This window comes from Streptomyces sp. NPDC104381, assembly GCF_055583745.1.
On record NZ_JBVJNK010000006.1, the window covers coordinates 443,753 to 499,481 of the forward strand.

Annotated in this window: 62 protein-coding genes and 1 tRNA gene (2 of these 63 cut by a window edge); 55 read left to right on the forward strand and 8 right to left on the reverse strand. The window is 68.7% G+C overall.

Annotated elements, in window-relative coordinates; all coding sequences use genetic code 11:
- A protein-coding gene (locus ACZ607_RS23180; protein ID WP_099173860.1) for a pyridoxal phosphate-dependent aminotransferase crosses the window boundary here: on the reverse strand, positions 1-35 show its 5' portion. 1,192 nt of this gene lie to the left of the window's left edge; only the first 35 of its 1,227 coding nucleotides appear in the window; its start codon is at positions 33-35; its stop codon lies beyond the left edge, outside the window.
- 213 nt (positions 36-248) lie between these two features.
- On the opposite strand from ACZ607_RS23180, the gene ACZ607_RS23185 reads away from it, so the two are divergent.
- The 13 genes from ACZ607_RS23185 to tuf all read left to right on the forward strand — a co-directional run bounded on the left by ACZ607_RS23185 (position 249) and on the right by tuf (position 17,526).
- Positions 249-321: transfer RNA gene (locus tag ACZ607_RS23185), tRNA-Trp, on the forward strand.
- Between the two features lie 106 nt (positions 322-427).
- Complete coding sequence (secE, locus tag ACZ607_RS23190) at positions 428-715, forward strand: preprotein translocase subunit SecE (protein ID WP_015578365.1); 288 nt, start codon at positions 428-430, stop codon at positions 713-715.
- Positions 716-789: 74 nt separating this feature from the next.
- The gene (gene nusG / locus ACZ607_RS23195) at positions 790-1,680 is read left to right on the forward strand and encodes a transcription termination/antitermination protein NusG (protein ID WP_469737396.1); all 891 of its coding nucleotides are present in this window, start codon (positions 790-792) and stop codon (positions 1,678-1,680) included.
- Between the two features lie 178 nt (positions 1,681-1,858).
- Positions 1,859-2,293 (forward strand): 50S ribosomal protein L11, encoded by a 435-nt coding sequence (gene rplK / locus ACZ607_RS23200; RefSeq protein WP_014154605.1) that lies wholly within the window; start codon positions 1,859-1,861, stop codon positions 2,291-2,293.
- A gap of 82 nt (positions 2,294-2,375) precedes the next feature.
- The gene (gene rplA, locus ACZ607_RS23205) at positions 2,376-3,098 is read left to right on the forward strand and encodes a 50S ribosomal protein L1 (protein WP_014154604.1); all 723 of its coding nucleotides are present in this window, start codon (positions 2,376-2,378) and stop codon (positions 3,096-3,098) included.
- A 389-nt stretch (positions 3,099-3,487) separates the two neighbouring features.
- Positions 3,488-4,051, forward strand: coding sequence for a 50S ribosomal protein L10 (rplJ, locus tag ACZ607_RS23210; RefSeq protein ID WP_469737399.1), 564 nt, complete (start codon positions 3,488-3,490; stop codon positions 4,049-4,051).
- A gap of 89 nt (positions 4,052-4,140) precedes the next feature.
- The gene (rplL, locus tag ACZ607_RS23215; protein ID WP_362935060.1) at positions 4,141-4,524 is read left to right on the forward strand and encodes a 50S ribosomal protein L7/L12; all 384 of its coding nucleotides are present in this window, start codon (positions 4,141-4,143) and stop codon (positions 4,522-4,524) included.
- A gap of 611 nt (positions 4,525-5,135) precedes the next feature.
- Complete coding sequence (gene rpoB, locus ACZ607_RS23220) at positions 5,136-8,621, forward strand: DNA-directed RNA polymerase subunit beta (RefSeq protein ID WP_469737401.1); 3,486 nt, start codon at positions 5,136-5,138, stop codon at positions 8,619-8,621.
- A 129-nt stretch (positions 8,622-8,750) separates the two neighbouring features.
- A complete protein-coding gene (locus tag ACZ607_RS23225; RefSeq protein WP_469737403.1) occupies positions 8,751-12,650 on the forward strand; it encodes a DNA-directed RNA polymerase subunit beta' in 3,900 nt (1,299 codons plus the stop codon).
- A 511-nt stretch (positions 12,651-13,161) separates the two neighbouring features.
- Positions 13,162-13,533: a 30S ribosomal protein S12 gene (rpsL, locus tag ACZ607_RS23230; RefSeq protein ID WP_003948652.1), complete on the forward strand. Its 372-nt coding sequence runs from the start codon at positions 13,162-13,164 to the stop codon at positions 13,531-13,533.
- 2 nt (positions 13,534-13,535) lie between these two features.
- Complete coding sequence (gene rpsG / locus ACZ607_RS23235) at positions 13,536-14,006, forward strand: 30S ribosomal protein S7 (protein WP_018101248.1); 471 nt, start codon at positions 13,536-13,538, stop codon at positions 14,004-14,006.
- 38 nt (positions 14,007-14,044) lie between these two features.
- Positions 14,045-16,174, forward strand: coding sequence for an elongation factor G (gene fusA / locus ACZ607_RS23240; RefSeq protein ID WP_469737406.1), 2,130 nt, complete (start codon positions 14,045-14,047; stop codon positions 16,172-16,174).
- A 158-nt stretch (positions 16,175-16,332) separates the two neighbouring features.
- On the forward strand, positions 16,333-17,526 hold the full coding sequence (tuf, locus tag ACZ607_RS23245; RefSeq protein ID WP_469737408.1) for an elongation factor Tu: 1,194 nt from the start codon (positions 16,333-16,335) through the stop codon (positions 17,524-17,526).
- A 105-nt stretch (positions 17,527-17,631) separates the two neighbouring features.
- Here tuf and ACZ607_RS23250 read toward each other — a convergent pair whose 3' ends face one another.
- Complete coding sequence (locus tag ACZ607_RS23250; RefSeq protein ID WP_469737743.1) at positions 17,632-19,614, reverse strand: PIG-L family deacetylase; 1,983 nt, start codon at positions 19,612-19,614, stop codon at positions 17,632-17,634.
- Between the two features lie 331 nt (positions 19,615-19,945).
- Here ACZ607_RS23250 and ACZ607_RS23255 point away from each other — a divergent pair, with 331 nt between their 5' ends.
- Positions 19,946-21,067, forward strand: coding sequence for a hypothetical protein (locus tag ACZ607_RS23255; RefSeq protein WP_469737411.1), 1,122 nt, complete (start codon positions 19,946-19,948; stop codon positions 21,065-21,067).
- Here ACZ607_RS23255 and ACZ607_RS23260 read toward each other — a convergent pair.
- Positions 21,054-21,524, reverse strand: a complete 471-nt coding sequence (locus tag ACZ607_RS23260) for a GNAT family N-acetyltransferase (RefSeq protein WP_469737413.1) — start codon at positions 21,522-21,524, stop codon at positions 21,054-21,056. The genes ACZ607_RS23255 and ACZ607_RS23260 overlap by 14 nt on opposite strands.
- Positions 21,525-21,966: 442 nt before the next feature.
- Between ACZ607_RS23260 and rpsJ the strand changes: the two genes are divergently transcribed.
- From rpsJ to truA, 31 genes are all read left to right on the forward strand, one after another.
- On the forward strand, positions 21,967-22,275 hold the full coding sequence (rpsJ, locus tag ACZ607_RS23265; protein ID WP_003948644.1) for a 30S ribosomal protein S10: 309 nt from the start codon (positions 21,967-21,969) through the stop codon (positions 22,273-22,275).
- A 14-nt stretch (positions 22,276-22,289) separates the two neighbouring features.
- Positions 22,290-22,934: a 50S ribosomal protein L3 gene (rplC, locus tag ACZ607_RS23270; protein ID WP_014154591.1), complete on the forward strand. Its 645-nt coding sequence runs from the start codon at positions 22,290-22,292 to the stop codon at positions 22,932-22,934.
- A gap of 4 nt (positions 22,935-22,938) precedes the next feature.
- The gene (rplD, locus tag ACZ607_RS23275; protein ID WP_099173849.1) at positions 22,939-23,589 is read left to right on the forward strand and encodes a 50S ribosomal protein L4; all 651 of its coding nucleotides are present in this window, start codon (positions 22,939-22,941) and stop codon (positions 23,587-23,589) included.
- The gene (rplW, locus tag ACZ607_RS23280) at positions 23,589-23,912 is read left to right on the forward strand and encodes a 50S ribosomal protein L23 (RefSeq protein WP_014154589.1); all 324 of its coding nucleotides are present in this window, start codon (positions 23,589-23,591) and stop codon (positions 23,910-23,912) included. Before rplD ends, rplW begins: the two co-directional genes overlap by 1 nt.
- Positions 23,913-23,951: 39 nt before the next feature.
- Positions 23,952-24,788 (forward strand): 50S ribosomal protein L2, encoded by an 837-nt coding sequence (rplB, locus tag ACZ607_RS23285; RefSeq protein ID WP_014154588.1) that lies wholly within the window; start codon positions 23,952-23,954, stop codon positions 24,786-24,788.
- A 12-nt stretch (positions 24,789-24,800) separates the two neighbouring features.
- Complete coding sequence (rpsS, locus tag ACZ607_RS23290) at positions 24,801-25,082, forward strand: 30S ribosomal protein S19 (protein WP_003966956.1); 282 nt, start codon at positions 24,801-24,803, stop codon at positions 25,080-25,082.
- A 43-nt stretch (positions 25,083-25,125) separates the two neighbouring features.
- Positions 25,126-25,473, forward strand: coding sequence for a 50S ribosomal protein L22 (gene rplV, locus ACZ607_RS23295; protein ID WP_004571827.1), 348 nt, complete (start codon positions 25,126-25,128; stop codon positions 25,471-25,473).
- The gene (gene rpsC / locus ACZ607_RS23300; RefSeq protein WP_014047784.1) at positions 25,473-26,309 is read left to right on the forward strand and encodes a 30S ribosomal protein S3; all 837 of its coding nucleotides are present in this window, start codon (positions 25,473-25,475) and stop codon (positions 26,307-26,309) included. The genes rplV and rpsC overlap by 1 nt, the downstream gene beginning before the upstream one ends.
- Positions 26,310-26,314: 5 nt before the next feature.
- The gene (rplP, locus tag ACZ607_RS23305; RefSeq protein ID WP_014154587.1) at positions 26,315-26,734 is read left to right on the forward strand and encodes a 50S ribosomal protein L16; all 420 of its coding nucleotides are present in this window, start codon (positions 26,315-26,317) and stop codon (positions 26,732-26,734) included.
- Entirely contained in the window at positions 26,734-26,958 is a 225-nt protein-coding gene (rpmC, locus tag ACZ607_RS23310; RefSeq protein ID WP_014047786.1) for a 50S ribosomal protein L29, read from the forward strand. The genes rplP and rpmC overlap by 1 nt, the downstream gene beginning before the upstream one ends.
- Complete coding sequence (gene rpsQ / locus ACZ607_RS23315; RefSeq protein WP_069171155.1) at positions 26,958-27,242, forward strand: 30S ribosomal protein S17; 285 nt, start codon at positions 26,958-26,960, stop codon at positions 27,240-27,242. The genes rpmC and rpsQ overlap by 1 nt, the downstream gene beginning before the upstream one ends.
- A 100-nt stretch (positions 27,243-27,342) precedes the next feature.
- Positions 27,343-27,711: a 50S ribosomal protein L14 gene (rplN, locus tag ACZ607_RS23320; RefSeq protein ID WP_003974257.1), complete on the forward strand. Its 369-nt coding sequence runs from the start codon at positions 27,343-27,345 to the stop codon at positions 27,709-27,711.
- Positions 27,712-27,713: 2 nt separating this feature from the next.
- The gene (gene rplX / locus ACZ607_RS23325) at positions 27,714-28,037 is read left to right on the forward strand and encodes a 50S ribosomal protein L24 (protein WP_028439250.1); all 324 of its coding nucleotides are present in this window, start codon (positions 27,714-27,716) and stop codon (positions 28,035-28,037) included.
- On the forward strand, positions 28,037-28,594 hold the full coding sequence (gene rplE, locus ACZ607_RS23330; protein WP_073718383.1) for a 50S ribosomal protein L5: 558 nt from the start codon (positions 28,037-28,039) through the stop codon (positions 28,592-28,594). Before rplX ends, rplE begins: the two co-directional genes overlap by 1 nt.
- Before the next feature lie 2 nt (positions 28,595-28,596).
- Positions 28,597-28,782 (forward strand): type Z 30S ribosomal protein S14, encoded by a 186-nt coding sequence (locus ACZ607_RS23335; protein ID WP_003948630.1) that lies wholly within the window; start codon positions 28,597-28,599, stop codon positions 28,780-28,782.
- A 221-nt stretch (positions 28,783-29,003) separates the two neighbouring features.
- Entirely contained in the window at positions 29,004-29,402 is a 399-nt protein-coding gene (gene rpsH / locus ACZ607_RS23340) for a 30S ribosomal protein S8 (protein WP_099173847.1), read from the forward strand.
- A gap of 21 nt (positions 29,403-29,423) precedes the next feature.
- The gene (gene rplF / locus ACZ607_RS23345; protein WP_014154583.1) at positions 29,424-29,963 is read left to right on the forward strand and encodes a 50S ribosomal protein L6; all 540 of its coding nucleotides are present in this window, start codon (positions 29,424-29,426) and stop codon (positions 29,961-29,963) included.
- A gap of 2 nt (positions 29,964-29,965) precedes the next feature.
- A complete protein-coding gene (gene rplR, locus ACZ607_RS23350; protein ID WP_014047792.1) occupies positions 29,966-30,349 on the forward strand; it encodes a 50S ribosomal protein L18 in 384 nt (127 codons plus the stop codon).
- Positions 30,350-30,396: 47 nt separating this feature from the next.
- Positions 30,397-30,999: a 30S ribosomal protein S5 gene (gene rpsE / locus ACZ607_RS23355; protein WP_014047793.1), complete on the forward strand. Its 603-nt coding sequence runs from the start codon at positions 30,397-30,399 to the stop codon at positions 30,997-30,999.
- Complete coding sequence (gene rpmD, locus ACZ607_RS23360; protein ID WP_003966943.1) at positions 30,999-31,181, forward strand: 50S ribosomal protein L30; 183 nt, start codon at positions 30,999-31,001, stop codon at positions 31,179-31,181. The genes rpsE and rpmD overlap by 1 nt, the downstream gene beginning before the upstream one ends.
- A gap of 1 nt (position 31,182) precedes the next feature.
- Positions 31,183-31,638, forward strand: coding sequence for a 50S ribosomal protein L15 (gene rplO / locus ACZ607_RS23365; RefSeq protein ID WP_351277474.1), 456 nt, complete (start codon positions 31,183-31,185; stop codon positions 31,636-31,638).
- Positions 31,639-31,858: 220 nt separating this feature from the next.
- On the forward strand, positions 31,859-33,178 hold the full coding sequence (gene secY, locus ACZ607_RS23370; RefSeq protein ID WP_104788304.1) for a preprotein translocase subunit SecY: 1,320 nt from the start codon (positions 31,859-31,861) through the stop codon (positions 33,176-33,178).
- Positions 33,178-33,837, forward strand: coding sequence for an adenylate kinase (locus ACZ607_RS23375; protein ID WP_469737420.1), 660 nt, complete (start codon positions 33,178-33,180; stop codon positions 33,835-33,837). Before secY ends, ACZ607_RS23375 begins: the two co-directional genes overlap by 1 nt.
- Positions 33,838-33,961: 124 nt before the next feature.
- The gene (gene map, locus ACZ607_RS23380; RefSeq protein WP_469737422.1) at positions 33,962-34,798 is read left to right on the forward strand and encodes a type I methionyl aminopeptidase; all 837 of its coding nucleotides are present in this window, start codon (positions 33,962-33,964) and stop codon (positions 34,796-34,798) included.
- A 162-nt stretch (positions 34,799-34,960) separates the two neighbouring features.
- Positions 34,961-35,182 carry a translation initiation factor IF-1 gene (infA, locus tag ACZ607_RS23385; protein WP_003956442.1) on the forward strand — a complete coding sequence of 74 codons (222 nt, stop codon included), beginning with the start codon at positions 34,961-34,963 and terminating at the stop codon, positions 35,180-35,182.
- A gap of 60 nt (positions 35,183-35,242) precedes the next feature.
- Positions 35,243-35,356 carry a 50S ribosomal protein L36 gene (rpmJ, locus tag ACZ607_RS23390; RefSeq protein WP_003956441.1) on the forward strand — a complete coding sequence of 38 codons (114 nt, stop codon included), beginning with the start codon at positions 35,243-35,245 and terminating at the stop codon, positions 35,354-35,356.
- Positions 35,357-35,553: 197 nt separating this feature from the next.
- Entirely contained in the window at positions 35,554-35,934 is a 381-nt protein-coding gene (gene rpsM, locus ACZ607_RS23395; RefSeq protein ID WP_014047799.1) for a 30S ribosomal protein S13, read from the forward strand.
- 104 nt (positions 35,935-36,038) lie between these two features.
- The gene (rpsK, locus tag ACZ607_RS23400) at positions 36,039-36,443 is read left to right on the forward strand and encodes a 30S ribosomal protein S11 (protein ID WP_003956432.1); all 405 of its coding nucleotides are present in this window, start codon (positions 36,039-36,041) and stop codon (positions 36,441-36,443) included.
- Positions 36,444-36,580: 137 nt separating this feature from the next.
- Positions 36,581-37,603 (forward strand): DNA-directed RNA polymerase subunit alpha, encoded by a 1,023-nt coding sequence (locus tag ACZ607_RS23405; RefSeq protein ID WP_003966937.1) that lies wholly within the window; start codon positions 36,581-36,583, stop codon positions 37,601-37,603.
- A gap of 137 nt (positions 37,604-37,740) precedes the next feature.
- Positions 37,741-38,247: a 50S ribosomal protein L17 gene (gene rplQ, locus ACZ607_RS23410; RefSeq protein WP_124274240.1), complete on the forward strand. Its 507-nt coding sequence runs from the start codon at positions 37,741-37,743 to the stop codon at positions 38,245-38,247.
- Between the two features lie 82 nt (positions 38,248-38,329).
- The gene (gene truA, locus ACZ607_RS23415) at positions 38,330-39,184 is read left to right on the forward strand and encodes a tRNA pseudouridine(38-40) synthase TruA (RefSeq protein WP_469737425.1); all 855 of its coding nucleotides are present in this window, start codon (positions 38,330-38,332) and stop codon (positions 39,182-39,184) included.
- Here truA and ACZ607_RS23420 read toward each other — a convergent pair.
- The gene (locus tag ACZ607_RS23420) at positions 39,153-41,042 is read right to left on the reverse strand and encodes a hypothetical protein (protein WP_469737427.1); all 1,890 of its coding nucleotides are present in this window, start codon (positions 41,040-41,042) and stop codon (positions 39,153-39,155) included. The genes truA and ACZ607_RS23420 overlap by 32 nt on opposite strands.
- A gap of 66 nt (positions 41,043-41,108) precedes the next feature.
- On the reverse strand, positions 41,109-41,966 hold the full coding sequence (locus ACZ607_RS23425; RefSeq protein WP_469737429.1) for a hypothetical protein: 858 nt from the start codon (positions 41,964-41,966) through the stop codon (positions 41,109-41,111).
- 67 nt (positions 41,967-42,033) lie between these two features.
- Here ACZ607_RS23425 and ACZ607_RS23430 point away from each other — a divergent pair, with 67 nt between their 5' ends.
- The 4 genes from ACZ607_RS23430 (at position 42,034) to glmM (ending at position 46,472) form a co-directional block, all read left to right on the forward strand.
- The gene (locus ACZ607_RS23430) at positions 42,034-43,653 is read left to right on the forward strand and encodes an ABC-F family ATP-binding cassette domain-containing protein (RefSeq protein WP_469737431.1); all 1,620 of its coding nucleotides are present in this window, start codon (positions 42,034-42,036) and stop codon (positions 43,651-43,653) included.
- Positions 43,654-43,881: 228 nt separating this feature from the next.
- On the forward strand, positions 43,882-44,325 hold the full coding sequence (gene rplM / locus ACZ607_RS23435) for a 50S ribosomal protein L13 (protein ID WP_073744271.1): 444 nt from the start codon (positions 43,882-43,884) through the stop codon (positions 44,323-44,325).
- Positions 44,326-44,371: 46 nt separating this feature from the next.
- Positions 44,372-44,899 (forward strand): 30S ribosomal protein S9, encoded by a 528-nt coding sequence (rpsI, locus tag ACZ607_RS23440; RefSeq protein WP_031096420.1) that lies wholly within the window; start codon positions 44,372-44,374, stop codon positions 44,897-44,899.
- Positions 44,900-45,113: 214 nt separating this feature from the next.
- On the forward strand, positions 45,114-46,472 hold the full coding sequence (gene glmM, locus ACZ607_RS23445; protein ID WP_469737433.1) for a phosphoglucosamine mutase: 1,359 nt from the start codon (positions 45,114-45,116) through the stop codon (positions 46,470-46,472).
- Between the two features lie 11 nt (positions 46,473-46,483).
- Here glmM and ACZ607_RS23450 read toward each other — a convergent pair whose 3' ends face one another.
- The 3 genes from ACZ607_RS23450 to coaA form a co-directional block, all read right to left on the reverse strand.
- A complete protein-coding gene (locus tag ACZ607_RS23450; protein ID WP_469737435.1) occupies positions 46,484-48,037 on the reverse strand; it encodes a PH domain-containing protein in 1,554 nt (517 codons plus the stop codon).
- A gap of 101 nt (positions 48,038-48,138) precedes the next feature.
- The gene (locus tag ACZ607_RS23455; protein WP_469737437.1) at positions 48,139-49,077 is read right to left on the reverse strand and encodes a DUF389 domain-containing protein; all 939 of its coding nucleotides are present in this window, start codon (positions 49,075-49,077) and stop codon (positions 48,139-48,141) included.
- An 18-nt stretch (positions 49,078-49,095) separates the two neighbouring features.
- Entirely contained in the window at positions 49,096-50,088 is a 993-nt protein-coding gene (gene coaA / locus ACZ607_RS23460) for a type I pantothenate kinase (protein WP_099173833.1), read from the reverse strand.
- Between the two features lie 153 nt (positions 50,089-50,241).
- Between coaA and glmS the strand changes: the two genes are divergently transcribed.
- From glmS to ACZ607_RS23490, 6 genes are all read left to right on the forward strand, one after another.
- On the forward strand, positions 50,242-52,089 hold the full coding sequence (glmS, locus tag ACZ607_RS23465) for a glutamine--fructose-6-phosphate transaminase (isomerizing) (protein WP_469737439.1): 1,848 nt from the start codon (positions 50,242-50,244) through the stop codon (positions 52,087-52,089).
- Positions 52,090-52,101: 12 nt separating this feature from the next.
- Positions 52,102-52,470 (forward strand): holo-ACP synthase, encoded by a 369-nt coding sequence (locus tag ACZ607_RS23470; protein ID WP_469737441.1) that lies wholly within the window; start codon positions 52,102-52,104, stop codon positions 52,468-52,470.
- A 3-nt stretch (positions 52,471-52,473) separates the two neighbouring features.
- On the forward strand, positions 52,474-53,919 hold the full coding sequence (locus ACZ607_RS23475; protein ID WP_469737443.1) for an NAD(P)H-hydrate dehydratase: 1,446 nt from the start codon (positions 52,474-52,476) through the stop codon (positions 53,917-53,919).
- A gap of 37 nt (positions 53,920-53,956) precedes the next feature.
- The gene (locus ACZ607_RS23480) at positions 53,957-54,340 is read left to right on the forward strand and encodes a DUF488 domain-containing protein (RefSeq protein WP_469737445.1); all 384 of its coding nucleotides are present in this window, start codon (positions 53,957-53,959) and stop codon (positions 54,338-54,340) included.
- 60 nt (positions 54,341-54,400) lie between these two features.
- Entirely contained in the window at positions 54,401-55,555 is a 1,155-nt protein-coding gene (gene alr / locus ACZ607_RS23485) for an alanine racemase (RefSeq protein ID WP_469737447.1), read from the forward strand.
- A gap of 75 nt (positions 55,556-55,630) precedes the next feature.
- Positions 55,631-55,729: the start of an alpha/beta fold hydrolase gene (locus ACZ607_RS23490; RefSeq protein ID WP_469737448.1), read on the forward strand. The gene runs 1,122 nt beyond the window's last position; only the first 99 of its 1,221 coding nucleotides appear in the window; it begins with the start codon at positions 55,631-55,633; its stop codon lies off the right edge, out of view.

The window sequence follows — 55,729 nt, forward strand, 5'->3', positions numbered from 1 at the left end:
ACCCGGCGCTCGGACGGAGAAGTTGCAGCGCTCATGCCCCCATGCTCGCAGACCGGAAATCCCCTCGGCACAGGGGTTTCAGGGACCGGACAGCACTCGGACAGCATCCGGACAGGACCGGTCGGTAGTTGTCTGTTCGACGCGACGCCCATGAACACGTACACTCACCTGTCGTTGGCCTTCATCAGCCGCACCGTTTTCCCGACCGGCTCACCGGGGAGGATGCGGTAGGTTGGTGGAATCCACAAAGGGTCGTAGCTCAATTGGTAGAGCACTGGTCTCCAAAACCAGCGGTTGGGGGTTCAAGTCCCTCCGGCCCTGCTACACACTCCTTCGCCAGGATGTGTGCGCATGTACGTACTTCAATGCACCGCCGTGCGGCTCCACCGGGCGCGGCACGGCCACGACCCGGAATCAGGTGAGTAGCGTGACGGACGCCGTGGGCTCCATCGACATGCCTGATGCCGAGGACGAAGCCCCCGAGTCGAAGAAGAAGGCTCGGAAGGGCGGCAAGCGCGGCAAGAAGGGCCCTCTGGGCCGGCTCGCGCTGTTCTACCGCCAGATCGTCGCCGAGCTCCGCAAGGTCGTATGGCCGACGCGCAGCCAGCTGTCGACGTACACGGCCGTGGTGATCGTGTTCGTGGTCGTCATGATCGGTCTCGTCACCGTGATTGACTTCGGATTTGCGCGGGTCATCAAGTACGTCTTCGGCTGATCCCCGCGGAGGGCGCCTCATCGGCGCCCCTTTCGCATGTTCCACCCATTTGTATCCAGGAAGAAGCAGCCATCGTGTCTGACCCGAACCTGAACGACGACGCCGAGCCCACGGCGAGCGCCGTCGAGTCCGCCGAGGACGAGCTCGACATCGTCGAGGCGGCGGATGCCGTGGCCCCGGACCAGGTCGACGCTGCTGACGCCGCCGCGGGCGAGCCCGCCGAGCAGGACGCCGTGCGGGTCGAGACCGACGGGTCCGACGACGACGAGGCCGCCGCGGAAGAGGACGAGGCCGTCGAGGCCGCCGAGGACGAGGCCGCCGCCGAGGAGGCCGAGCCGGCCGCCCCCGTCGACGCCGTCGCCGCCCTGCGCGACGAGCTCCGTGGACTTCCCGGTGAGTGGTACGTCATCCACACGTACGCCGGCTACGAGAAGCGCGTGAAGGCCAACCTGGAGCAGCGCGCCGTCTCGCTCAACGTCGAGGACTTCATCTACCAGGCCGAGGTGCCCGAGGAAGAGATCGTCCAGATCAAGAACGGCGAGCGGAAGAACGTCCGTCAGAACAAGCTCCCGGGTTACGTCCTGGTGCGCATGGACCTGACGAACGAGTCCTGGGGTGTTGTCCGCAACACGCCCGGCGTCACCGGCTTCGTGGGCAACGCCTACGACCCGTACCCGCTGACCCTGGACGAGATCGTCAAGATGCTCGCCCCCGAGGCCGAGGAGAAGGCGGCCCGCGAGGCGGCCGAGGCCGAGGGCAAGCCGGCTCCGGCCCGCAAGGTCGAGGTCCAGGTCCTGGACTTCGAGGTGGGCGACTCGGTCACCGTCACCGACGGCCCGTTCGCGACCCTGCAGGCGACGATCAACGAGATCAACGCCGACTCGAAGAAGGTCAAGGGCCTCGTCGAGATCTTCGGTCGCGAGACCCCGGTCGAGCTCAGCTTCGACCAGATCCAGAAGAACTGACGGCCTTTCGGCCCGTTCCTGGACACATGCCTACCGAGCAGGTCAGACAGGCTTCGCAGCCGGTCTGACCTGCTCGGTTTTTGGTCGCGCAGCTATACCCGTTATCGTTGTGCGGTATGCCTCCATCCGGATGACCGGAATGGCGGCGAAACACTCTCACTAGGACCCGGAGAGAGCAATGCCTCCCAAGAAGAAGAAGGTCACGGGGCTTATCAAGCTCCAGATCAACGCCGGTGCGGCCAACCCGGCGCCGCCGGTCGGTCCCGCACTGGGCCAGCACGGCGTCAACATCATGGAGTTCTGCAAGGCCTACAACGCCGCGACCGAGTCGCAGCGTGGCATGGTCGTGCCGGTGGAGATCACGGTCTACGAGGACCGCTCCTTCACCTTCGTCACGAAGACTCCGCCGGCCGCCAAGCTGATCCTCAAGGCCGCGGGTGTGGACAAGGGCTCCGGCGAGCCGCACAAGACCAAGGTCGCCAAGCTCACGGCCGACCAGGTCCGCGAGATCGCCACGACCAAGCTCCCCGACCTGAACGCCAACGACCTCGACGCCGCGTCGAAGATCATCGCTGGCACCGCCCGTTCCATGGGCATCACGGTCGAAGGCTGAGTCAGCCCCGTAGCCCCACAGTGGTAGGACCAAGCGCTGGTCCGCACCACGACTCCACACTCTGAAAACCACAGGAGTAGATGTGAAGCGCAGCAAGAACCTCCGCGCTGCGGACGCGAAGATCGACCGGGAGCGTACGTACGCCCCGCTCGAGGCCGTCCGTCTCGCCAAGGACACCGCCGCCACCAAGTTCGACGGCACCGTCGAGGTCGCGTTCTGCCTGGGTGTTGACCCTCGCAAGGCCGACCAGATGGTCCGTGGCACCGTGAACCTCCCGCACGGCACCGGCAAGACCGCCCGGGTCCTGGTCTTCGCGACCGGTGACCGTGCTGCGGCCGCGGAAGCCGCGGGCGCCGACATCGTCGGCGCCGACGAGCTCATCGACGAGGTGGCGAAGGGCCGTCTGGACTTCGACGCCGTCGTCGCCACGCCGGACCTCATGGGCAAGGTCGGCCGCCTGGGCCGCGTGCTCGGTCCGCGTGGTCTGATGCCGAACCCGAAGACCGGCACCGTCACCCCCGATGTCGTCAAGGCTGTCAACGACATCAAGGGCGGAAAGATCGAGTTCCGCGTCGACAAGCACTCGAACCTGCACTTCATCATCGGAAAGACCTCTTTCGATGACACGAAGCTGGTCGAGAACTACGGCGCGGCGCTGGAGGAGATCCTCCGTCTGAAGCCGTCCGCCGCGAAGGGTCGCTTCATCAAGAAGGCGACCATGAGCACGACGATGGGCCCCGGCATCCCGCTGGACGCCAACCGCGTGCGCAACCTCCTCGTCGAGGAGGACCCGGCCGCCGTCTGAGCCCCCGTGCTCACCCGGTAGCCGCGTCACGGCATGGGACGGGCCCCGCAGCCTCCTCGGAGGGTGCGGGGCCCGTCCGCGTACAGGCGAGCCGCAGGGCCGCTGAGAGGCGCTTAAACCTCTCGCACCGGTCGAACCGGGACGGATTTGCTCCGAACGGCCCCGGTCGCGTACTCTCACGAGGAAGCCAAAGACCGCTGGTCGTTGCCGCTTCCTCGTAAGGGGAACGGCGACCGAAGGATCCGTCGAGACGGGCGACCTGCGCAGGTGACTGTGGAAAGCTCCCGGATTCGTTCGGTCGAGCTACGCCCTGGCGCCCGCGCCGGGGCGTTTCGTCTTTCCCGGCCCCTTCTGAGCGGTCCTCATCACCCGGAAGGAGGCCGACGCTCATGGCAAGGCCCGACAAGGCTGCCGCGGTAGCCGAGCTGACGGACCAGTTCCGCAGCTCGAACGCCGCCGTGCTGACCGAGTACCGGGGTCTCACCGTGGCACAGCTCAAGGAGCTGCGCCGTTCGCTCGGTGAGAACGCCCAGTACGCCGTGGTGAAGAACACGCTGACCAAGATTGCGGCCAACGAGGCCGGGATCGACACGCTGGACGACCTGTTCTCGGGTCCGACGGCGGTTGCCTTCGTCACCGGTGACCCGGTGGAGTCGGCGAAGGGTCTTCGTGACTTCGCCAAGGACAACCCCAACCTCATCATCAAGGGCGGTGTCCTTGACGGTAAGGCGCTGTCCGCCGATGAGATCAAGAAGCTCGCGGACCTCGAGTCCCGCGAGGTTCTGCTCGCCAAGCTGGCCGGCGCCATGAAGGGCAAGCAGACTCAGGCTGCGCAGCTCTTCCAGGCTCTGCCGTCGAAGTTCGTCCGCACCGCGGAAGCGCTTCGCGCCAAGAAGGCCGAGCAGGGCGGTGCCGACACGTCGGCTCCCGCCGAGGCCGAGGTGGCGGAGTAACCCTCCGCCCTCACGGCTCGCAGCGGGCCCGTACGCCCGCCTACATATACATCCGGCACCCCCTGCCGAATTAGTGGAAGGACGCCATCATGGCGAAGCTCAGCCAGGAAGACCTGCTCGCCCAGTTCGAGGAGCTCACCCTCATCGAGCTCTCCGAGTTCGTGAAGGCCTTCGAGGAGAAGTTCGACGTCACCGCCGCCGCGGCCGTCGCCGTTGCCGGTCCCGCCCAGGGCGGCGCCCCGGCCGAGGCCGAGGCCGAGCAGGACGAGTTCGACGTCATCCTCACCGGCGCCGGCGAGAAGAAGATCCAGGTCATCAAGGTCGTGCGTGAGCTGACCTCCCTGGGTCTGAAGGAGGCCAAGGACCTCGTCGACGGCACCCCGAAGCCGGTCCTCGAGAAGGTCGCCAAGGAGGCCGCCGAGAAGGCTGCCGAGTCCCTCAAGGCCGCCGGCGCTTCCGTCGAGGTCAAGTGACCCTGGGAGTCGTCTGACTCCTCTGGACCGTCCCTGCCGCGAGGCGGGGATGTCACATCGCAAAGGGCGATCACCCATCCGGGTGATCGCCCTTTGGCGTGCCCCAGGAGGCTGCCTTGATCTTCCGCGTACGACGAGTAGGGTGATCTTTCGCCGTGCGTTTCTCCGGGGCGCCCGCGGGCGTCAACCGGCGTCCTCCGGACGCAGGTGAAGATCGCCGGGCGTCCGCCTGGCCCCTCGGGGCCTTGACGAACCGCACGCGGCGCGCAATTCTCAGGACGCGTCGTCATCTCGATCCGCATCCGAGGCATGGATCGAGAGCGAAGAGGGCAGTAAAGAAGAGCGCACACCGCGCGAGGGCTATTCATAGGTGTTGAGAACAGCTGTTGAGAGCAACGTGGGTCTCTGAGAACCCCGACTGGACATCAGTGTGCCACTTGGCTACACTGACCCTTTGCGCTGCCTGTTAGCTGCCTCCTGCCCGTCACCAGGGGCATGCCCACGCCCAGCACCGATGACCGGATATTCCCTGACCTTGGGATTTCTGTCTCTGTGTGCGGCTTGGGGCCGGTACGCGCGTAGTGAGTCCGAGCCCTCGGAAGGACCCCCTCTTGGCCGCCTCGCGCAACGCCTCGACCTCGAATACGAACAACGGTGCCAGCACCGCCCCGCTGCGCATCTCTTTTGCAAAGATCAAGGAGCCCCTCGAGGTTCCGAACCTCCTCGCGCTGCAGACCGAGAGCTTTGACTGGCTCCTCGGCAACGCCGCCTGGAAGGCTCGCGTCGAGGCTGCTCTGGACAGCGGACAAGACGTCCCCACCAAGTCCGGCCTGGAGGAAATCTTCGAGGAGATCTCCCCGATCGAGGACTTCTCCGGGTCGATGTCGCTCACCTTCCGCGACCACCGCTTCGAGCCCCCGAAGAACTCGATCGACGAGTGCAAGGAGCGCGACTTCACGTTCGCCGCGCCGCTCTTCGTCACGGCCGAGTTCACCAACAACGAGACCGGCGAGATCAAGTCCCAGACGGTCTTCATGGGCGACTTCCCGCTCATGACCAACAAGGGCACCTTCGTCATCAACGGCACCGAGCGTGTCGTCGTGTCGCAGCTCGTGCGCTCGCCGGGTGTCTACTTCGACTCCTCCATCGACAAGACGTCCGACAAGGACATCTTCTCCGCCAAGATCATCCCGTCCCGGGGTGCCTGGCTGGAGATGGAGATCGACAAGCGCGACATGGTCGGTGTCCGCATCGACCGCAAGCGCAAGCAGTCCGTCACCGTCCTCCTGAAGGCTCTCGGCTGGACCACCGAGCAGATCCTCGAGGAGTTCGGCGAGTACGAGTCCATGCGCGCCACCCTGGAGAAGGACCACACCCAGGGCCAGGACGACGCGCTGCTCGACATCTACCGCAAGCTGCGTCCGGGCGAGCCGCCCACGCGCGAGGCCGCTCAGACGCTGCTCGAGAACCTCTACTTCAACCCGAAGCGCTACGACCTCGCGAAGGTCGGCCGCTACAAGGTGAACAAGAAGCTCGGCGCCGACGAGCCGCTCGACGCGGGTGTCCTCACCAGCGACGACATCATCGCCACCATCAAGTACCTGGTGAAGCTGCACGCCGGCGAGACCGAGACGGTCGGCGAGTCCGGCCGCTCGATCATGGTCGAGACCGACGACATCGACCACTTCGGCAACCGCCGTATCCGTAACGTCGGTGAGCTGATCCAGAACCAGGTCCGTACGGGTCTCGCCCGTATGGAGCGCGTCGTGCGTGAGCGCATGACCACCCAGGACGTCGAGGCGATCACGCCGCAGACCCTGATCAACATCCGGCCGGTCGTCGCCTCCATCAAGGAGTTCTTCGGCACCAGCCAGCTGTCGCAGTTCATGGACCAGAACAACCCGCTGTCGGGGCTGACGCACAAGCGTCGTCTGAACGCCCTCGGCCCGGGTGGTCTGTCCCGTGAGCGGGCCGGCTTCGAGGTCCGTGACGTGCACCCGTCGCACTACGGCCGCATGTGCCCGATCGAGACGCCCGAAGGCCCGAACATCGGTCTGATCGGCTCGCTGGCCTCCTACGGGCGCATCAACCCGTTCGGTTTCATCGAGACGCCGTACCGCAAGGTCGTCGACGGTGTCGTCACCGACGACGTCGACTACCTGACGGCCGACGAAGAGGACCGCTTCGTGATCGCCCAGGCGAACGCGACGCTCTCCGACGACATGCGCTTCACCGAGGCCCGTGTGCTGGTCCGCCGTCGTGGCGGTGAGATCGACTACATCCCCGGCGACGACGTCGACTACATGGACGTCTCGCCGCGCCAGATGGTGTCGGTCGCCACCGCGATGATCCCGTTCCTGGAGCACGACGACGCCAACCGTGCCCTCATGGGCGCGAACATGATGCGTCAGGCCGTCCCGCTCATCAAGAGCGAGGCGCCGCTGGTCGGCACCGGCATGGAGTACCGCTGTGCCACCGACGCCGGCGACGTGCTCAAGGCGGAGAAGGCGGGTGTGGTCCAGGAGGTCTCCGCGGACTACATCACCGTGACGAACGACGACGGCACGTACACCACGTACCGCATCTCGAAGTTCTCGCGCTCCAACCAGGGCACCTCGGTCAACCAGAAGGTCGTCGTCTCCGAGGGCGACCGCGTCATCGAGAGCCAGGTCCTCGCCGACGGCCCCGCCACCGAGAACGGTGAGATGGCGCTCGGCAAGAACCTCCTCGTGGCGTTCATGCCCTGGGAGGGTCACAACTACGAGGACGCGATCATCCTGTCGCAGCGCCTCGTGCAGGACGACGTCCTCTCCTCGATCCACATCGAGGAGCACGAGGTCGACGCCCGTGACACCAAGCTCGGCCCGGAGGAGATCACCCGGGACATCCCGAACGTCTCCGAAGAGGTCCTCGCCGACCTCGACGAGCGCGGCATCATCCGTATCGGTGCCGAGGTCGTCGCCGGCGACATCCTCGTCGGCAAGGTCACGCCCAAGGGTGAGACCGAGCTGACCCCCGAGGAGCGCCTGCTCCGCGCGATCTTCGGTGAGAAGGCGCGCGAGGTGCGCGACACCTCGCTGAAGGTGCCGCACGGTGAGATCGGCAAGGTCATCGGCGTCCGCGTCTTCGACCGCGAAGAGGGCGACGAGCTGCCGCCGGGCGTGAACCAGCTGGTCCGCGTCTACGTCGCGCAGAAGCGCAAGATCACCGATGGTGACAAGCTCGCCGGCCGTCACGGCAACAAGGGCGTCATCTCGAAGATCCTCCCGATCGAGGACATGCCGTTCCTGGAGGACGGCACCCCGGTCGACATCATCCTCAACCCGCTGGGTGTCCCGTCCCGAATGAACCCGGGACAGGTCCTGGAGATCCACCTCGGCTGGCTCGCCAGCCGCGGCTGGGACGTCTCCGGCCTCGGTGACGAGTGGGCACAGCGCCTGCAGGCCATCGGCGCCGACCAGGTCGCCCCCGGCACCAACGTAGCCACGCCCGTCTTCGACGGTGCGCGCGAGGACGAGATCTCGGGTCTCTTCGGAGCCACGATCCCGAACCGCGACGGCGACCGCCTGGTGCAGCCCTCCGGCAAGGCCCAGCTGTTCGACGGCCGCTCCGGCGAGCCGTTCCCGGACCCGGTCTCGGTCGGGTTCATGTACATCCTCAAGCTGCACCACCTGGTCGACGACAAGCTCCACGCCCGTTCGACCGGCCCGTACTCCATGATCACGCAGCAGCCGCTGGGTGGTAAGGCGCAGTTCGGTGGGCAGCGATTCGGTGAGATGGAGGTGTGGGCCCTTGAGGCTTACGGCGCCGCATACGCCCTCCAGGAACTGCTGACGATCAAGTCCGACGACGTGACCGGCCGCGTGAAGGTCTACGAGGCGATCGTCAAGGGCGAGAACATCCCCGAGCCGGGCATTCCCGAGTCCTTCAAGGTGCTCATCAAGGAAATGCAGTCGCTCTGCCTCAACGTGGAGGTGCTGTCCTCGGACGGCATGTCCATCGAGATGCGCGACACGGACGAGGACGTCTTCCGCGCGGCGGAGGAGCTCGGTATCGACCTGTCCCGGCGCGAGCCGAGCAGCGTCGAAGAGGTCTGACGGGTTGTCCGGCCGGATCCACGTGATCCGGCCGGCTCTCCCCGGACCCGTTCAGACCATTGCTGAAGTGCCCCGATTTCTCGCGTGACGCGAGGGGGCTCGAACCCCCGAAAGAGGGATTGACGACAAGTGCTCGACGTCAACTTCTTCGACGAGCTGCGGATCGGCCTTGCCACCGCGGACGACATCCGGACCTGGTCCCACGGCGAAGTGAAGAAGCCGGAGACCATCAACTACCGCACGCTCAAGCCCGAAAAGGACGGACTCTTCTGCGAGAAGATCTTCGGTCCGACCCGGGACTGGGAGTGCTACTGCGGCAAGTACAAGCGTGTCCGCTTCAAGGGCATCATCTGTGAGCGCTGTGGCGTAGAGGTCACGCGCGCCAAGGTGCGCCGTGAGCGCATGGGTCACATCGAGCTTGCCGCTCCCGTCACCCACATCTGGTACTTCAAGGGCGTCCCGTCGCGTCTGGGCTACCTGCTGGACCTCGCGCCGAAGGACCTCGAGAAGGTCATCTACTTCGCCGCGTACATGATCACGTTCGTCGACGAGGAGCGCCGCACCCGCGACCTCCCGTCGCTGGAGGCGCACGTCTCCGTCGAGCGTCAGCAGGTCGAGAACCGCCGCGACTCCGACCTGGAGAACCGCGCCAAGAAGCTCGAGACCGACCTGGCCGAGCTGGAGGCCGAGGGCGCCAAGGCCGACGTACGCCGCAAGGTGCGCGAAGGTGCCGAGCGCGAGATGAAGCAGCTGCGTGACCGTGCGCAGCGCGAGATCGACCGTCTCGACGAGGTGTGGAGCCGCTTCAAGAACCTCAAGGTCCAGGACCTCGAGGGCGACGAGCTGCTCTACCGCGAGCTGCGTGACCGCTTCGGCACGTACTTCGACGGCTGCATGGGCGCCGCCGCCCTGCAGAAGCGCCTGGAGTCCTTCGACCTCGACGAGGAGGCCGAGCGCCTCCGCGAGATCATCCGTACCGGCAAGGGCCAGAAGAAGACCCGTGCGCTCAAGCGCCTCAAGGTCGTCTCGGCGTTCCTGCAGACCAGCAACAAGCCCAAGGGCATGGTGCTCGACTGCGTGCCGGTCATCCCGCCGGACCTGCGTCCGATGGTGCAGCTGGACGGTGGCCGCTTCGCGACCTCCGACCTGAACGACCTGTACCGCCGTGTGATCAACCGCAACAACCGCCTGAAGCGGCTTCTCGACCTCGGCGCGCCCGAGATCATCGTGAACAACGAGAAGCGCATGCTCCAGGAGGCCGTGGACGCCCTCTTCGACAACGGTCGTCGTGGTCGCCCGGTCACCGGTCCCGGTAACCGCCCCCTGAAGTCCCTCAGCGACATGCTGAAGGGCAAGCAGGGCCGTTTCCGTCAGAACCTCCTCGGCAAGCGCGTGGACTACTCCGCGCGTTCCGTGATCGTCGTCGGTCCGCAGCTCAAGCTGCACCAGTGCGGTCTGCCGAAGGCGATGGCGCTGGAGCTCTTCAAGCCGTTCGTGATGAAGCGCCTGGTGGACCTGAACCACGCGCAGAACATCAAGTCGGCCAAGCGCATGGTCGAGCGTGGCCGCACCGTCGTGTACGACGTCCTCGAAGAGGTCATCGCCGAGCACCCGGTGCTGCTGAACCGTGCGCCCACCCTGCACCGCCTCGGCATCCAGGCCTTCGAGCCGCAGCTGGTCGAGGGCAAGGCCATCCAGATCCACCCGCTCGTCTGCACCGCGTTCAACGCGGACTTCGACGGTGACCAGATGGCCGTGCACCTGCCGCTCTCCGCGGAGGCGCAGGCCGAGGCCCGCATCCTGATGCTGTCCTCGAACAACATCCTGAAGCCGGCGGACGGCCGCCCCGTCACCATGCCGACCCAGGACATGGTGCTGGGCCTCTTCTTCCTCACCACGGACGAAGAGGGCCGCGACGTCAAGGGCACGGACCGCTCCTTCGGCTCCACGGCCGAGGCGATCATGGCCTTCGACGCCCGCGAGCTGTCGCTCCAGGCGAAGGTCGACATCCGCTTCCCGGTCGGCACCATGCCGCCGCGTGGCTGGGTGCCGCCGGTCGCCGAGGAGGGCGAGCCCGAGTACCAGCCGGGTGACACCTTCCGCCTGCGTACCAGCCTGGGCCGCGCGCTCTTCAACGAGCTGCTGCCCGAGGACTACCCGTTCGTCGACTACTCGGTGGGCAAGAAGCAGCTCTCCGAGATCGTCAACGACCTGGCCGAGCGCTACCCCAAGGTCATCGTGGCGGCGACGCTCGACAACCTGAAGGCGGCCGGTTTCCACTGGGCGACCCGCTCCGGTGTGACCGTGGCCATCTCCGACGTCGTCGTGCCCGAGGCCAAGAAGGCCATCGTCAAGGGCTACGAGGAGCAGGACGAGAAGGTCCAGAAGCAGTACGAGCGCGGTCTCATCACCAAGGACGAGCGCACGCAGGAGCTCATCGCGATCTGGACCAAGGCGACCAACGAGGTCGCCGAGGCGATGAACGCGAACTTCCCGAAGACGAACCCCATCTTCATGATGGTCGACTCGGGTGCCCGAGGAAACATGATGCAGATGCGTCAGATCGCGGGTATGCGTGGTCTGGTGTCGAACGCCAAGAACGAGACGATTCCCCGTCCCATCAAGGCGTCCTTCCGTGAGGGCCTCACCGTTCTGGAGTACTTCATCTCCACGCACGGTGCCCGTAAGGGTCTGGCGGACACCGCCCTGCGTACCGCCGACTCGGGTTACCTGACCCGTCGTCTGGTGGACGTCTCGCAGGACGTGATCATCCGCGAGGAGGACTGTGGCACCGACCGCGGCCTCAAGCTGAAGATCGCCGTCAAGGGCGCCGACGGCGTGCTCCGCAAGACGGAGGACGTCGAGACCTCGGTCTACGCCCGCATGCTCGCCGAGGACGTCGTCGTCGACGGCAAGGTCATCGCGCCTGCCAACGTCGACCTCGGTGACGTCCTGATCGACGCCCTCGTGGGCGCCGGCGTAGAGGAGGTCAAGACCCGCTCGGTCCTGACCTGTGAGTCCGCGGTCGGCACCTGTGCCTTCTGCTACGGACGCTCGCTCGCCACCGGCAAACTGGTCGACATCGGTGAGGCGGTCGGCATCATCGCCGCCCAGTCCATCGGTGAGCCCGGTACCCAGCTGACGATGCGTACCTTCCACACCGGTGGTGTGGCCGGTGACGACATCACGCAGGGTCTGCCCCGTGTCGTCGAGCTCTTCGAGGCGCGTACCCCCAAGGGTGTCGCCCCGATCTCGGAGGCCAAGGGCCGGGTCCGCATCGAGGAGACCGAGAAGACCAAGAAGCTCGTCGTCACCCCGGACGACGGCAGCGAGGAGACGGCGTTCCCGATCTCCAAGCGTGCCCGTCTCCTGGTCGGCGAGGGCGACGCGGTCGAGGTGGGCCAGAAGCTCACCGTCGGTGCCACCAACCCGCACGACGTGCTGCGGATCCTCGGTCAGCGCGCGGTCCAGGTCCACCTGGTCGGCGAGGTCCAGAAGGTCTACAACTCGCAGGGTGTGTCGATCCACGACAAGCACATCGAGATCATCATCCGGCAGATGCTCCGCCGTGTGACGATCATCGAGTCCGGCGACGCGGAGCTGCTGCCGGGCGAGCTCGTCGAGCGCTCGAAGTTCGAGACCGAGAACCGTCGTGTGGTCACCGAGGGCGGTCACCCCGCCTCCGGCCGTCCGCAGCTGATGGGTATCACCAAGGCCTCGCTCGCCACCGAGTCGTGGCTGTCGGCGGCGTCCTTCCAGGAGACGACCAGGGTCCTGACCGACGCGGCGATCAACGCCAAGTCGGACTCCCTGATCGGCCTCAAGGAGAACGTCATCATCGGTAAGCTCATCCCGGCCGGTACGGGTCTGTCCCGCTACCGCAACATCCGGGTCGAGCCGACCGAGGAAGCCAAGGCCGCGATGTACTCGGCCGTCGGCTACGACGACATCGACTACTCGCCGTTCGGCACGGGCTCCGGCCAGGCCGTTCCGCTGGAGGACTACGACTACGGTCCGTACAACCAGTAGAAGTGAGTGAGAGGGGCGGCCATCCCGTTACGACGGGGTGGCCGCCCTTCTGCGTGCCCGGTGCGGGCCGCCCGGGGAGGCCGGGGGATCGCCGTGAGGTCGGTCACGCGGGGTGACCGGCCCCCCGGAGGGTCCACCGGGGGCATATGCCGCGTTGCGGGCCCGTATGTCGTCGTTCATGCTGGTCAGCGGTGCTGTGCCGGTCGTGGGGGCGCCGTCGGGGGCGGCCGGCGGATCCGGTGGCGCAGTGCCACGGGGGCGAGGGGCCGGGGGTGGACGGCATTTGTTTTGACCCAGGTCCGTGAGGTAGGTACGCTCAAGCCTTGTGCCTGGGGTGTGCCTGGGCTCGGGTGCGTGTCCTCAACCGCATGGCGAGTCCGTAAGTGGCCACCGCAATCTGTGTTCCTTCTGCTGTACGGCAGGGGCCTGCAGTATTCGACACACCCGACCGCGTGGGTCGGCGAGTGTTCCAGGTTAGTTTCACGAACGGCACACAGAAACCGGAGAAGTAGTGCCTACGATCCAGCAGCTGGTCCGGAAGGGCCGGCAGGACAAGGTCGAGAAGAACAAGACGCCCGCGCTCGAGGGTTCGCCCCAGCGTCGTGGTGTCTGCACGCGTGTGTTCACGACCACCCCGAAGAAGCCGAACTCGGCGCTCCGTAAGGTCGCGCGTGTGCGTCTGACCTCCGGTATCGAGGTCACGGCCTACATCCCGGGTGAGGGACACAACCTGCAGGAGCACTCCATCGTGCTCGTGCGTGGTGGCCGTGTGAAGGACCTGCCGGGTGTTCGCTACAAGATCATCCGCGGTTCGCTCGACACCCAGGGTGTCAAGAACCGCAAGCAGGCCCGCAGCCGCTACGGCGCCAAGAAGGAGAAGTAAGAATGCCTCGTAAGGGCCCCGCCCCGAAGCGCCCGGTCATCATCGACCCGGTCTACAGCTCTCCTCTTGTCACCTCGCTGATCAACAAGATCCTCCTCGACGGCAAGCGTTCCACCGCCGAGCGGATCGTGTACGGCGCCATGGAAGGCCTCCGCGAGAAGACCGGCGCTGACCCGGTCATCACGCTGAAGCGCGCGCTTGAGAACGTCAAGCCCTCGCTCGAGGTCAAGTCCCGCCGTGTCGGTGGCGCCACCTACCAGGTGCCGATCGAGGTCAAGCCCGGTCGCGCCGCCACCCTCGCTCTCCGCTGGGTCGTCGGTTACTCCCGCGCCCGTCGCGAGAAGACCATGACCGAGCGCCTCATGAACGAGCTGCTCGACGCCTCCAACGGTCTTGGCGCTGCCGTCAAGAAGCGCGAGGACACCCACAAGATGGCCGAGTCCAACAAGGCCTTCGCGCACTACCGCTGGTAGTCGCTTCCCCCATCGAGACCGAGAGAAGATTGAGCCTTATGGCCACCACTTCGCTTGACCTGGCCAAGGTCCGCAACATCGGGATCATGGCCCACATCGACGCGGGCAAGACGACCACCACTGAGCGGATCCTCTTCTACACCGGCGTTTCGTACAAGATCGGTGAAGTCCACGACGGCGCAGCCACGATGGACTGGATGGAGCAGGAGCAGGAGCGCGGCATCACGATCACGTCCGCCGCGACGACCTGTCACTGGCCGCTCAACGATGTTGACCACACCATCAACATCATCGACACCCCCGGTCACGTCGACTTCACCGTCGAGGTGGAGCGTTCGCTCCGCGTCCTCGACGGTGCCGTCACCGTGTTCGACGGTGTGGCCGGCGTCGAGCCCCAGTCCGAGACCGTGTGGCGTCAGGCGGACCGCTACGGCGTGCCGCGTATCTGCTTCGTCAACAAGCTCGACCGTACGGGTGCCGAGTTCCACCGCTGCGTCGACATGATCGTGGACCGCCTGGGCGCGGTTCCGCTGGTCATGCAGCTCCCCATCGGTGCCGAAGCCGACTTCAAGGGCGTCGTCGACCTCGTGTCGATGAAGGCCTTCGTGTGGTCGGAAGAGGCCGCCAAGGGCGAGATGTACGACACCGTCGAGATCCCCGACACGCACAAGGAGGCCGCCGAGGAATGGCGCGGCAAGCTCCTTGAGGCCGTCGCGGAGAACGACGACCAGATGATGGAGCTGTACCTCGAGGGCAACGAGCCCACCGAGGAGCAGCTGCACGAGGCGATCCGTCGGATCACCCTCGCGTCGAAGGGCTCGGCCGACTCCGTCACCGTGACCCCCGTCTTCTGTGGCACGGCGTTCAAGAACAAGGGCGTGCAGCCCCTGCTCGACGCGGTCGTCCGCTACCTGCCTTCCCCCCTGGACGTCGAGGCCATCGAGGGCCACGACGTCAAGGACCCGGAGCTGGTCGTCAAGCGCAAGCCTTCGGACGACGAGCCGTTCTCCGGCCTGGCGTTCAAGATCGCGAGCGACCCGCACCTCGGTAAGCTCACCTTCGTCCGGATCTACTCCGGTCGCCTCGAGGCCGGCACCGCGGTGCTGAACTCGGTCAAGGGCAAGAAGGAGCGCATCGGCAAGATCTACCGCATGCACGCGAACAAGCGTGAGGAGATCGCGTCGGTGGGCGCCGGTGACATCGTCGCCGTCATGGGCCTGAAGCAGACCACCACGGGTGAGACGCTGTCCGACGACAAGCAGCCGGTGATCCTGGAGTCCATGGACTTCCCGGCGCCGGTCATCCAGGTCGCCATCGAGCCCAAGTCCAAGGGTGACCAGGAGAAGCTGGGTGTCGCCATCCAGCGGCTCTCGGAGGAGGACCCCTCCTTCCAGGTGCACTCCGACGAGGAGACCGGCCAGACCATCATCGGTGGTATGGGCGAGCTTCACCTCGAGGTGCTCGTCGACCGCATGAAGCGCGAGTTCCGCGTCGAGGCGAACGTCGGCAAGCCCCAGGTCGCGTACCGCGAGACGATCCGCAAGACCGTCGAGCGCATCGACTACACGCACAAGAAGCAGACTGGTGGTACCGGCCAGTTCGCGAAGGTGCAGATCGCCCTCGAGCCCATCGAGGGTGGCGACGCCTCCTACGAGTTCGTCAACAAGGTCACCGGTGGCCGCATCCCCCGTGAGTACATTCCCTCGGTGGACGCGGGTGCCCAGGAAGCCATGCAGTTCGGCATCCTGGCCGGTTACGAGATGGTCGGCGTCCGCGTCACCCTTCTCGACGGTGGTTACCACGAGGTCGACTCCTCGGAGCTCGCCTTCAAGATCGCCGGTTCGCAGGCGTTCAAGGAGGGTGCCCGCAAGGCGTCCCCCGTGCTCCTCGAGCCGATGATGGCCGTCGAGGTCACCACGCCCGAGGACTACATGGGCGATGTGATCGGCGACCTCAACTCCCGCCGTGGCCAGATCCAGGCCATGGAGGAGCGCAGCGGCGCTCGCGTCGTGAAGGGCCTCGTGCCCCTCTCGGAGATGTTCGGCTACGTCGGAGACCTCCGCAGCAAGACCTCGGGTCGCGCAAGCTACTCGATGCAGTTCGACTCCTACGCCGAGGTTCCGCGGAACGTCGCCGAGGAGATCATCGCGAAGGCCAAGGGCGAGTAACTCTTCCGAGCTCACGCTTTAGGCTTGTCACCGGAGCCCGGTCGGGCATTCGTCGCACCGCGTAAGCAGCGTGGCGAATGCCCCCGGCACCGGCATTCCAGCAAAGATCACCTGGCGCCGATGAAGCAAGGCGTACAGAACCACTCAGGAGGACCCCAGTGGCGAAGGCAAAGTTCGAGCGGACTAAGCCGCACGTCAACATCGGCACCATCGGTCACATCGACCACGGTAAGACGACCCTCACGGCCGCCATTACCAAGGTGCTGCACGACGCGTACCCGGACCTGAACGAGGCCTCGGCCTTCGACCAGATCGACAAGGCTCCTGAGGAGCGCCAGCGCGGTATCACCATCTCGATCGCGCACGTCGAGTACCAGACGGAGTCGCGTCACTACGCGCACGTCGACTGCCCGGGTCACGCCGACTACATCAAGAACATGATCACGGGTGCGGCGCAGATGGACGGCGCCATCCTCGTGGTCGCGGCCACCGACGGCCCGATGCCGCAGACCAAGGAGCACGTGCTCCTGGCCCGCCAGGTAGGCGTGCCGTACATCGTCGTCGCGCTGAACAAGGCCGACATGGTGGACGACGAGGAGATCCTGGAGCTCGTCGAGCTCGAGGTCCGTGAGCTCCTCTCCGAGTACGAGTTCCCGGGCGACGACGTCCCGGTCGTCAAGGTCTCGGCGCTCAAGGCGCTCGAGGGCGACAAGGAGTGGGGTGAGTCCGTCCTCAACCTGATGAAGGCTGTCGACGAGGCCATCCCGCAGCCCGAGCGTGACGTCGAGAAGCCGTTCCTCATGCCGATCGAGGACGTCTTCACGATCACCGGTCGCGGTACGGTCGTCACCGGCCGCATCGAGCGTGGTGTCCTGAAGGTCAACGAGACCGTCGACATCGTCGGTATCAAGACCGAGAAGACCACCACCACGGTCACCGGCATCGAGATGTTCCGCAAGCTGCTCGACGAGGGCCAGGCCGGTGAGAACGTCGGTCTGCTCCTCCGTGGCATCAAGCGCGAGGACGTCGAGCGCGGCCAGGTCATCATCAAGCCGGGTTCGGTCACGCCGCACACCGAGTTCCAGGCCCAGGCCTACATCCTGTCGAAGGACGAGGGTGGCCGTCACACCCCCTTCTTCAACAACTACCGCCCGCAGTTCTACTTCCGTACCACGGACGTGACGGGCGTTGTGACCCTTCCCGAGGGCACCGAGATGGTCATGCCGGGTGACAACACCCTCATGGACGTCGCGCTGATCCAGCCGGTCGCCATGGAAGAGGGCCTGAAGTTCGCCATCCGTGAGGGTGGCCGGACCGTGGGCGCCGGCCAGGTCACCAAGATCCTCAAGTAAGTCCTTGAGCGTCTGACCTGGTTGCTCCGCACAGAGCACCGAGAGGGGCCCCGGCCCACCGCGCGAGCGGTGGGGCGGGGCCCCTCTTCCGTGTGCCGTCGGGGGTTACGGGCGCCACGTCCAGGGAAGCGCGTCCGTCCCCAGCCCCACCACCACCGGGCGTCCGTCGCCGCCGATGCGGAGCGCGGCGCCGTCCAGCGCGACGGGCCCCCGCGACCGTACGGAGTGCCGCGTGCCCGTACGGAGCTGGAGCAGGCCGTCGGTGGTGCGGCCGAGCAGTGCGGGTCCGGCGGCGGCCAGTTCGCCGTAGCCGTCGAAGCCCGCCAGGCCGGTGGCCGCCCCGCCCCGTACGACCGTCGTCGCGGCCCGGGCCTGGCCCCGGTAGAACAGGTCCACCGTGCCGTCGGCCGCCGGGAGCGCGGCGGGCGCGTCACCCGGTACGGGGCCGGCGTCGATCTGCGTACGGGCGGTGAGGCCGGTGCCCGGCGCGTCCTCGGTCCAGTGGTGCACCGCGTGGTGTCCCGCCGCGTACACATGGACCCGCCCGGTGCCGTCCACCACCGCGCTCAGGCCGTCCTGGACCTCTCCGCCGCCCAGGTCCCGCCAGCCGCCCCAGGTCCGGTCCGCCTCCCGTACCCGGGTGCTGAGCCCCTTCTCCGCGTTGCGCACGAAGAGGTGGACGCGGCCGTCCGGCGCGGTGACGGCGACGGGGACGCCGATGCGGCGGCCGTCGTCGCGGCCGGGGGAGGGGGTGCCGAGACCGCGCCAGGCGCGGAAGCCGCCGCCCGGGGCGCTCTGCTCCAGCAGCACGATCTCGCGCTCGTTGTCGGCGCCGTGGCCGCCGAGCGCGGCGAAGCGCAGCCCGAACACGAGCAGCCGGCCGTCGCCCGTGGTGGCCGAGCCCAGGCCCGGGGCGAGCGGGCCGCCGCCGAGGTCGTCCGGCGGGCCCCACACCCCGTCGGCGCCGGGGGTCTCGCGCCACCGGACCAGACGGAGCCCGGCCACGGCGTACGCGGCGAGCCGTCCGCCGGGTTCGGCGGCGACGACCGTGCGGGGGCCCGGGTAGCGATGGTGGGTGGACCGGACCCAGCCCTTCCTGTTGGTCAGCGGCCGGTCGCCGCCGACGTTGTAGTCGCCGCATCCCGCCGGGTTGCCGCACTCCCAGTCGGGCGAGCCGCCGTAGGGGACGAGGGCGGCGGCCTTCCCGTCGAGCACGCCGGGCGGCAGGTTCTTCGGCCAGTGCCGGTTGTAGTACCCGCGGAACGAGGCGACGGCGAAGCCCGGTATCTGCCCGCCGGCCGCGCTGCTCCGGGCGACCCAGCGGATCATCGCCGCCCAGGCGAAGCAGGCCGCGGCGGTGTGGTCGGCGTGGTCGGAGTACCCGTGCTGCTCGCTGTCGGCACGCCGGACCGCCTCGGTGCTGTGCTGGATGTCGGGGTCCGGGTCCAGGGTGTGCACGACGGTCGGCCGGAAGCGCTCCAGCAGCCCGGCGATGACGTCGACCATCCCGTCGTACGTGTACGAGCCGGCGCGGCGCAGCGGCGAACCGTCGGCGACGACGGTGCGCAGCACGAGCCGCCGGTCCTGCCAGAGGCTGGGCAGCCCGAGCCGGTGGCGGCCGGTGTGCATGGCCGTGTTCAGGAAGACCAGCTCGACCTGGCGGGCACCCGCGGTCAGGGTGTTGACCTCGGCCCGGTGCCCGTCGCCCAGGTCGGCGACGGAGATCTCCCAGGGGGTGAACTTCTCCAGCCCGAGCAGGGTCGCGTACGCCTGCCGCAGGCCCTGGTGGCGGGACGAGGAGTACGCGGCCCTGTCCGGTGCCGGACGGGCGCGGCCGGGGATCTTGTTGACGCCGTCGGCCTCGCCGGCCGTGAGGTACACACAGACCAGCGGGGTCCCGGCGTCGAGCGCGCGCCGGGTGTCCGGGTTCATGAAGTACAGGTCGTCGTCCGGGTGGGCGAGGATCTGCATGAGCAGCGCCCGCCGCCCGGTGCCGATGGGCCGGCCGGGCGCGGGGTCCGGCGCGGGGTCCGTGCGCCGGGGCGCCGGGACCGAGCAGGCGGTGAGGGCCGCGCCCGCGGCGGCCATGGTGATGACGGCGCGTCTTCGCACACCGTTTCCGGGCAGGGCAGGTCCATCCGTCACGCCACGCACTCCGTCCGCGTCCCCCCGCAGCGGACGGGCCGGTGCCCGGAGCTGCGTACTGTCGGTCAGCGCAGGTCAGGGCTGTGTGCCTGGTCCTGCGGGGGGATAGACGGGGATCCGGGCGGCGGGGTTGCCCCCGTGACGCCGGGGCCGGGGATCCAGGACCATGTGATCGTCACGTGGTCGTCACAGTTCCTCCCGCCCTCTTGCCGGGACTCCGCCCCGCGACATGAGGTGGGGGCGCAGGCATTGCGTGGGGGAGTGGAACAGAACAGTGAGCACCGATACGCCTTCGGGTGGGCCGTCCGAACACCCGGACCAGGGGGACGGCACCGTCTCCGACGAGCAGTGGGCGGAACTCGTGCGGCGGGCCGGGAGCAGTGGGGCCGACGCGCCCAAGGAGCCCTCGGCCCGTGCCCGGATGGTCACCGCGCGCCTGCGCGCGCTGGACGAGCAGGCCGCCGCGAGCGGGGGCCGTCGGAGCCGGAAGCAGCCCCAGCAGTGGCAGCCCGAGGGCTGGCGCACCGGTCCGGGCCCGCGGTACGGGAGCGGCCGCCCCCGGAAGCTGCGGCGCGCGGCCGCGGTCCTGGGGTTCGCGGTGGTCCTGGGCGCCCTCGTCGTCACCATGCGGCCGAGCCTGCTGACCGACCACCTCCCGGGCGGGAGCGACGAGGACGGTGCGGGCCGGGCGACCCGGGCGCAGCCGTTCGAGGGCTCGCCCGCGCTCGACTGGGCGGACGGGGCGGCGGGGATCGAGCTCCCCGCGGCCACCGCGGTCGGCGGGATGAGCGAGGGCGAGGTCGACCAGGCCCTGCGGGCGACCCGGCAGCTCCTCATCGCCGCCAACCTCGACCCGGCCACCCTGCGGGGGGAGCGGCCCTCCACGGCCCTGGAGCTGCTCGATCCGCTTCAGGACGGGGAGCGGCAGCGGCTGGAGCGGGCGCTCTCGGAGCCCTCCGAGAAGCAGGACCCGCTGATGATGTTCAGCCGGTTCGACCCCGCCGAGGTGGAGCAGGCGGGGGAGGTGGTCAAGACCCGCGGCGAGATGACCTTCGAGGCCGGTGACCCCGGCACCGTCGAGGTGCACGCCGACTTCACCTTCGTCTATCCGCTGGTGAGGCCGGGAGGGGACGAGGTGGCGCGCACGATCGTGCGGCGGCGGCTGACGACGGTGCTGCACGACCCGGAGCGGTTCCGGGCGACGCGGGGCAAGCTCTCCGTCCTGTCGTCCGACCAGAACTTCGGCAACACCGCCTGCGAGGCGTACGACGGTTTCCTGCACCCGTCCTTCCCGAGCGACACCCCGGCCCCGGGTCCCCACGGGGACGAGGTGGACCCCTACGACCGCGGCGCGATGCAGCCCGACGGGGCCTGCGGCACACTCACCCGCAGCTGACCCGGGGTGCCCGCACCATGAAGACGTCCACCGGGTCCTCCCGCTCCAGGACGAAGCCGTGGCGCTCGTACAGCCGACGGGCCGGGCTGCCCTGGAGGACGTTCAGGCGGACCGTCACGCCCTCGGCGTCCGTACGGGCGAGGAGGGCGGCCAGGATGCCGGTGCCCATGCCTCTGCCCTGGAACTCCGGGGCGAGGTAGAAGTGCTCCAGCCACCGGCCGTCGTCGGAGGGGCGCAGGGCCACACAGCCGGCGAAGGTCCCGTCCACCTCCACGACCGTGGTGTGCCCGGGGGCGTAGGCGTCCCGGAGGCGCTGCCGGACGCGGTGCTCGTCGTACCGGCCGAGGCGCTCCAGGTCGGGGCGCATGACGACGGCGCGGACCTCGGCGACGGGTTCGAGGTCCTCGGGGGTGGCGGGGCGCAGGGTCCAGACGTCGCGTGTGATGCTCGTGCTCATGGCCCGGATTCAACCAGCCCGCCGCGCCGCCGAAGGAGCCCGGAAAGGCTCCCGCGTTTGACCGGTCCCTCACAGGGGGTAAGATCCCCGGCCCGATTGGCCAGGCCCCTGAGCCGTATGGCACACTAGCCAGGTTGCTCGGTTGAGTGTCAATGCTGCGCGCCTCCCGCCGGGAGGACCGGAAGCGAGTCCCACAGTACTCGTCGACCCCCAGGGTCGGACGTACGGGAATCTTCCGGGAAGTGTCAGTGGGGCACTGACCAGGCACCCGGTGGGGTTTCGCCCCCGGCAGCGTGGTTTCGGCCCGCACCCCCTTGGTTGGGAAATCCTTCGGGAGATCTACGTAGAGGGGATGCGACACGCCCGACCGCGTGGGTCGGAGGCGGAGTTAAGAGAACTCCCGGGTTCCAGAGCGTTATGAGAGACAGGACTACTAGTAGCCATGGCGGGACAGAAGATCCGCATCCGGCTCAAGGCCTACGACCACGAGGTCATCGACTCCTCGGCGAAGAAGATCGTCGAGACGGTGACCCGCACTGGTGCGTCGGTCGCGGGCCCGGTGCCGCTGCCCACTGAGAAGAACGTGTACTGCGTCATCAAGTCGCCGCACAAGTACAAGGACTCTCGCGAGCACTTCGAGATGCGCACGCACAAGCGCCTCATCGACATCCTCGACCCCACGCCGAAGACGGTTGACTCGCTGATGCGCCTCGACCTGCCGGCTGGCGTCGACATCGAGATCAAGCTCTGAGGGGACGGGCCGAGATGAGCAAGAACATCAAGGGCGTCCTGGGCGAGAAGCTCGGCATGACCCAGGTCTGGGACGAGAACAACCGGGTCGTCCCGGTGACCGTCGTCAAGGCCGGTCCGTGCGTCGTGACGCAGGTCCGTACGAACGACAGCGACGGCTACGAGTCGGTGCAGATCGCCTTCGGCGAGATCGACCCGCGCAAGGTGAACAAGCCCCTCAAGGGTCACTTCGCCAAGGCCGACGTCACCCCGCGCCGCCACCTGGTGGAGCTCCGCACCCCTGACGCCAGCGAGTACACGCTGGGCCAGGAGGTCACTGCCGAGGTGTTCGAGTCCGGCGTCAAGGTCGACGTCACGGGCAAGAGCAAGGGCAAGGGCTTCGCCGGTGTCATGAAGCGTCACAACTTCAAGGGCCTCGGCGCCGGCCACGGCGTCCAGCGCAAGCACCGTTCCCCCGGTTCGATCGGTGGCTGCGCCACCCCTGGGCGTGTCTTCAAGGGCATGCGCATGGCCGGTCGGATGGGTAACGAGCGCGTCACCACCCAGAACCTGACCATCCACGCGGTTGACGCGGAGAAGGGTCTGCTCCTCATCAAGGGCGCGGTCCCCGGTCCGAACGGCGGCCTCGTCCTGGTCCGTACCGCGGCCAAGGGGGCTTGAGGTAATGAGCACCATTGACATCCTTTCGCCGGCAGGCGACAAGGCCGGTACCGTCGAGCTCCCCGCGGAGATCTTCGACGCGAAGACCAGCGTTCCGCTGATCCACCAGGTCGTCGTCGCACAGCTGGCAGCTGCCCGTCAGGGCACGCACAAGACCAAGTCCCGTGGCGAGGTCCGCGGTGGTGGGCGCAAGCCGTACCGCCAGAAGGGCACCGGCCGCGCGCGCCAGGGTTCGACCCGTGCGCCGCAGTTCGCCGGCGGTGGCGTCGTCCACGGCCCGCAGCCGCGTGACTACTCGCAGCGCACCCCGAAGAAGATGAAGGCCGCCGCCCTGCGCGGTGCCCTCTCGGACCGGGCGCGTCACTCCCGCATCCACGTCGTCACCGGCGTGGTCGAGGGTGGGATCTCCACCAAGGCCGCCAAGACGCTGCTCGGCAAGATCTCGGAGCGCAGCAACCTGCTCCTGGTCGTCGACCGCGCCGACGAGGCCGCGTGGCTGTCCGCGCGCAACCTGCCCCAGGTGCACATCCTGGAGCCGGGCCAGCTGAACACGTACGACGTGATCGTCTCTGACGACGTGGTCTTCACCCAGGCCGCTTTCGAGTCCTTCGTGTCTGGCCCCCAGACCGCTGAGACCGAAGGGAGCGCCGCCTGATGAGTGAGGCGACCGTTACCAGCAAGACCTACTCGGACCCGCGCGACGTTCTCGTCAAGCCGGTTGTCTCCGAGAAGAGCTACGCGCTGCTCGACGAGAACAAGTACACGTTCATCGTCGCGCCCGGCTCCAACAAGACCCAGATCAAGCAGGCCGTGGAAGCGGTCTTCTCGGTCAAGGTCACCGGGGTCAACACGATCAACCGGCAGGGTAAGCGCAAGCGCACCAAGACCGGTTTCGGCAAGCGCGCCGACACGAAGCGCGCCATCGTGACCCTCGCCGAGGGCGACCGTATCGACATCTTCGGCGGCCCGACCTCCTGACGGAGGTCGAGTCGTCCGGAATCGGACGAGGACTGAGAAATGGGTATCCGCAAGTACAAGCCGACGACCCCGGGCCGTCGTGGCTCCAGCGTCGCCGACTTTGTCGAGATCACGCGGTCCACGCCGGAGAAGTCGCTGGTCCGCCCTCTGCACAACAAGGGCGGCCGTAACAACGCCGGTCGTGTGACCGTTCGCCACCAGGGTGGTGGCCACAAGCGCGCCTACCGCGTGATCGACTTCCGTCGTCACGACAAGGACGGCGTGCCGGCCAAGGTCGCGCACATCGAGTACGACCCCAACCGCACCGCGCGCATCGCGCTGCTGCACTACGCGGACGGCGAGAAGCGTTACATCGTCGCCCCCCGTGGCCTGTCGCAGGGTGACCGCGTCGAGAACGGTCCGGGCGCCGACATCAAGCCGGGCAACAACCTGGCGCTGCGCAACATCCCGGTCGGTACGACCATCCACGCCATCGAGCTGCGGCCCGGCGGCGGCGCGAAGTTCGCCCGTTCCGCGGGTGCCTCCGTGCAGCTGCTGGCGAAGGAGGGCACGATGGCCCACCTTCGTATGCCTTCCGGAGAGATCCGGCTGGTCGACGCCCGCTGCCGCGCCACGATCGGCGAGGTCGGCAACGCCGAGCAGTCGAACATCAACTGGGGCAAGGCCGGCCGCATGCGCTGGAAGGGCGTCCGCCCGACCGTCCGCGGTGTCGCGATGAACCCGGTTGACCACCCGCACGGTGGTGGTGAAGGCAAGACCTCCGGTGGACGTCACCCGGTCTCGCCGTGGGGTCAGAAGGAGGGTCGTACTCGTTCGCCGAAGAAGGCATCGAACAAGTACATCGTCCGCCGCCGCAAGACGAACAAGAAGCGCTAGGAGCGGGTTTAGATGCCGCGCAGTCTCAAGAAGGGGCCCTTCGTCGACGGCCACCTCATCAAGAAGGTGGACGTACAGAACGAGGCAGGCACCAAGAACGTCATCAAGACCTGGTCCCGTCGCTCGATGATCGTCCCGGCCATGCTGGGTCACACCATCGCGGTGCACAACGGCAAGATCCACGTCCCGGTGTTCGTCACCGAGTCGATGGTCGGCCACAAGCTCGGCGAGTTCTCGCCGACTCGCACCTTCCGCGGCCACGTCAAGGACGACCGGAAGTCGAAGCGCCGCTAACCGCGGGGTGGAAACGACTATGACTTACACCGAAGGGACAACCATGGAAGCCAGGGCCCAGGCGCGGTACATCCGCGTCACGCCCATGAAGGCCCGCCGCGTGGTGGACCTCATCCGTGGCATGGATGCCACGGAGGCTCAGGCGGTCCTGCGTTTCGCCCCGCAGGCCGCGAGCGTGCCGGTTGGCAAGGTGCTGGACAGCGCCATCGCCAACGCTGCACACAACTACGACCACACCGACGCCTCTTCGCTGGTCATCAGCGAGGCGTACGTGGACGAGGGCCCGACCCTGAAGCGGTTCCGTCCGCGTGCTCAGGGCCGTGCCTACCGGATCCGTAAGCGGACCAGCCACATCACCGTGGTCGTCAGCAGCAAGGAAGGAACCCGGTAATGGGCCAGAAGGTAAACCCGCACGGGTTCCGACTCGGCATTACCACGGACTTCAAGTCCCGTTGGTACGCCGACAAGCTGTACAAGGACTACGTCAAGGAAGACGTCGCCATTCGTCGCATGATGACGAAGGGCATGGAGCGCGCCGGCATCTCGAAGGTTGAGATCGAGCGCACCCGCGACCGCGTCCGCGTCGACATCCACACCGCCCGCCCGGGCATCGTCATCGGCCGCCGCGGCGCCGAGGCCGACCGCATCCGTGGCGAGCTGGAGAAGCTGACCGGCAAGCAGGTCCAGCTGAACATCCTCGAGGTCAAGAACCCCGAGGTGGACGCTCAGCTGGTGGCCCAGGCCGTCGCCGAGCAGCTCTCCTCCCGTGTCTCCTTCCGTCGTGCCATGCGCAAGAGCATGCAGAGCACGATGAAGGCGGGCGCCAAGGGCATCAAGATCCAGTGCGGTGGCCGCCTCGGCGGCGCCGAGATGTCCCGCTCGGAGTTCTACCGCGAGGGCCGCGTGCCCCTGCACACGCTCCGTGCGAACGTCGACTACGGCTTCTTCGAGGCCAAGACGACCTTCGGCCGCATCGGTGTGAAGGTCTGGATCTACAAGGGCGACGTCAAGAACATCGCCGAGGTCCGCGCCGAGAACGCAGCGGCTCGCGCCGGCAACCGACCGGCTCGTGGCGGCGCTGACCGCCCGGCCGGCCGTGGTGGCCGTGGTGGCGAGCGTGGCGGTCGCGGCCGCAAGCCGCAGCAGTCCGCGCCGGCAGCGGAGGCCCCCAAGGCCGACGCTCCCGCCGCCGCTGCTCCGGCTGAGAGCACCGGAACGGAGGCCTGACCGAAATGCTGATCCCCCGTAGGGTCAAGCACCGCAAGCAGCACCACCCGAAGCGCAGCGGTATGTCCAAGGGTGGCACGCAGGTTGCGTTCGGCGAGTACGGCATCCAGGCGCTGTCCCCGGCGTACGTGACGAACCGCCAGATCGAGGCAGCTCGTATCGCGATGACCCGCCACATCAAGCGTGGCGGCAAGGTCTGGATCAACATCTACCCGGACCGCCCCCTGACGAAGAAGCCTGCCGAGACCCGCATGGGTTCCGGTAAGGGTTCTCCCGAGTGGTGGATCGCGAACGTCAAGCCCGGTCGGGTGATGTTCGAGCTGTCCTACCCGAACGAGAAGATTGCTCGTGAGGCGCTCACCCGCGCTGCTCACAAGCTTCCGATGAAGTGCCGGATCGTTCGGCGCGAGGCAGGTGAGTCGTGATGTCGGCCGGTACCAAGGCGTCCGAGCTGCGCGAGCTGGGCAACGAGGAGCTTCTCAACAAGCTCCGCGAGGCCAAGGAAGAGCTGTTCAACCTCCGCTTCCAGGCGGCGACGGGTCAGCTCGAGAACCACGGTCGGCTCAAGTCCGTCCGTAAGGACATCGCCCGGATCTACACCCTGATGCGTGAGCGCGAGCTGGGCATCGAGACGGTGGAGAGCGTCTGATGAGCGAGAAGACTGTGACTGAGACCAACACCGACCGCGGTTTCCGCAAGACCCGTGAGGGTCTGGTCGTCAGCGACAAGATGGACAAGACCGTCGTCGTCGCTGTCGAGGACCGCGTCAAGCACGCGCTGTACGGCAAGGTCATCCGCCGTACGAACAAGCTCAAGGCCCACGACGAGCAGAACGCTGCAGGCGTCGGCGACCGCGTTGTCATCATGGAGACGCGTCCGCTGTCCGCCACGAAGCGCTGGCGCATCGTCGAGATCCTCGAGAAGGCCAAGTAATCCCTGAGGGGCATTCCCCGCAGGTAAGTTCCGCCAGGCTCGGCGGGGGCTCCTTCACCGGAGCCCCCGCCGGGAACCGGCAGACGATCAGGAGATAGACGTGATCCAGCAGGAGTCGCGACTGCGCGTCGCCGACAACACGGGTGCGAAGGAAATTCTCACCATCCGTGTTCTCGGTGGCTCGGGTCGCCGCTACGCGGGCATCGGTGACGTCATCGTCGCCACCGTCAAGGACGCGATCCCCGGTGGCAACGTGAAGAAGGGTGACGTCGTCAAGGCCGTCATCGTTCGCACCGTCAAGGAGCGTCGTCGCCCGGATGGTTCGTACATCCGCTTCGACGAGAACGCCGCTGTCATTCTCAAGAACGACGGCGACCCCCGCGGCACCCGTATCTTCGGCCCCGTGGGCCGAGAGCTGCGCGAGAAGAAGTTCATGAAGATCATCTCGCTCGCGCCGGAGGTGCTGTAAGCATGAAGATCAAGAAGGGCGACCTGGTTCAGGTCATCACCGGTAAGGACAAGGGCAAGCAGGGCAAGGTCATCGTGGCCTACCCCGCTCAGGACCGCGTCCTCGTCGAGGGTGTCAACCGGGTCAAGAAGCACACCAAGGCCGGTCAGACGGCTCGCGGTTCGCAGACGGGTGGCATTGTCACCACCGAGGCCCCGATTCACGTCAGCAACGTGCAGCTGGTCGTGGAGAAGGACGGCAACAAGGTCGTCACCCGCGTCGGCTACCGCTTTGACGACGAGGGCAAGAAGATCCGCGTTGCCAAGCGGACCGGTGAGGACATCTGATGACGACCACCACTGCGCCGCGTCTCAAGACGCGCTACCGCGAGGAAATCGCCGGCAAGCTGCGTGAGGAGTTCTCGTACGAGAACGTCATGCAGGTCCCCGGTCTGGTCAAGATCGTGGTCAACATGGGTGTGGGCGACGCCGCCCGCGACTCCAAGCTGATCGACGGTGCCGTCAAGGACCTCACCACGATCACGGGCCAGAAGCCGGCCGTCACGAAGGCCCGCAAGTCGATCGCGCAGTTCAAGCTGCGCGAGGGGCAGCCGATCGGCTGCCACGTCACCCTCCGTGGTGACCGCATGTGGGAGTTCCTGGACCGTACGCTGTCGCTCGCGCTTCCGCGTATCCGTGACTTCCGCGGCCTGTCGCCCAAGCAGTTCGACGGCCGTGGCAACTACACCTTCGGTCTCACGGAGCAGGTCATGTTCCACGAGATCGACCAGGACAAGATCGACCGGGTCCGGGGCATGGACATCACCGTGGTCACCACGGCGACCAACGACGACGAGGGTCGTGCCCTGCTTCGTCACCTCGGCTTCCCGTTCAAGGAGAACTGACCGTGGCGAAGAAGGCTCTGATCGCTAAGGCCGCCCGTAAGCCGAAGTTCGGCGTTCGCGGGTACACCCGCTGCCAGCGCTGCGGCCGGCCCCACTCCGTCTACCGCAAGTTCGGCCTCTGCCGCGTGTGCCTTCGTGAGATGGCTCACCGTGGCGAGCTGCCGGGCGTGACCAAGAGCTCCTGGTAATCCTCCGTCGCCCTCGGGCGTCGTAGGACCGGAAAGCTCTCGGTAAGTATCCGGTCGGCAGGAGCCCCGCTCTTCATGCCGTAGGCTTGAAGGGTTGGGCGCCTGCCGCCCTGACCGACTTACTACGCCGTAGGTCCCCGCACCGCACCCGTCCCGCCACTGAGTGGGGAGAGGGATGGCGCATACAGGAAACCCCGGCGAGAGAGGCCGAAGGCCAACTCATGACCATGACTGATCCCATCGCAGACATGCTCACGCGTCTGCGCAACGCGAACTCGGCGTATCACGACGATGTTTCGATGCCGCACAGCAAGATCAAGTCGCACATCGCGGAGATCCTCCAGCAGGAGGGCTTCATCACCGGCTGGAAGGTCGAGGACGCCGAGGTCGGTAAGAACCTCATCCTCGAGCTGAAGTTCGGTCCGAACCGCGAGCGTTCGATCGCCGGCATCAAGCGCATCTCGAAGCCGGGTCTGCGTGTATACGCAAAGTCCACCAATCTGCCGAAGGTTCTCGGCGGCCTGGGCGTGGCGATCATCTCCACGTCCCACGGTCTCCTGACCGGCCAGCAGGCCAGCAAGAAGGGCGTAGGTGGGGAAGTCCTCGCCTACGTCTGGTAGTCGGGAACGGAGGAAAAGCTCATGTCGCGAATCGGCAAGCTCCCCATCCAGGTTCCCGCCGGTGTGGACGTCACCATCGATGGCCGCACGGTCGCGGTGAAGGGCCCGAAGGGTTCTCTCTCGCACACCGTCGCAGCGCCGATCGAGGTCACCAAGGGTGAGGACGGCGTGCTCAACGTCGTCCGCCCGAACGACGAGCGTCAGAACAAGGCCCTTCACGGCCTGTCCCGCACGCTGGTGGCGAACATGATCACCGGTGTGACCCAGGGATACAGCAAGGCGCTCGAGATCAGCGGTGTCGGTTACCGCGTCCAGGCGAAGGGCTCCAACCTGGAGTTCGCCCTGGGCTACAGCCACCCGATCCTCATCGAGGCTCCGGAAGGCATCACCTTCAAGGTCGAGTCGCCCACGAAGCTCAGCGTCGAGGGCATCGACAAGCAGAAGGTCGGCGAGGTAGCCGCCAACATCCGCAAGCTGCGGAAGCCCGACCCGTACAAGGCCAAGGGCGTCAAGTACGCGGGCGAGGTCATCCGCCGCAAGGTCGGAAAGGCTGGTAAGTAGCCATGGCATACGGTGTGAAGATCGCCAAGGGCGACGCGTACAAGCGTGCCGCTCTCAAGCGGCGCCACATCCGCGTCCGCAAGCACATCTCCGGTTCGCCGGAGCGTCCGCGCTTGGTCGTGACGCGTTCCAACCGCCACATCGTGGCCCAGGTCATCGACGACATCGCGGGCCACACGCTCGCGTCGGCGTCGACCCTGGACACCTCGATCCGTGGTGGCGAGGGTGACAAGAGCGCCCAGGCCAAGCAGGTCGGCGCCCTGGTCGCCGAGCGTGCCAAGGCTGCAGGCGTCGAGGCCGTCGTGTTTGACCGCGGTGGTAACCAGTACGCCGGGCGGATTGCCGCTCTGGCTGACGCCGCCCGTGAAGCCGGGCTGAAGTTCTAAGCCCCGGTTCCAACGCACAGCGGACGTAACAGAGAGAGGTAAATCCAATGGCTGGACCCCAGCGCCGCGGAAGCGGTGCCGGTGGCGGCGAGCGGCGGGACCGGAAGGGCCGTGACGGTGGCGCAGCCGCCGAGAAGACCGCGTACGTCGAGCGCGTCGTCGCGATCAACCGCGTCGCCAAGGTAGTGAAGGGTGGTCGTCGCTTCAGCTTCACCGCGCTGGTCGTGGTGGGCGATGGTGACGGCACCGTCGGTGTCGGATACGGCAAGGCCAAGGAAGTTCCCGCGGCCATCGCCAAGGGCGTCGAGGAAGCCAAGAAGAGCTTCTTCAAGGTCCCGCGTATCCAGGGCACCATCCCTCACCCGATCCAGGGCGAGAAGGCTGCGGGCGTCGTCCTGCTCAAGCCTGCTTCCCCCGGTACCGGTGTGATCGCGGGTGGCCCGGTGCGCGCCGTCCTGGAGTGCGCCGGCGTCCACGACATCCTGTCGAAGTCGCTCGGTTCGTCGAACCCGATCAACATCGTGCACGCGACCGTGGCGGCCCTCCAGGGCCTGCAGCGTCCCGAGGAGATCGCGGCCCGCCGCGGTCTGCCCCTCGAGGACGTCGCCCCCGCGGCTCTGCTCCGTGCGCGTGCGGGAGCGGGTGCGTAATGGCTCGCCTCAAGATCACGCAGACGAAGTCGTACATCGGCAGCAAGCAGAACCACCGCGACACCCTGCGTTCGCTCGGGCTCAAGCGCCTGAACGACTCGGTTGTCAAGGAGGACCGCCCCGAGTTCCGCGGAATGGTGCACACCGTCCGCCACCTCGTGACGGTCGAGGAGGTTGACTGACATGGCGGAGAACAACCCGCTGAAGGCCCACAACCTCCGGCCTGCCCCGGGCGCCAAGACCGCCAAGACCCGTGTGGGTCGTGGTGAGGCGTCCAAGGGTAAGACCGCAGGCCGTGGTACCAAGGGTACGAAGGCTCGTTACCAGGTTCCGGAGCGCTTCGAGGGTGGCCAGATGCCCCTCCACATGCGTCTCCCGAAGCTCAAGGGCTTCAAGAACCCGTTCCGCACGGAGTACCAGGTCGTGAACCTGGACAAGCTCGCGACGCTCTACCCCGAGGGTGGAGAGGTCACGGTGGCCGACCTGGTCGCCAAGGGCGCCGTGCGCAACAACCACCTCGTCAAGGTCCTCGGACAGGGCGAGATCTCCGTGGCGCTGCAGGTTTCGGTTGACGCCGTCTCCGGCTCCGCCAAGGAGAAGATCGCCGCTGCCGGCGGCACCGTCACCGAACTCGTCTGAGACAACTCGGACAGGGCTGTGGCCTGAACACCCGACCGGGGATGCCTCTCATTTGGGGCATCCCCGGTTGGTCGTTCCTAGGGGGGCATGTCCGCCGGTAAGGTGGCGTGCGTTGCTGTGGTAAGTCCTGGGCAAACGCCCGGGGTCCTTTGACTGTTACGTAATCGTCGATCCTCAAGACCGTCACCTCACGCTTTGCGCGGGGGTCGCAGGAGGCACCGTGCTCACCGCGTTCGCCCGGGCGTTCAAGACGCCCGACCTGCGCAAGAAGCTGCTCTTCACGCTCGGCATCATCGTGCTCTACCGTCTCGGTGCGCACATTCCCGTACCGGGGGTGAGCTACGAGAACGTCCAGACCTGTGTTGACCAGGCCAGCCAGGGCAACAACAGTCTGTTCGGTCTGGTGAACATGTTCAGCGGTGGTGCACTGCTGCAGATCACGATCTTCGCGCTCGGCATCATGCCGTACATCACGGCCAGCATCATTCTTCAGCTGCTGACCGTCGTCATCCCCAGGCTCGAAGCCCTCAAGAAGGAGGGGCAGTCGGGCACGGCGAAGATCACGCAGTACACGCGTTATCTGACCGTGGCGCTGGCCATCCTCCAGGGCACCGGCCTGGTGGCCACCGCTCGCAGCGGTGCGCTGTTCAGCGGCTGCTCCGTCGCCGACCAGGTCGTCCCGAACCAGTCGATCTTCACGACCATCGTCATGGTCATCACCATGACCGCCGGCACCGCCGCCGTCATGTGGCTCGGTGAGCTCATCACCGACCGCGGCATCGGCAACGGCATGTCGATCCTGATGTTCATCTCGATCGCCGCCAGCTTCCCCGGCGCCCTGTGGGCCATCAAGCAGAGCGGCAAGCTGGCCGACGGCTGGATCGAGTTCATCACCGTCATCCTCATCGGCTTCGTGATGGTCGGCCTCGTCGTCTTCGTCGAGCAGGCCCAGCGCCGGGTTCCCGTGCAGTACGCGAAGCGGATGATCGGGCGCCGGTCCTACGGCGGTACGTCCACTTACATCCCGCTGAAGGTGAACCAGGCGGGTGTGATTCCCGTCATCTTCGCTTCTTCGCTGCTCTACATTCCTGCTCTAATCGTTCAGTTCTCCAACTCCACCGCGGGCTGGGCGACCTGGATTCAGGACCACTTCGTCAAGGGCGACCACCCGTACTACATCGCGACGTACTTCCTGTTGATCGTGTTCTTCGCATTCTTCTATGTGGCGATCTCGTTCAACCCCGAGGAAGTCGCGGACAACATGAAGAAGTATGGTGGCTTCATCCCGGGTATCCGGGCAGGTCGACCTACTGCCGAGTATCTGAGCTACGTGCTCAACCGGATCACTTGGCCGGGCTCGCTGTACCTGGGCCTGATCGCTCTGGTGCCGACGATGGCGTTGGCAGGCTTCGGCGGTGCTAACCAGAACTTCCCGTTCGGCGGGACGAGCATCCTGATCATCGTGGGTGTGGGTCTGGAGACCGTGAAGCAGATCGAGAGTCAGCTCCAGCAGCGCAATTACGAAGGGTTCCTCCGCTGATGCGAATCGTCCTCGTCGGGCCGCCCGGTGCCGGCAAGGGAACGCAGGCTGCGTTCCTTGCCAAGAATCTGTCGATTCCGCACATCTCCACGGGCGACCTCTTCCGCGCCAACATCAGCCAGGGCACCGACCTTGGCAAGCAGGCCCGCGCCTTCATGGACGCGGGACAGCTGGTGCCGGACGAAGTCACCATCGCGATGGCCAAGGACCGCATGTCCCAGTCGGACGCCGAGAACGGCTTCCTCCTGGACGGCTTCCCCCGCAATGTGGGGCAGGCCGCGGCACTCGACGAGATGCTGCACAGCGAGGGCGTCAAGCTCGACGCGGTTCTTGACCTCGAGGTCCCCGAGGACGAGGTGGTCAAGCGCATCGCGGGCCGCCGTATCTGCCGTAACGACAGCGCGCACGTCTTCCACGTGACGTACAACCCGCCGAAGACCGAGGGCGTCTGCGACGCCTGCGGCGGCGAGCTGTACCAGCGGGACGACGACACGGAGGAGACGGTCCGTACCCGTCTCGAGGTCTACCACACGCAGACCGAGCCGATCATCGACTACTACCGGTCCCAGGGCCTGGTCGTGACGATCTCCGCGCTCGGCAAGGTCACCGAGGTGACCGAGCGGGCCATGGAGGCCCTCAAGAAGTCCGACGAGGTCTGACCCTCGTCCTGTCACACCGCGCAGTCGGCCGCGGCGCCCTCGGGCGTCGCGGCCGACTGTTTGTGCGCCGTATCGTGGAGTACGGCTCCGATGTCCAGTCCCGTACCCAGAAAGGCGCCCAGCGATGGTGCAGATCAAGACCCCCGAGCAGATCGCGAAGATGCGCGAGGCGGGCCTGGTGGTCGCTGCCATTCATGCCGCCACCCGTGAGGCGGCCGTGCCGGGCGCCACGACGAAGGATCTGGACGAGGTCGCCCGCAAGGTGATCGCCGACCACGGCGCGAAGTCGAACTTCCTGGGGTACGGCGGATTCCCCGCGACCATCTGCACCTCGGTCAACGAGGTCGTCGTGCACGGCATCCCGGACGAGAAGACGGTCCTCAAGGACGGCGACATCATCTCGATCGACGCCGGCGCGATCGTCGACGGCTGGCACGGGGACGCGGCGTACACCGCCTTCGTGGGCACCGGTCACGCCCCGGAGCTGGTCGAGCTCTCCCGGGTGACCGAGGAGTCGATGTGGGCCGGGATCGCCGCGATGAAGGTGAACAACCGGCTCGTCGACATCTCGAAGGCCATCGAGTCCTACATCCGGCGCCAGCCCCGCCCGGCGACCGGGAAGTACGGGATCATCGAGGACTACGGCGGCCACGGCATCGGCACCGAGATGCACATGGACCCGCACCTGCTCAACTACGTCTCGCGCAAGCGGGGCAAGGGCATCAAGCTCGTCCCCGGCGTCTGCCTGGCCATCGAGCCGATGGTGTCGCTGGGCACGGCGCAGACGAAGGTCCTCGCCGACGAGTGGACGGTCCTCACGACCGACGGCACCTGGTCCTCGCACTGGGAGCACTCGATCGCCCTCACGGAGCAGGGCCCGCTGGTCCTGACCGCCCCGGACTGCGGCAGGGCGAGGCTCGCCCAGTACGGCGTCGAGGTGGCGCCGGATCCGCTCGGCTGATTGAGGTCCGCAGAAGGTCTAAGGATCTCCCGCGGTGGGCAAACTTGACGGATTCGTCTTTTGGAGTCCGCTGACGTAGACTGACTCGTCGGCTCTCGTGCATCCGTGTGTCTTCATGCGGCGGCGGGAGTCGATCAAGGTAGCCGATTCGAAAGGCGAAGCGTGGCCAAGAAGCAAGGTGCCATCGAAATTGAGGGCACCGTGATCGAGTCCCTCCCGAACGCCATGTTCAAGGTGGAACTCCAGAACGGTCACAAAGTCCTCGCGCACATCAGCGGCAAGATGCGGATGCACTACATCCGTATCCTCCCGGATGACCGGGTCGTCGTGGAGCTGTCTCCCTACGACCTGACGCGTGGCCGGATCGTCTACCGGTACAAGTAGATCTTGCCGCCATCCCGCTTCGGCGTGGTGAGGGCACTGACCCGGAGAACCTGACATCCCATGAAGGTCAAGCCGAGCGTCAAGAAGATCTGCGACAAGTGCAAGGTGATCCGCCGTCACGGCCGGGTCATGGTCATCTGCGACAACCTGCGCCACAAGCAGCGCCAGGGCTGACGCACGACCACCTGCATCTCGCAGCTCTTCGCGCGACGCACGTAAACGTACATACGCAGAGCCCGTCCAAGCTTCGGCTGACGACACCTCCGGCGGGGGCCGGGGACCCGGGCGTACCATCCCTTCCCACTCGGTCGGGGTCGGCGTTCGGGAGCGGCACTGTGGAAGACCCCCGAAATAACAACTGGAGCCATTGAATGGCACGCGTTTCAGGTGTTGACATCCCGCGCGAAAAGCGCGTGGAGGTTGCCCTCACCTACGTCTTCGGCATCGGGCGCACCCGGTCCAAGGAGATCCTCGCCACCACCGGCGTGAACCCGAACACCCGCGTTCGTGACCTGGCCGAAGAGGACCTGGTCAAGATCCGCGAGTACGTCGACGCCAACCTTCGCACCGAGGGTGACCTTCGCCGCGAGATCCAGGGCGACATTCGCCGCAAGATCGAGATCGGCTGCTACCAGGGCATCCGGCACCGTCGCGGTCTGCCGGTCCACGGTCAGCGCACCAGCACGAACGCGCGTACCCGCAAGGGCCCGCGTCGCGCCATCGCCGGTAAGAAGAAGCCGGGCAAGAAGTAGTCCTCAGCGGACGCACTGCGGAGGTCCGGTCACCGGACGTTCGCGGAAACCAGCGGTCTTCGCTGTAGGACCGATCACCTCCCCTCTCCATCTGGAGTCAAGACATGCCCCCCAAGGGTCGTCAGGGCGCAGCCAAGAAGGTGCGTCGCAAGGAAAAGAAGAACGTCGCTCACGGGCACGCCCACATCAAGAGCACGTTCAACAACACGATCGTCTCGATCACGGACCCCTCGGGCAACGTGATCTCCTGGGCCTCCGCCGGCCACGTCGGCTTCAAGGGCTCGCGCAAGTCCACCCCCTTCGCCGCGCAGATGGCCGCCGAGTCGGCCGCCCGCCGCGCGCAGGAGCACGGCATGCGCAAGGTCGACGTCTTCGTCAAGGGTCCCGGCTCCGGCCGTGAGACCGCGATCCGCTCCCTCCAGGCCACGGGCCTCGAGGTCGGTTCGATCCAGGACGTCACCCCGACGCCGCACAACGGCTGCCGTCCGCCGAAGCGTCGCCGCGTCTGATCCGCCACGGCCGGTGACGGCCGTGCGTCAGTAGCGTCGGATCCGGGCGGTATGTCCCTTCGGGGGCGTGCCGCCCGTATCCTTGTTTCATCTGTCGGGCATCAAATAGTGGGTGCCCACGACTGAAGGATTCCTTCATGCTTATCGCTCAGCGTCCGTCGCTGACCGAAGAGGTCGTCGACGAGTTCCGCTCCCGGTTCGTGATCGAGCCGCTGGAGCCGGGCTTCGGTTACACCCTCGGTAACTCCCTGCGTCGTACCCTCCTCTCCTCGATCCCCGGTGCCGCTGTCACCAGCATCCGGATCGACGGTGTCCTGCACGAGTTCACCACCGTGCCGGGCGTCAAGGAGGACGTGACCGACCTCATCCTCAACATCAAGCAGCTGGTCGTCTCCTCGGAGCACGACGAGCCGGTCGTGATGTACCTGCGCAAGCAGGGTCCCGGCCTGGTCACCGCTGCTGACATCGCCCCGCCGGCCGGTGTCGAGGTCCACAACCCGGACCTGGTCCTGGCCACGCTGAACGGCAAGGGCAAGCTGGAGATGGAGCTGACCGTCGAGCGCGGTCGCGGCTACGTCTCCGCCGTCCAGAACAAGCAGGTCGGCCAGGAGATCGGCCGGATCCCGGTCGACTCCATCTACTCGCCGGTGCTCAAGGTCACGTACAAGGTCGAGGCGACCCGTGTCGAGCAGCGCACCGACTTCGACAAGCTGATCGTCGACGTCGAGACCAAGCAGGCCATGCGTCCCCGTGACGCCATGGCGTCGGCCGGTAAGACCCTGGTCGAGCTGTTCGGTCTGGCGCGCGAGCTCAACATCGACGCCGAGGGCATCGACATGGGCCCGTCCCCGACGGATGCCGCGCTCGCCGCCGATCTGGCGCTGCCGATCGAGGAGCTCGAGCTCACGGTCCGTTCGTACAACTGCCTCAAGCGCGAGGGCATCCACTCCGTGGGTGAGCTCGTGGCCCGCTCCGAGGCGGACCTGCTCGACATCCGCAACTTCGGTGCGAAGTCGATCGACGAGGTCAAGGCGAAGCTGGCCGGTATGGGCCTGGCGCTGAAGGACTCGCCTCCCGGCTTCGACCCGACCGCCGCCGCCGACGCGTTCGGCGCGGACGACGACGCGGACGCCGGTTTCGTGGAGACCGAGCAGTACTGAGTCGCCTCCCGGCTGGGGGTGCCCGGATTTCTGGGTGCCCCGGGCCGGGGCGCGCGTAAGACTTCCGCGGGGCGACCGCCTCGCGGGAACTGACACCGGTACCTGATACGGCCGGTGCAGCACACAAGGAGAAAACCATGCCTCAGCCCGCCAAGGGTGCCCGTCTGGGCGGCAGCGCTGCGCACGAGAAGCTTCTTCTCATCAACCTCGCGAAGTCGCTGTTCGAGCACGGCCGCATCACCACGACCGAGGCCAAGGCCCGTCGCCTGCGTCCGGTCGCCGAGCGTTTCATCACCAAGGCGAAGAAGGGCGACATCCACAACCGTCGCCTGGTGCTGCAGTCGATCACGGACAAGAGCATCGTGCACACGCTCTTCACCGAGATCGCCCCGCGGTACGAGAACCGCCCCGGTGGTTACACCCGCATCACCAAGATCGGCAACCGTCGTGGCGACAACGCCCCGATGGCCGTCATCGAGCTGGTCGAGGCGCTGACCGTGGCCCAGCAGGCCACCGGTGAGGCCGAGGCCGCGACGAAGCGCGCCGTCAAGGAAGACGCCCTCAAGAAGGACGAGGCTCCGGCCGAGACCGTCGAGGACGCCAAGCCGGCCGACGCCGCCGCCGAGGACTCCAAGGACGCCTGAGCGTTCTGAGACCCGGGTACGGGCCCGCACCACCCTTCGGGGCGGTGCGGGCCCGTTCTTTGTTTCCTGAGAGGATCTGCGGGTGAGTGACGAGGCAGAGCCCGGCTTTGTACGGGTACGGCTGGACCTTTCCTACGACGGCAAGGACTTCTCCGGCTGGGCGAAGCAGACCAGCAGGCGCACCGTGCAGGGCGAGATCGAGGACGCCCTGCGGACCGTGACGCGGTCCTCGGTGACGTACGACCTGACGGTCGCCGGGCGCACCGACGCGGGGGTGCACGCGCGGGGGCAGGTGGCGCACGTGGACCTGCCGGCCGAGGTGTGGGCCGAGCACGAGGAGAAGCTGCTGCGGCGGATGGCGGGGCGCCTGCCGCTGGACGTACGGATCTGGCGTGCGGCCGTGGCCCCGGCGGGGTTCAACGCGCGGTTCTCCGCGCTGTGGCGGCGGTACGCGTACCGCGTGGGGGACCGGCCCGGCGGGGTGGACCCGCTGACCCGCGGGCATGTGCTGTGGCACGACCGGCCGCTGGACCTGGACGCGATGAACGAGGCGGCCGCCCTGATGACGGGGGAGCACGACTTCGCGGCGTACTGCAAGAAGCGTGAGGGTGCCACGACCATCCGTACGCTCCAGAAGCTGCACTGGGTCCGGGACGCGGAGTCCGGGGTGCTGACGGCGACCGTGCAGGCCGACGCGTTCTGCCACAACATGGTGCGGGCGCTGATCGGCGCGGCGCTGTTCGTGGGCGACGGGCGCAGGCCCGCCGGGTGGCCGGCCGAGGTGCTGGCGGCGAAGGTGCGGGATCCCGCGGTGCACGTGGTGCGGCCGCACGGGCTGACGCTGGAGGAGGTGGCGTACCCGGCGGACGAGCTGCTGGCGGCCCGGGCCCTGGAGGCGCGGAACGTCAGGACGCTGCCGGGGGCGGGCTGCTGCTGACCGGCCGGCGGCGCAGGGCGCGGAGCAGCTTGGCCGCGTAGTACACGGCGAGGACGCTGGACACGGTGGAGCGGAACCAGCCGATGTCCGGCGTCCACCAGGCGTAGACCGCCGCCGCGGTGAAGAACAGCAGGGCCGCCGTGCGCAGCGCCCACCAGCGGGCCGGGTGGGGTTCCTCCTGGGCCGGGGCCTCCGGGTGGACGCCGTCCTGCGTGGTGATGGTGTCCCGCATCCCCGCGAGGAATCCGCGCCGGGCGAGGACGCGGGCGCCCGGGAGCGCCGCGAGGATCTCCAGCTCGCCGCCGTACCCGGCGGGCAGGGGCGGCAGCCGCAGGGCGGCGACGAGCTCGCCCTGGTGGCGGGCCGGGTCGCCGGTGGCCCGCAGGACGTGGGCCAGGGGGCGCGGGTCGGCCAGCCCGTACACGCGGGCGAGCACGGTGGCCGTCGCCGTCGCCTCGCTGTGGTCGGTGGCGGGGGCGGCGGTCTCCCAGGTGTGGTCCGCCACCTTCCTGCCCCGGTGGAGCAGGGTGAAGCTGCTGCGCTCCGGGGTGCGGTGCAGGACCAGGGCCGGCCAGTCCTCGGCCGTGGTGAAGCTGTCCGCCGCCGCGGTGAGCGGGTCCTCGGGGAGCAGGGCCGCGCGCTTGCCGCGTACGGGGTCCGGGACGATCTCGACGTACGTGTGATGGCTGCCGGCCGGGGCCGTCCGCAGGCTGTGGCCGCAGATCAGGGCGGCCTGGGCCACCTCGGTGGGGCCGGTGGAGGCGATGGCGACCGAGCGCGGTGCCAGTTCGCGCTCCCAGTCGGGGGCGCCGGTGGCCGGGGGCCGGGGGGAGGGGCGGAAGAAGGGGATCCGCATCGCCAGCTCGACACGGGTGTCGGAGCGGGCCTCCAGGAACTCCGCGCGGGCGTCACCGAAGTAGGTCCAGGGGAAGGTGGTGACGTGCACCCCGATGGTGCGGAAGGCCGTGAGGGCCTCCTCGTAGCGGTTCATCGACCAGAGGACCAGGGCCAGGTGGTTGCGGAAGCCGGCGGCCTCCCGGTCCCCGGGGGCGTAGCTGTCGGAGAGGGCCTGCGCGCGGGTCACCGCGGCCTCGACGCGGGCGGCGTACGGGTCGGGGTCGGGGGCCTCCCCGTCGGAGATCAGGTACTCGACGACGGCCTGGAGCGGCAGCGCGTGGAGGCGGGAGCCGGGGGGTGCCTGGGCGGCCGCCTGCTCGGCGAAGGCGAACATCTCCTCGTGCGAGCCGAACCACTTGTCGCAGAGGTACTGGAGCGCCTGGATGTGGCAGCCCTCGTGGTGCGGGTCGCGCGCGTTCGCCTCGGCCAGATAGGTGTCGAACACCTCCCGCGGCGCCTGGATGCCCCGGGCCTGGGTCAGCGCGACGCGCCAGGGGACCGGGTCGTCGGGGTTGAGCTCGGCGGCCTCGGAGATCACCGGCACCGCGTCCCGGAGCACCGCGTGGAACGCCCGGAACTGGTCGGCCTCGACGTGCCTGGCCCGGGCCCCGGTCCGTATCTGCCACGCCTGGTAGACGTACTGGTCGGCCTTGACCAGGACGGCGTCCGGGTCCTCCGGGGACTCCTCCAGCCAGCTGTCCAGCCAGCCCGGGTGGTGCAGCGAGGCGCGGGCGAGACGTGAGACGCAGGTGTCCCGGCGCTCCCATTGCGCGTGCTCGCGGGTGAGGGCGAGCAGCTCGGCGGCCGGGGCGTGGTCCCCCGCGGCGGCCGCGGCGAGGGCCACCCGCAGCGTGGGGTCCGGGGCGTCGAGGACCACGGCGTCGTCCGGGGGCAGGTCGGCGCCCACCGCGTCACTGTGGCGCAGGACGCGCGGGAGGGTGAAGAGGGCGGTCAGACGCACGGCGGCAGGTCCTCGGTCGAGGGGAGGGACGGAGCTGGTGCGTGGGGGGGAGAGCACGGCCGTACGTCAGGAGACGGGGGCACCTGCGGCCGCCGAGGCCTGGACCTCACCGCGGTGACGGATCTGGCGGAAGGTGAACTCGGTGAGGTCGTCACCGGCCTTGTAGACGTCCTTGGCCGCCGTGGTGACGTTCTTCCCGCTCGTGTAGCCGCCGATCGTGAAGTAGGCGTACCGGCCGTAGGAGTTGGCCGTACGCCGGCAGACGGATCCGCCGCGGCAGAACGTGGGGACCCCCGAGCCGCTGAGGGAGGCGAGGCCGCCGGACGCCTGCTGGGCCGCCTTCCTGGCCTCCGCCTCGGTGCCGAACACGGCGAGGCCGACGGTGACCGCGACGCCGCCCTTGCTGTACGTCGCGCGGATGACCTGGTCGCAGCCGTTGTTGTCGAGGATGGAGCCGAGGGCGCCCTGGGTCGTCGTGGCGCAGTTCTCCGCACGGGCGGTGGCGCCCTTGGCGTAGACGCGATCGCCCATGGTCAGTTTCTTGCCGGGGAAGAAGGCGTCCACCGTGACCGGGGCCTTGTCCTTCTTCTCGTCGGCTATGTAGTCCTTCGGGTCCGGCGGGGGCGGCGGGGCGACCGAGGAGAAGGAAGGGCCCGGCGCGGACTCCGAGGGCAGGTCGGCCGGGGCCGGCAGCTCGCTCGCGTTCTTGTCCGCCCGGGATGAGCCGCCGCCGTCGGTCGTGATGACCGCGGTGGCCACGATCGCGGCCACCGCGGCGGTCGCCACCGCGCCGCCGCCGATCATCAGCCACTTCTTGCGCCTGCCGCGTGCGGCCGACGCCTCGGCCAGTGCCGCCCAGTCCGGAGTCCGGCTCTCTCCCGGTCCTCCAGGCCCCCAGGAGGGCCCCCCTTGCCCAAAGCTCATGCGGCGAATCCTAGAGCCTCGGTAATCCGGTTGGGCCAACGGTTGGCATGCCGTGACAATGCTGTGCATGGGACATCTCGAAGCGGGCCACCTGGAGTACTACCTACCGGACGGACGGGTGCTGCTCGGCGATGCCTCGTTCCGGGTGGCCGACGGTGCCGTCGTCGCCCTCGTCGGTGCCAACGGGGCGGGCAAGACGACCCTCCTGAAGCTCCTCGCCGGGGAGCTCCAGCCGCACGGCGGCTCGGTGTCGGTGAGCGGCGGGCTCGGGGTGATGGCCCAGTTCGTCGGGTCCGTACGGGACGAGCGGACCGTCCGTGACCTGCTGGTCTCCGTGGCCCAGCCGCGGATCAGGGAGGCGGCGAAGGCCGTCGACGCGGCCGAGGAGCGCATTCTCACTGTCGACGACGAGGCCGCGCAGATGGCGTACGCGCAGGCGCTCAGCGACTGGGCGGAGGCGCGCGGCTACGAGGCCGAGACGCTGTGGGACGTCTGCACCATTGCCGCGCTCGGCGTCCCGTACGAGAAGGCGCAGTGGCGCGAGGTGCGCACCCTCAGCGGGGGCGAGCAGAAGCGGCTGGTCCTGGAGGCGCTGCTGCGCGGCCCGGACGAGGTGCTGCTCCTGGACGAGCCGGACAACTATCTGGACGTCCCCGGGAAGCGGTGGCTGGAGGAGAAGCTCAAGGAGACCCGTAAGACGGTGCTCTTCGTCTCCCACGACAGGGAGCTGCTCTCGCGGGCCGCCGAGAAGATCGTCAGCGTGGAGCCCAGTCCGGCCGGCTCGGACGTCTGGGTGCACGGCGGCGGCTTCGACACGTACCACCAGGCCCGCAAGGACCGGTTCGCACGCTTCGAGGAGCTCCTGCGGCGCTGGGAGGAGGAGCACAAGCGGCTGAAGGCGCTCGTCCTGCGGATGCGGCAGCAGGCGGCGAACAGCCCCGACATGGCGAACCGCTACCACGCGATGCAGACCCGCTTCAAGAAGTTCGAGGAGGCCGGCCCGCCGCCCGAGCCGCCCCGCGAGCAGGACATCAGGATGCGGCTGCGCGGCGGGCGCACCGGGGTGCGGGCGGTGACGTGCACCGGCCTGGAGCTGACCGGGCTGATGAAGCCGTTCGACCTGGAGATCTACTACGGGGAGCGGGTCGCCGTGCTCGGCTCCAACGGGTCGGGGAAGTCGCACTTCCTGCGGCTGCTGGCGGGGGAGCCGGTGGCGCACACCGGTGAGTGGAAGCTCGGCGCCCGGGTCGTGCCCGGACACTTCGCGCAGACGCACGCCCACCCGGAGCTGCTCGGCAAGACGCTGGTGGAGATCCTCTGGACGGAGCACGCCAAGGACCGGGGCGGCGCGATGGGGGTGCTGCGGCGCTACGAGCTGGAGCGCCAGGGCGACCAGGCCTTCGAGCGGCTCTCCGGCGGGCAGCAGGCGCGGTTCCAGATCCTGCTCCTGGAGCTGGCCGGCACGACCGCGCTGCTGCTGGACGAGCCGACGGACAACCTGGACCTGGAGTCGGCCGAGGCCCTCCAGGACGGCCTGGAGGCGTACGACGGGACGGTCATGGCGGTCACCCACGACCGCTGGTTCGCGAAGTCCTTCGACCGGTACCTGGTCTTCGGCTCGGACGGGGTGGTACGGGAGTCCACGGAGCCCGTCTGGGACGAGCGCAGGGTCGAGCGGAAGCGGTAGGTCCGGCGCGTTTTGACCGGTCCCGGGCGGGGCGGGTACTGTCGGGGGTTGTTATACGTACGGGCTCGGTCGTTCTCACCGCGCGGAGCCCCTGCGTAGGTTCTCTGGAGCAGTTACCAGTGGCTCGCATACGGGCATTGTCCCCGGCACTGTGAGCCCCAGCTGCATGATCGCTTCAGGGGTGCCATGTGTCTGGACCTCATCCACTGAAGAAGCGAAGGCTACGAAGTGCGTACGTACAGCCCCAAGCCCGGCGATGTCACTCGCCAGTGGCACATCATCGACGCTGAGGACATCGTCCTCGGCCGTCTGGCCACCACGGCCGCGAACCTCCTCCGAGGCAAGCACAAGGCGATCTACGCCCCCCACATGGACATGGGCGACTTCGTCATCATCATCAACGCCGAGAAGGTCCACCTCTCCGGCAACAAGAAGACCCAGAAGATGGCGTACCGCCACTCGGGCTTCCCGGGCGGTCTCCGTTCGGTGCGTTACGACGAGCTCCTCGCGAAGAACCCCGAGAAGGCCATCGAGAAGGCCATCAAGGGCATGATCCCCAAGAACACCCTGGGTCGTCAGATGATCTCGAAGCTCAAGGTCTACGCGGGCGACCAGCACCCGCACGCTGCGCAGCAGCCGGTCCCGTTCGAGATCACCCAGGTCGCGCAGTAGTTCCGGCCTCCCCCCTAAGACGTCAAAGAAAGATCTGAGGAGAATCGTGGCCGAGACCACTGCAGAGACGCCCGTCGAGGGCACCGAGGGCGAAGAGACCTTCGCCGAGGTGACCACCTTCGAGTCGGAGGTCCCCGTCGAGGGTGAGTACACCTCCGAGTCGCTCGCGGGCCGCTTCGGCGACCCGCAGCCCGCGGCCGGCCTTGGCCGTCGCAAGAACGCCATCGCCCGCGTCCGGATCGTCCCGGGCACCGGCAAGTGGAAGATCAACGGTCGCACCCTCGAGGACTACTTCCCCAACAAGGTGCACCAGCAGGAAGTCAACGAGCCCTTCAAGGTGCTCGAGCTCGACGGCCGCTACGACGTCATCGCCCGCATCTCGGGTGGCGGCGTCTCCGGTCAGGCCGGCGCCCTGCGCCTCGGTGTGGCCCGCGCGCTGAACGAGGCGGACGTGGACAACAACCGCGCCACGCTGAAGAAGGCCGGCTTCCTCTCCCGCGACGACCGTGCGGTCGAGCGCAAGAAGGCCGGTCTCAAGAAGGCCCGTAAGGCCCCGCAGTACAGCAAGCGCTAAATCGCGCCTGCTTTACACGTTCGCCCCGGCGGCACACCTCGTGCTGCTGGGGCGTTCGTTTATCAGCCCTCGCGGGCGTATAACGGCTTAAGACGTTTGCATGTTTATCGGGTCGGCAGCCTCGGGCGCACCCTTCTTTGTTGTGCCTTGCCTCGCTTCGCCCTGTTTTGATTACTTTGGTTTTGCGGTTTCGGAGCACCTTCGGAGGACACCAGTGGGACGACTCTTCGGCACGGACGGCGTGCGCGGCGTCGCCAACGCGGACCTGACAGCCGAGCTCGCGCTCGGGCTCTCGGTCGCGGCGGCGCACGTGCTGGCCGAGGCGGGCACCTTCGAGGGGCATCGGGCGACCGCGCTGGTGGGCCGTGACCCCCGCGCGTCCGGGGAGTTCCTGGAGGCCGCCGTCGTGGCGGGCCTGGCCAGCGCCGGTGTCGACGTCCTGCGCGTCGGGGTGCTGCCCACCCCCGCCGTGGCGTACCTCACCGGGGCGCTCGGCGCGGACATCGGCGTCATGCTGTCGGCGAGCCACAACGCCATGCCGGACAACGGCATCAAGTTCTTCGCGCGGGGCGGGCACAAGCTCGCCGACGAGCTGGAGGACCGCATCGAGACGGTCTACGAGCAGCACCGCACCGGTGAGCCGTGGAACCGTCCGACCGGCGCCGGCGTGGGCCGTGTCACCGACTACAACGAGGGCTTCGACCGTTACGTCGCCCACCTCATCGGTGTCCTCCCGAACCGGCTCGACGGGCTGAAGGTCGTCCTCGACGAGGCGCACGGCGCCGCCGCCCGTGTCTCGCCCGAGGCGTTCGCCCGGGCCGGGGCCGAGGTCGTCACCATCGGTGCCGAGCCGGACGGCCTGAACATCAACGACGGCTGCGGCTCCACGCACCTGGAGCTGCTGCGGGCCGCCGTCGTCGAGCACGGCGCCGACCTCGGCATCGCGCACGACGGCGACGCCGACCGCTGCCTGGCCGTGGACGCCACCGGCGCCGAGGTCGACGGCGACCAGATCCTCGCCGTGCTGGCCCTCGCCATGCGCGAGGCGGGCCACCTGCGCAAGGACACCGTCGTCGGTACGGTCATGTCGAACCTGGGCTTCAAGATGGCGATGGAGCGCGAGGGCATCCAGCTCGTCCAGACCGCCGTCGGCGACCGCTACGTCCTGGAGTCGATGAAGGCCGAGGGCTTCGCGCTCGGTGGCGAGCAGTCCGGCCACGTCATCGTCCTGGACCACGCCACGACGGGTGACGGCACCCTGACCGGGCTGATGCTCGCGGCCCGGGTCGCCGCCACCGGACGTACGCTCGCCGACCTGGCGGGTGTGATGCAGCGCCTCCCGCAGGTCCTCATCAACGTGCCGGACGTCGACAAGTCCCGCGTGGACACCTCCCCCGAGGTGGCCGCCGCGGTGTCCCAGGCCGAGCACGCGCTGGGCGACACCGGCCGCGTCCTGCTGCGCAAGTCGGGCACCGAGCCGCTCGTACGGGTCATGGTCGAGGCCGCCGACCTCGAACAGGCGCGCGCGGTGGCCGGGCAGCTGGCCGATGTGGTGAAGTCCGCGCTCGGCTGACGGACCGTCGCTCAGACGGACGGCCCCGGCTCCACCGCCGGGGCCGTCCCGCGTCCGGCCTCCAGCTCCCGGAGGATGGCGGCCAGGTCGGCGGGGGCGGCCGCGAGGCGGACGGGTTCGCCCGCGTCGTCGAGTTCGGCGACGTGCCAGCCCCTGGCGACGGTGTCGCCGTCGCTGCCCCGGACACGCCGCACTCCCGTCACGGTCAGCCGCTCCACCGGGATCCGCCGCGCCGCGAACCGGCCCGGACCGGGGTGGGGGGTCACCGCCGGCGGGCCGTCCCCCAGGACGACGTGGGTGCCGAAGCCGTTCGGGTTGTAGTCGGTGTGCTCCAGGAACCGGGCGGCGAGGAACCGCTCCCCCTTCTCCCGCCGCCCGTGGGAAGGGGCGCCCTCGCCGGGCGTACGGATACGGGTGGCGCGCCACGCCCAGGCGAACATCCCGAACGTGGCCACGGCCCCCGACACCGCCCAGACCAGGGCCACGGGAGAGCCGGCCGGGCCCCTGGGGTGGAGGTAGCAGAGCGGCAGCAGCCACACGGCCGTACCGACGAGCGCGGCCGCGAACGGCAGGGCGGAGGGGAGGACCTCGTCGTCCGGCAGCCGGCGGCCGCGCCGGTGCAGCAGGATCCGGGCACCGGGGTAGCCCGCGCCGAGCGCGCACAGGGCCGCGATGACGGCCACCTCCCCGGCGCCGGTGAAGTGCTCGCGCCACACGTGGTGTTCGGCGGCGACCTCCCTCACCCGGTGCCGCCAGACGGTCAGTTCGACCTCGTCACCGGCGTGGAACCCCCTGGCCCCCTCCCGCGAGACCCCCAGCCGCTCCAGCGGCCGGCCGTCGGCGAAGTACAGCCAGCTGCTCTGCTTCCCCCGGCTGACCTCCGCCCGGGCGATGACCGCGTGCCGGGTGCTCAGGCACTCCCCGCGCTCCTCGGCGGGAGTCCCGGCGGTGCACGGGACGGCCGACGTCCACGCCTCCTTCTCCGCCCCGACGACCGGCACGAACCATGCGGCCAGGCCCGCGCCCGCGAGCAGCAGCACGCACAGGAGCGCCGGGACGGCCGTGCCGCGCCCGGCGGCGCGGTACGAGATGACGGGGTCGTGGCCGGACCCGGGGGCGCCGTACCGGCGGTGCAGGGCGCGGAGCGCCTCCAGCTCCGCGTCGAACGCGGGGCGGTCGCCGGAGGACGCGCTCAGCGGGAGCGGCAGCCGACGGGCGCGGCCGTCGCTCAGCAGCACGCTGACCCGGTGGACCTGCTGGTTCCGCCCGTACTGGATGTACGTACGGAGATCCGCTATGCCCGACCACGGGATGTGCCGACGGCGTAGCAGGGTACGGGTGTGCAGGCCGTGGGCGTCCGCGCTCACCCGGGTGGTGGCCGCGTACAGACAGACGAGGCCGAGCAGCGCGCACAGCAGGCCCACCGACGCCCATACGTCCAGGAAGCGGCCCGCGTACACCACGCGCACCCCGGCCAGGCCGGCCCCGGCCGCCCCGAGGGCGACGGAGAACCACTGGGCGCGTCCGCGGAGCGGATGGGCGCTCACTTCCCGGGCATCGCTCATACCCGGGATCCTGTCACCGGCCGGGCCGCCCCGGCTTGTGCGGTGTACGGCAGCCTCGGGCCGCGCCACATTGCCGGTCCGTCACGGCCGGGGCCCATGCGTCAACGGCCGTTCACCGTACGCCGGCTCGTGTGCCACAGCGCCTTCTGGATCAGCAGGGTCAGCGTCCCGGCCAGGACGATGCCGCCCAGGTTGGCCAGCAGCTGTTCCGAGGACCCCCAGGTCTGCTGGAAGTCCTGGTAGCTGAAGGCGATCGCGGCGTTGGCGGCCGCCGGCACCGTGGTCACCGAGATCGCCACGCCGATCAGCGCGCCGGACTTCGCCGAGGTCAGCGAGAGCGTCCCGGCGACGCCCGCCAGGAGCGCCACCACGAACGACATCCAGTCCGGGTGCCAGATGAAGCCCGTGTTGGGGCGGTCCGCCGTGACCATGCGGGCGTCGAACAGCCCGAACGCGTCCATCAGCCAGGAGAAACCGGCCGTCAGGACCATCGCCGCGGCGAAGCCGCCGATCAGCGCCCACAGCGAGCGGGCCACCAGCCGGGGCGCACGCTGCACCAGCGCCGTCGAGATCCCGGCCAGCGGGCCGAACTCCGGGCCCACCGCCATCGCGCCCACGATCAGGACCGTGTTGTCGAGCATCACCCCGCACGCGGCGAGCATCGTCGCGACGGCGAGGAAGGCGACATAGGTGGCGCTGAACGTCGACTCCTCATGGGTCACCTCGCTCAGCTCTTCCCAGAGCACCGCGTCCGCGCCCTCGCCCGGGGCCGCCCGCTCGGCCTCGTCGGCCCGCCTGGAGAGCGTGAGGTCCATGTTCTCGACGGTGATGGAACCGCTGTCGTCGATGCCCATCTCCCGCAGGGCGCCGATGAGTTCGTCACCCGACTCGCGGGCCACGTCGCACAGGACCACATCGCCCGCCGGGTTCCGGGCGGCACCCGCGAGCACCGCGACATGGGCGGTGCCGAGGGTCCGTTCGATCAGCTCGACGACCTCGTCGCTGCGGTCGGCGGGCACGATGAGGCGCAGATGCAGCACGGGCGCACCCTTTCCGGGTCAGAGCTTGCGCAGCGACAGACGCTGGACCTTGTGGTCCGGCCCCTTGCGCAGCACCAGAGTGGCACGGCCGCGCGTCGGCGCCACGTTCTCCAGCAGATTCGGCTTGTTGATGGTCCGCCACATGGTGCGCGCGTAGTCCAGCGCCTCCGCCTCGGAGACCTGCGTGTACTTGCGGAAGTACGAGAACGGGTTCTGGAACGCCGTCTCACGCAGCCTGCGGAAGCGGTGGAGGTACCAGTTCTCGATGTCCTCGGCCCTCGCGTCGACGTACACGCTGAAGTCGAAGTAGTCCGCGAGCCCGACCCTGGTCCGGCCGTCCTTGCCGGGCAGCGCGGGCTGGAGCACGTTCAGCCCCTCGACGATCAGGATGTCGGGGCGGCGCACGGTCAGCCGCTCGCCCGGCACGATGTCGTAGATCAGGTGCGAGTAGACGGGGGCCGTCACCTCGTCCTTGCCGGCCTTGATGTCGGCGACGAACCGGGTCAGCGCCCGGCGGTCGTACGACTCGGGGAACCCCTTGCGCGACATCAGGCCGCGCGCCTCCAGCTCCTTCATCGGGAGCAGGAACCCGTCGGTCGTCACCAGCTCCACCCGGGGGTGCTCCGGCCACCGCGCCAGCAGCGCCTGGAGGATGCGGGCGGTGGTGGACTTGCCGACGGCGACGCTTCCGGCGACCCCTATGACGAACGGGGTGCCGCGCTGCTCACCGTGCCCGTTGCCCGCGTCCCCCAGGAAGGTGTTCAGGGCGCCGCGCAGGCCCGAGGTGGCCTGGACGTAGAGGTTCAGCAGCCGGGAGAGCGGCAGATAGACGTCCCGGACCTCGTCGAGGTCGATGACGTCACCGAGCCCTCTCAGCTTCTCGACCTCCTCGGCGCTCAGCGGCAGCGGCGTCTTGTCACGCAGGGCGCTCCACTCGGCCCGGGTCAGGTCGACGTAGGGCGTCGGCGCGTGCTCGGTGCGGCGGGGGCTCCGTGCGGCTGAGGTGATCACCCGTTCATTGTTGCGGGAGTTTTAACGGAGTGGAGGGTGGGGTCGGTCACGTGGGGGAGCGGTTCCGCGGTGCCGGAGCGCCGGGCACCCCGGGCGCCCCCGCGTGGCCCGCCCCTGCTGTCGCCCGCCCCCGCGCGGCCTTATGGTGCCGATATGTGCGGAATCGTGGGTTATGTCGGGGCGCAGTCGGCGCAGGATGTCGTGGTCGCGGGGCTGAAGCGGCTGGAGTACCGGGGGTACGACTCCGCGGGGGTCGCCGTCCTCGCGGACGGGGGGCTCGCCGCGGCGCGGAAGGCGGGCAAGCTCCTCAATCTGGAGAAGGAGCTCAAGGACCGGCCGCTGCCGGGCGGGAACACCGGGATCGGGCACACCCGTTGGGCCACGCACGGCGGGCCCACCGACGCCAACGCCCACCCGCACCTCGACAACGCGGGCCGCGTCGCCGTCGTGCACAACGGGATCATCGAGAACTTCGCCGGTCTGCGCGAGGAGTTGGCCGGGCGGGGCCACGACCTGACCTCCGAGACCGACACCGAGGTGGTCGCCCACCTGCTCGCCGAGGCGTACTCGTCCAGCGGCGATCCTGCGGAGGCCATGCGGCAGGTGTGCCGGCAGCTGGAGGGCGCGTTCACCCTGGTCGCCGTGCACGCGGACGAGCCCGACGTGGTGGTCGGGGCCCGGCGGAACTCGCCGCTCGTGGTGGGGGTCGGGGAGGGGGAGATGTTCCTCGCCTCCGATGTCGCCGCCTTCATCGCACACACCCGGGACGCGATCGAGCTGGGCCAGGACCAGGTCGTCGAGCTGCGCCGGGACGGGGTGACGGTCACCGGATTCGACGGCCGGCCCGCCGACGTACGCGAGTACCACGTGGACTGGGACGCCTCGGCCGCCGAGAAGGGCGGCTACGCCTCCTTCATGCTCAAGGAGATCGCCGACCAGCCCAAGGCGGTCGCCGACACGCTGCTCGGCCGGGTCGACGGCTCGGGCACGCTCCACCTCGACGAGGTGCGCATCCCGCAGACCGTGCTCCGCGAGGTCGACAAGGTCGTCGTCATCGCCTGCGGGACCGCCTTCCACGCCGGGATGATCGCCAAGTACGCCATCGAGCACTGGACCCGGCTGCCCTGCGAGACGGAGCTCGCCAGCGAGTTCCGCTACCGCGACCCGATCCTGGACCAGCGCACCCTCGTCGTCGCCATCTCGCAGTCGGGCGAGACGATGGACACGCTGATGGCGGTACGGCACGCCCGTGAGCAGGGAGCGAAGGTCCTCGCCATCTGCAACACGAACGGGTCGACCATCCCCAGGGAGTCGGACGCGGTCCTCTACACCCACGCCGGGCCGGAGGTCGCCGTCGCCTCCACCAAGGCGTTCCTCACCCAGCTCGTCGCCTGCTACCTCGTCGCGCTCTACCTCGGCCAGGTGCGCGGCACCAAGTGGGGCGACGAGATCCGCACGGTCGTGCGCCAGCTCTCCGAGATGTCGGGTGCGGTCGACCGGGTGCTGGGAACCATGGAGCCGGTGCGCGAACTGGCCCGCTCGCTCGCCTCCCACGACACCGTGCTCTTCGTGGGCCGCCACGTCGGCTACCCGGTGGCCATGGAAGGCGCCCTGAAGCTCAAGGAGCTCGCGTACATGCACGCCGAGGGCTTCGCCGCGGGGGAGCTCAAGCACGGGCCGATCGCCCTGATCGACGAGGGCCTGCCGGTCGTCGTGATCGTGCCGTCCCCGCGCGGCCGTTCGGTGCTGCACGACAAGATCGTCTCGAACATCCAGGAGATCAGGGCCCGTGGCGCCCGTACGGTCGTCATCGCGGAGGAGGGCGACGAGGAGGTCGTCCCGTACGCGGATCACCTCATCCGGATCCCCGCTACGCCTACGCTGCTTCAGCCGCTGGTCGCCACGGTGCCGTTGCAGGTTTTCGCCTGCGAGCTGGCGACCGCCCGGGGCAACGAGGTGGACCAGCCGCGCAACCTGGCGAAGTCCGTGACAGTCGAATGAGTGAGTGAGCGCGTGATCATTGGGGTCGGGATCGATGTGGCGGAGATCGAACGCTTCGGCGCCGCGCTGGGGCGTACACCCCAGCTGGCCGAGCGTCTCTTCCTGGAACGGGAGTTGCTGCTGCCGGGCGGGGAACGGCGGGGGATCGCCTCGCTGGCGGCCAGGTTCGCCGCGAAGGAGGCCCTGGCCAAGGCGCTCGGCGCACCGGGCGGGCTGCTCTGGACCGACGCCGAGGTGTGCGTCGAGGACAGCGGCCGGCCGCGCCTGGAAGTCACCGGCACCGTCGCCGCGCGGGCGGCCGAGCTCGGCGTACGCAGCTGGCACGTCTCGCTCAGCCACGACGCGGGGGTGGCGTCGGCCGTGGTGATCGCGGAGGGTTGAGGTATGCGACACGCCTACAGCGTCGAGACCGTACGGAACGCCGAGAAGGCGCTCATGGCACGCCTCCCGGAGGGCGCGCTCATGCAGCGCGCCGCCGCCGGGCTCGCAGTGGCCTGCGGCGACCTGCTCCGGCGCCACGGCCGGGTGTACGGATCCCGGGTCCTGCTCCTCGTAGGCAGCGGCGACAACGGCGGCGACACGCTGTACGCGGGCGCCCGGCTGGCCCGGCGCGGTGCCGGCGTACGGGCCCTGCTGACCACCCCGGACAAGGTGCACCGGGCCGCGCTGGACGCCCTGCTGGCGGCCGGCGGGCAGGTCCTGGACGGCCCGGACGGGCTGGGCCCCGTGGACCTCGTCGTCGACGGCATCACCGGCATCGGCGGGCGCGGGGGACTGCGCCCCGAGGCGGCGGAGCTGGTCCGCGCGGTCACCGCCGGCCACGCGCCCGTGCTGGCCGTCGACCTGCCGAGCGGGGTCGAGGCGGACACCGGCCAGGTGCTCGGCGCCGCCGTACGGGCGGACGCGACCGTCACCTTCGGCACGTACAAGCCGGGGCTGCTCATCGACCCCGCCGCCGAACGGGCGGGCGCCCTCCGGCTCGTCGACATCGGCCTCGCCGCGGAGCTGCCGGCCCGCCCGGACCTGGAGGCCCTCCAGTACGCCGATGTGGCCGCCCTGCTGCCCGAACCCGACGCCGAGAGCGACAAGTACCGGCGCGGGGTCGTCGGCGTCGCGGCCGGCTCGGAGCGCTACCCGGGCGCGGCCGTGCTCGCCGTCGCCGGGGCGCTGCGCGGCGGCGCCGGAGCCGTGCGGTACGCGGGCCCCGGGGCCGACGCGGTGATCGCCCGCTTCCCGGAGACCCTGGTGCACCCCGGCCCGCCGTCGAAGGCCGGGCGCGTCCAGGCGTGGGTGGTCGGCCCCGGGCTCGGCGACGGCGCACAGGCGGCCGGAGCGGTCTCCGACGTGCTGGCCGCGGACGTCCCCGTGCTGGTCGACGCCGACGGGCTGCGGCTGATGGACATGGCGGCCGTACGCGCCCGGACCTCCGCCACCGTCCTCACCCCGCACGCCGGCGAGGCCGCGGCGCTGCTCGGCGTGGAGCGCGAGGAGGTCGAGGCGGGACGGCTCGCCGCCGTACGGGAACTGGCCGAGCGCTTCCGGGCCACGGTGCTGCTGAAGGGCTCGACGACCCTCGTCGCGGAGCGCGGGGACACGCCCGTGCGGGTCAACCCGACCGGCACCTCCTGGCTGGCCACGGCCGGCAGCGGCGACGTGCTCTCCGGGCTGACCGGCTCGCTGCTGGCCGCCGGCCTCGCGCCGCGCGACGCGGCGTCGGTGGGCGCCTACCTCCACGGGCTCGCGGCACGCCGGACCTCCGACGGGGCGCCGGTCACCGCGCAGGACGTCGCGGACGCCGTACCGGCCGCCTGGCGGGACGTGCGGGCCTGATCCAGGCTGGAAGCACGGGAACGGAAGGTGGTCGGTCGTGGGCAGCGGCAGCGACATCCGCGTACGCAGGGTCTACGACCCGCCGGAGGAGGACGACGGCACCCGGGTGCTCGTCGACCGGCTCTGGCCCCGCGGGATCTCCAAGGAACACGCCGCGGTCGACCTGTGGGCCAAGGACGTGACGCCCTCGAAGGAGCTCCGCACCTGGTACCACGAGGACCGCGACACCCGGTACGACGCGTTCGCGGACCGCTACCGGGCCGAGCTCGGCGACCCCGTGCACACCGAGGCCGTCGAGCAGCTCCTCGCCCTGCTGCGCCGGGGCGGCGCCGTCACCCTCGTCACGGCGGTGAAGGACGTTCCGGCCAGCCATGTACCGGTCCTCGTCGGCCATCTGGAGCAGGCCCTCGACCACCGGTGACCGCCTCACCGGGCACAGAGGTCTCAGGCACAGGCGTACGGCTCTGAGACACTGGGCGCGATGAACGAGACAGCGACCCTGAGAGCCCGTGCCGAGATCGACCTCGCCGCACTGCGCGCCAACGTGCGCGAACTGCGCGCGCGGGCGTCCGGGGCACAGCTCATGGCCGTGGTGAAGTCCGACGCGTACGGGCACGGCGCGCTGCCCTGCGCCAGGGCGGCCCAGGAGGCGGGTGCGGCCTGGCTGGGCACCGCCACCCCGCAGGAGGCGCTCGCGCTGCGTGCGGCCGGCATCGGCGGCCGGATGATGTGCTGGCTGTGGACGCCCGGCGGGCCCTGGCGCGAGGCGATCGAGGCCGATGTCGATGTCTCGGTGAGCGGGATGTGGGCGCTGGACGAGGTCGCCGCGGCCGCCGCGGAGGCCGGCGTGCCGGCCCGCGTCCAGCTCAAGGCCGACACGGGCCTCGGGCGCAACGGCTGCCAGCCCGCCGACTGGCCGGAACTCGTCTCCGCGGCCCGCGCCGCCGAGGAGGCGGGCCTCCTGCGCGTCACCGGCCTCTGGTCGCACTTCGCCTGCGCCGACGAGCCCGGCCACCCCTCGATCGCCGCCCAGCTGAACGTCTTCCGCGACATGGTGGCCTACGCCGAGAAGGAGGGCTGCCGCCCCGAGGTGCGGCACATCGCCAACTCCCCGGCGACGCTCACGGTGCCCGAGTCCCACTTCGACCTCGTGCGCACCGGCATCGCGATGTACGGCATCTCGCCCAGCCCCGAGCTGGGCACCCCGGCCGACTTCGGACTGCGGCCCGTCATGACGCTCGCCGCCTCCGTCGCCCTGGTCAAGCGGGTGCCCCCGGGCCACGGGATCAGCTACGGGCACCACTACACGACCCCCGCCGAGACGACGCTCGCCCTGGTGCCCGTCGGCTACGCGGACGGCATCCCGCGCCACGCCTCGGGCCGGGGCCCCGTCCTCGTCGGAGGCGCCGTCCGCAGGATCGCGGGCCGGGTGGCCATGGACCAGTTCGTGGTCGACCTCGGGGGCGACACCCTCGAAGCGGGCGCCGAGGCGGTGCTGTTCGGACCGGGCGACCGGGGCGAACCCGGTGCGGAGGACTGGGCCCGGGCGGCGGACACGATCGCGTACGAGATCGTCACGCGCATCGGAGCGCGCGTCCCCCGCGTCCATCTCCACGAGGACTCCGGCCGGGACTGACCCCCGGCTCACCCCGGATCATGGATCATGGTCCGGCGGTTCCTGCGGACAACGACGACGAAGGAGCACGGCACGGTGAGCGAGACCAGCGCGGAGGACGTGATGGCGACGGCGGCCGTCGCGGCGGCCGGCTGGCGCCGGGCGGGCATCGCCGGGGCGGCGATAGGCGTCATC

What these genes read in the sequence shown, in the direction of transcription:
- rpsC (WP_014047784.1), top strand. Translation starts at nt 25,473, where the DNA reads ATGGGCCAGAAGGTAAACCCGCACGGGTTCCGACTCGGCATTACCACG.
- fusA (WP_469737406.1), top strand. Translation starts at nt 14,045, where the DNA reads ATGGCCACCACTTCGCTTGACCTGGCCAAGGTCCGCAACATCGGGATC.
- ACZ607_RS23425 (WP_469737429.1), bottom strand. Translation starts at nt 41,966, where the DNA reads ATGAGCTTTGGGCAAGGGGGGCCCTCCTGGGGGCCTGGAGGACCGGGA.
- rplE (WP_073718383.1), top strand. Translation starts at nt 28,037, where the DNA reads ATGACGACCACCACTGCGCCGCGTCTCAAGACGCGCTACCGCGAGGAA.
- rplP (WP_014154587.1), top strand. Translation starts at nt 26,315, where the DNA reads ATGCTGATCCCCCGTAGGGTCAAGCACCGCAAGCAGCACCACCCGAAG.
- map (WP_469737422.1), top strand. Translation starts at nt 33,962, where the DNA reads ATGGTGCAGATCAAGACCCCCGAGCAGATCGCGAAGATGCGCGAGGCG.
- glmS (WP_469737439.1), top strand. Translation starts at nt 50,242, where the DNA reads ATGTGCGGAATCGTGGGTTATGTCGGGGCGCAGTCGGCGCAGGATGTC.
- ACZ607_RS23260 (WP_469737413.1), bottom strand. Translation starts at nt 21,524, where the DNA reads ATGAGCACGAGCATCACACGCGACGTCTGGACCCTGCGCCCCGCCACC.
- ACZ607_RS23430 (WP_469737431.1), top strand. Translation starts at nt 42,034, where the DNA reads ATGGGACATCTCGAAGCGGGCCACCTGGAGTACTACCTACCGGACGGA.
- rplF (WP_014154583.1), top strand. Translation starts at nt 29,424, where the DNA reads ATGTCGCGAATCGGCAAGCTCCCCATCCAGGTTCCCGCCGGTGTGGAC.
- rpmD (WP_003966943.1), top strand. Translation starts at nt 30,999, where the DNA reads ATGGCTCGCCTCAAGATCACGCAGACGAAGTCGTACATCGGCAGCAAG.
- rpsM (WP_014047799.1), top strand. Translation starts at nt 35,554, where the DNA reads ATGGCACGCGTTTCAGGTGTTGACATCCCGCGCGAAAAGCGCGTGGAG.
- rplL (WP_362935060.1), top strand. Translation starts at nt 4,141, where the DNA reads ATGGCGAAGCTCAGCCAGGAAGACCTGCTCGCCCAGTTCGAGGAGCTC.
- rplO (WP_351277474.1), top strand. Translation starts at nt 31,183, where the DNA reads ATGGCGGAGAACAACCCGCTGAAGGCCCACAACCTCCGGCCTGCCCCG.
- rplB (WP_014154588.1), top strand. Translation starts at nt 23,952, where the DNA reads ATGGGTATCCGCAAGTACAAGCCGACGACCCCGGGCCGTCGTGGCTCC.
- ACZ607_RS23250 (WP_469737743.1), bottom strand. Translation starts at nt 19,614, where the DNA reads ATGGCCGCCGCGGGCGCGGCCCTCACCGCCTGCTCGGTCCCGGCGCCC.
- rpsH (WP_099173847.1), top strand. Translation starts at nt 29,004, where the DNA reads ATGACCATGACTGATCCCATCGCAGACATGCTCACGCGTCTGCGCAAC.
- rplX (WP_028439250.1), top strand. Translation starts at nt 27,714, where the DNA reads ATGAAGATCAAGAAGGGCGACCTGGTTCAGGTCATCACCGGTAAGGAC.
- rplR (WP_014047792.1), top strand. Translation starts at nt 29,966, where the DNA reads ATGGCATACGGTGTGAAGATCGCCAAGGGCGACGCGTACAAGCGTGCC.
- rplC (WP_014154591.1), top strand. Translation starts at nt 22,290, where the DNA reads ATGAGCAAGAACATCAAGGGCGTCCTGGGCGAGAAGCTCGGCATGACC.
- ACZ607_RS23450 (WP_469737435.1), bottom strand. Translation starts at nt 48,037, where the DNA reads ATGAGCGATGCCCGGGAAGTGAGCGCCCATCCGCTCCGCGGACGCGCC.
- alr (WP_469737447.1), top strand. Translation starts at nt 54,401, where the DNA reads ATGAACGAGACAGCGACCCTGAGAGCCCGTGCCGAGATCGACCTCGCC.
- rplK (WP_014154605.1), top strand. Translation starts at nt 1,859, where the DNA reads ATGCCTCCCAAGAAGAAGAAGGTCACGGGGCTTATCAAGCTCCAGATC.
- rpsJ (WP_003948644.1), top strand. Translation starts at nt 21,967, where the DNA reads ATGGCGGGACAGAAGATCCGCATCCGGCTCAAGGCCTACGACCACGAG.
- rpsE (WP_014047793.1), top strand. Translation starts at nt 30,397, where the DNA reads ATGGCTGGACCCCAGCGCCGCGGAAGCGGTGCCGGTGGCGGCGAGCGG.
- rpsK (WP_003956432.1), top strand. Translation starts at nt 36,039, where the DNA reads ATGCCCCCCAAGGGTCGTCAGGGCGCAGCCAAGAAGGTGCGTCGCAAG.
- rpmJ (WP_003956441.1), top strand. Translation starts at nt 35,243, where the DNA reads ATGAAGGTCAAGCCGAGCGTCAAGAAGATCTGCGACAAGTGCAAGGTG.
- rplV (WP_004571827.1), top strand. Translation starts at nt 25,126, where the DNA reads ATGGAAGCCAGGGCCCAGGCGCGGTACATCCGCGTCACGCCCATGAAG.
- rpsS (WP_003966956.1), top strand. Translation starts at nt 24,801, where the DNA reads ATGCCGCGCAGTCTCAAGAAGGGGCCCTTCGTCGACGGCCACCTCATC.
- rplW (WP_014154589.1), top strand. Translation starts at nt 23,589, where the DNA reads ATGAGTGAGGCGACCGTTACCAGCAAGACCTACTCGGACCCGCGCGAC.
- ACZ607_RS23375 (WP_469737420.1), top strand. Translation starts at nt 33,178, where the DNA reads ATGCGAATCGTCCTCGTCGGGCCGCCCGGTGCCGGCAAGGGAACGCAG.
- rplJ (WP_469737399.1), top strand. Translation starts at nt 3,488, where the DNA reads ATGGCAAGGCCCGACAAGGCTGCCGCGGTAGCCGAGCTGACGGACCAG.
- ACZ607_RS23475 (WP_469737443.1), top strand. Translation starts at nt 52,474, where the DNA reads ATGCGACACGCCTACAGCGTCGAGACCGTACGGAACGCCGAGAAGGCG.
- rplD (WP_099173849.1), top strand. Translation starts at nt 22,939, where the DNA reads ATGAGCACCATTGACATCCTTTCGCCGGCAGGCGACAAGGCCGGTACC.
- rplQ (WP_124274240.1), top strand. Translation starts at nt 37,741, where the DNA reads ATGCCTCAGCCCGCCAAGGGTGCCCGTCTGGGCGGCAGCGCTGCGCAC.
- ACZ607_RS23405 (WP_003966937.1), top strand. Translation starts at nt 36,581, where the DNA reads ATGCTTATCGCTCAGCGTCCGTCGCTGACCGAAGAGGTCGTCGACGAG.
- rpsQ (WP_069171155.1), top strand. Translation starts at nt 26,958, where the DNA reads ATGAGCGAGAAGACTGTGACTGAGACCAACACCGACCGCGGTTTCCGC.
- rpmC (WP_014047786.1), top strand. Translation starts at nt 26,734, where the DNA reads ATGTCGGCCGGTACCAAGGCGTCCGAGCTGCGCGAGCTGGGCAACGAG.
- rpsG (WP_018101248.1), top strand. Translation starts at nt 13,536, where the DNA reads ATGCCTCGTAAGGGCCCCGCCCCGAAGCGCCCGGTCATCATCGACCCG.